Source organism: Campylobacter sp. RM19073 (genome assembly GCF_024723495.1).
Lineage (GTDB): Bacteria > Campylobacterota > Campylobacteria > Campylobacterales > Campylobacteraceae > Campylobacter > Campylobacter porcelli.
The window spans coordinates 1-57,671 of sequence record NZ_JANQCT010000003.1; the positions used below are offsets into that span (position 1 = coordinate 1).

Consider the following 57,671-nt stretch of genomic DNA (forward strand, 5'->3'; position numbering starts at 1 on the left):
CGAACCAATACGCACACGGATTGGCAGCCTGACATCCATAATAAGCCCGATATTTCTAATTTCATCGCTAATATCGTGCTTTTCAGATGATTTGCTCTCTTTATTAGTATTACTCTCTGTGGTTTTATTGAAAAATTTATAAAATGGATAATCAATACAAACGCCAAGCAACTCATTTAAATTCGCAATGCCAATTTGATATAAAAATAACTTCTCAAATGAGGTAAAATCCAAAATTTGATTTTCATCAATATACTTTACTGTATTAATAGCGAAATTCACCTTTGGCATATCTTTAGCCGCACCCAAAGATGTGCTAACCGCACTTAGCAAATTTGAGAATATCTCCTTGCTCGCATCTAGCTCATCATCGCTGATTGTGGTATTGCCAGTTGGCTCTTCTTCTCCTAGCATTAAATCATTAATAGCTGTAATCAAAAGCACAGAAGAGACAATATTCATCTTGCCATTTATATCTCCGCTTAATGTCACACTAGCCATTATAACGGGGGTTTTTATGCCATTTTGAGTTGGAGCATCATATTCAGCCGCATCTGATATTTGCGGTGTAGCACCAGTTAATCCCTCTATAGTCGCACTTAGCTCATTTTTAAAAAGTTCAAAAAATCTAGTCATCGTATTCTTCCTCATCATCACTTTCTTCTTCGTTATCGTCTTTAGGCTCTTCATATGCCATTAGCTTAGCTTTTCTATCCTCTTCATACTGCTCTAAAATCGCTTTTATCTCATCGCGATCAGTTTTAATAAGCTCTTCTAGCTTGATGGATTTACTAAAGCGATGAATGCCAATTTGAGCTAAGAATACCTCTTTTTTATCTATACAAACTATAGCCCTATCATCAGCATTGCGATCAAGTCTTAATATATCGCCAACTTCTAAATTTAAAAACTCATTTACACTAATTATAGTCTTACCTAAAATCGCTTCATAAAGCACCTCAGCACGACCAATTAAGGTTTTGAGCTCCTTATTACGGCTCTTTTTAGCACTGGTTTCACCTAACATAATATCACGATTAGCAAGGCGACTTAAAATCGGCTCAAGATATATAACCGGATAGCATAAATTTATCATACCACTCGAATTTCCAATAATAATCTCCATAACAACCATAATAACAATCTCGTTTTGGCTAACGATTTGGACGACATTTGGGCTAGACTCCTTAGCCTCTACATTTGGATACATATCTGTAATCATAGACCAAGACTCTTTAAGGCGTTGCATAATAATACGCAAAATCGCATCTAAAAGATTAACTTCAATATCAGTTAGCTCTCTATTATTGCTATCAAATCCATCTCCATTACCACCAAGTAGTCTATCTATCATAGGAAATGCGATACTAGGGTTTATCTCTAGGACGCAGTTCCCATCAAGTGGCTTAATAGAAAATACATTAAAGCTAGTTGGGCTTGGCAAACTCATCAAAAACTCACCATAGGTCATCTGATCAACTGAGTGAAGTCTAATCTCAACGATACTACGCATAATACTTGAAATTTGAGAAGCAAGATTTCTGGCTAATTTATCGTGAATTCCCTTAACGGCTCTTAGCTGCTCTTTGCTAACCCTATTTGGACGCTTAAAGTCATATATGACAACTTGCTTTGGCTCTTCTATATGCTCTGGGAGATCAGCGACCTGCCCAGCTCCATCATCATCTACAACTTGTAAAAGTGCATCTATCTCTTCTTGACTTAAAATATCTGCCATTAAAAGCCTAGCCTTTCTCTGATTTTAGTTATAAGTCTTTTGTGAATTTGACTAATTCTAGACTCTGTGATATTTAAAATTTCACTTATCTCTTTTAAATTTAACTCTTCATAATAATAAAGCTGGATTATCAGCTGATCACGCTGATTGAATTGGGATAAAATATGCTTAATATGCTCTATTAATTCATCTTTTTCTATCTGCTCTTCGGTGCTATACCCACTTAATAACTCATATTGATCTTCTAAGCGTAAAACTGATGTTATCTCACTTAAATTCTTCGCCTCTTTAATTCTATTTATATCTTCATTTAGCTCTTTTGCTAAATACTCATCACTTGGCTCACACTGATGTTTATTATAATACTCATCTATCAAACGATCTACATCTTTGACTAATTTGCGACTATTTCTACTTATAGTATCAAGACTACGCAGATAATCAAGCATTGAGCCATATACTCTTTGTTTAACATAACCCCAAAAATTGTCATTTTGGCTCTTATCATAGGTATGGCTAAGTCTTACCATAGCTTCAGTTCCTACGCTGATTAAATCGCCCACTTCTACTGAGCTTGGTAAGCGAGATCTAAGCCTATGAGCCATAGCTTTCAAAGCTGGCATATAAGCGATCACTAAATCATCTTGCTCTTTTTTTATCTGAGATTTATAGCTATCAAGCTGCTTTTGCTTTGCGTAATTCATGCTTTTTACCTGATTTTTTGAGCTTTTGGTCTAAATGCTGGATAATACCATCAAGCTTACGCTCCCTAATAGCAAGCTCGGTAACAAGATAGTCATTTATCTCTTCATAATGCTCTTTGTTAAATATCCTTAGACCAATTTTTTTAGCATCTATATAGTTCATCACAACAATATGAATAACAATATAGAAAAAAAATGTAATAAGCAAAGTATATATAACAATCTCCACAGGCTCTTCAATCTTTATTATAACAAACATAAGACCCACAAAAAACCCACATACTGTAAAAAATGCTATATAATTATCTGCTCTCACAATATTCCTTTAAAACTGCTCTATTAAACGCTTGAAAAAGCCAGCAAAACTTCTATCTTCGCTGGTGTCAAGCACTTTTTGTTCCAATTTCTCAAGAAGGTTGTTCGCAGCCTTTTTAAGCTGTAGCGTAGCAAGAGAGTGTGGTGCATCACTAGTAAATAGCGTTCTTTGCTTAATGCTTCTTGAAACTACCTTATCGCTTGGAAGCCAGCCTAATAGACTTAAATTTAGCTGATGAGTGATATTTTTATCAGCTACGGTTTTGATGGTTTGAAATATCTTTTGTGCTTCATCTTCGCCTTTTGCTTGGTTAATAAGCATAAAAACATCGCTTTTCATCTTTGAAATAACCTTAATCGTAGCATAAGCATCAGTAATAGCAGCAGGATCAGGCACGGTAACAACGATAATCTCATCACACGCTTCTAAAAAAACTTGAGTGCTAGAGCCAATCCCAGCCCCAGTATCAATGATGACAAAATCAACATCTTTTAAAATTGATGCTTGATTTAAAAACTTCTCATATAAAAATTGGTCATTAAATTTAAAAATCTCATCTCCGCTCTCACCTGGAATTAGAGTTAAATTTGGCTTAACTTTAATCAAAATCTCCTCAAGCGGACACTCTCCTTTTAATACATCTAGCATATTTTTATTGATTTTAACATTTAATAAAACATCTAAATTCGCAAGTCCAATATCAGCATCAAATAGCACAATTTTATAGCCATTAGATGATAAAAGATTGGCTAAATTCGCACTAACTGTGGATTTACCCACGCCTCCTTTACCGCTAGTGATGGCTATGAAATGGGTTGATTTTTTGATCTTTTGAGCTATCATTAGCTCTCTTAATTTATCTGCTTGATCCATCATTCATCTCCTTTAAATCCATCTAAAACACAGCTAACTAAAAACTCGCTTTTAGCCTCCATAATATCATCTGGGACATTTTGTCCGGTTGAGAAGAAGCTAACTGGAACGCCAGTTTCATAAATAAGAGAAAAAATATTACCAAATATCTTTGTCTCATCAAATTTGGTAATTATCAAAGTATCAATATCCAAAGCTGAAAAGTTATTATAAATCTCTAGCAAATCTTCAATCTTTGACCCGGCTGATACCACCAAGCTCACATCTACCTTGCTACCACACTCTTTTAAAAATGTATGAAGACGAATGAGCTTCTCCCTATCATACTGACTGCTTCCCATCGTATCAACCAAGATTAAATCGCAATTTGATAAGCTCTTAATAGCAGATCTAAAATCATCAGGCTCAATTGCATCAAGTATCGGTATATTCATAATCTTAGCATATTGAAATAGCTGCTCAACCGCACCAAGCCTATATGTATCAAGGGTTATAATCCCAGTTTTATATCTGATCTGATCGCCATGAGCAAATTTATAAGCTAGTTTTGAAAGGGTCGTAGTCTTGCCCACGCCAGTAGGGCCTACTAACATCATAATTCTTTGCTTTTTACTATCAAAGCTCTCACTTCTACAAGGTAGCATATTACGCAAAAGTGAGTAGAAATATCGCTTAACTGTAGCTGGATTGCTCTTCATAGATGAGGGCATATTTTCGATTGTAGCTTGCATTATTCCTTTTAAATGTTCGCTTTTCATACCGCTTTGCTTGGCTAATTTATATATGGTAGAAAATTCAGGCGGAATGATAATATCATCACGATTTTCAGACCTATCATCCCAAATCATATCAGCTATCATGGATATTTTTTGATTGAGTTTATTTACCTCTTTTGCCACCTCATCTATCTTTTTATCATACTCCACGCTCTTAAATTCGCTTATTTCGCTACTAATGCCAGCTACTTTGCTAATCTCCTTTGCAGCTTGTGAGATATTAAGTAGTATATCATTGCTATCTTTATTATCACTATCTGAGTTAAATGTGCTTGGTTTGGTATTTGGCGTTGAACCTAGTGTATAGGCTGAAATTTGCTTTTGAATTTGATTTATTTGAGTTTGCTTATTTTGCGATGCTGGATTTTGCGGGGCACTATTTTCTTCTACGCTTACTAAAATTTCATATAGCGGTTTTTTATTTAAGGTTTTAGGCTGAATTTGCTTAGTAGTTACTAGCATTGCACTCTCACCGCACTCCTCTTTGGCTTTTTTTAGTGCTTCTATCGCACTCTCTCCTGTAAAAGTCTTTAAAACTGTAGCCATCACACTCCTTTCATAAGACCTAATGGGATAAATACACTTGGTCTGATATTAGCCCCTGGATGAGGCAGGGTTAAAACATTATCATTATAACTTTTAGCACTAAAATATAGTATATCCAAATCCAAAGTTCTAGGCGAATTCCTAAACTCTCTAACTCGCTTAAATCTCTTCTCAAAATGCTGCATAATTTTTAAAATTTCCTTAGCATACAAAGAGGTTTTAAGGATTATCACAGCATTTATATAATCCCTACTAGCATAACCAAACGCCTTATTTACAAGCATTGGCGAACTTTGCATAATAGCAAATCTCCTATCTTTTAAAATTAAATTTAAAAACCTATCAAAGAGCCTTGCAGTATTGCCGATATTTCCCCCAAGACCGATAATAGCGGTATATTTATGCTTAGCTTTTAGTCTAAATTCTTTTGGGAAATACCTACTTCTAAGTAGCATTCTAGCCCCGTTAATATAAATTCTCTCCATCAAAGCACTTCGCACCCGCTATTAGTTACCACCACAACATCTTCTATTCTTATGCCAAATTCATTCTCTAAGTAAATTCCAGGCTCAATGCTAAATACCATTCCAGGCTCTATAATAGTCGTGCTTCTTGGGCTAATTATCGGAAATTCATGTATATCAAGCCCTACTCCATGACCGGTGGAGTGAAAGAATTTATCCCCATATCCATTTTTAGCTATGAAATCCCTAGCTGCTGAGTCTATATCACAAGCCCTAACTCCTGGCTTGACTGCTTTTATGGCTAGATTTTGCGCCTCTTTTACTATTTGATAGATCTCATTTTGCTTTGAATTTGAAAATTTCTGCTCTTTAGTGAATTTAAATCCATCTTGAAATTCCGCCGTTCTAGTGCGATCTGAGCAGTATCTTTGGTATTTTACCCCAGCATCTACTAGTAGCAAATCTGCGCTCTTTATACGCTCATCAAGTGGCAAAGCATGAGCCTTAGCAGCGTTTGCATTTATAGCTGTGATTGGATCAAAACTTAGGGCTAAATTTCCACCATCTCTTAGGATATTTTCAGCCTTGAAATTTATCATTTTCTCGCTCATACCATCGCTTATAACACTTGATAACTCATCAAATTTACTCGCCCCAAGCCTTGCTGCTTCTTTTAAAATTTCGATCTCAAAACTACTTTTTATCTGCCTTTTAAGCTTTGAAAATTCATTTTTTGCTACAAAATTTATATGTAAATCTCGGCTTAAGCTTTTAAAATCAAAATAGCTAAAATCGCTTGGATTAAAGATTATATCACGCACCCCAAGACTTCTTAATAGCAATCTTGCGCTTTTATTTATATCCTTTGACTCAATCACTTGGCTATTTTTGATAACGCTCTTAGCCTCAATAGCATATCTAGCATCAGTAATAAAAAAGCTCTCATCTTTAAACTTGATAAAAATCTCATTATCACAGCTATAACCGCACTCAAAATATACGGCATTTTCATCTTTTAAGATATAATTAAGCATCTTTAGAAGCTGTCTCCATACGCTTTATCTGATCAAAAATTTGAAGCATTCCAATGATTGCTAAATGATAGCCAATGGGTCCAAATCCAGCGATATGGCCAGAACAAACTGGAGCAACTAAGCTCTTATGGCGAAACTCCTCTCTTTGATAAATATTACTAATATGTACCTCAATAGTAGGCAGCCCCACAGACGCAATCGCATCTCTAATCGCAATTGAAGTGTGAGTATAAGCAGCTGGATTGATGATAATGCCATCAAATTCACCCAAGCACTCTTGAATTTTATCAACTATCTCGCCTTCAAAATTGCTTTGAAAAAACTCAATCCCAACCCCAGCTTGATCAGCTACTGCTTTCATCTGCTCATGTATATCGCTCATAGTCATCACGCCATATATTCTGCGTTCTCTCTTGCCAAGCATATTGATATTTGGGCCTTGGATTACCATTATTTTCATATTTTTCTCCGATAAAAAATTATTTAGCAAATATTTTACAAAATATTGGCTAAATTTTGGCTATAATATCTGCTTTTTAAGGAAATTTATGAAAATATTAAAAGCTAAATTTATCATTTTATGTAATGACAATTTTGATATTTTACAAAATCACGCCATCGCTTTTAATCATAAAATTGAAAAAATAGCCAAATTTGATGAGCTTATAACCGAATTTAAAGAGGCTCAAATTTTAGATTTTAGCGATAGTATCGCTATGCCAGCTCTTATAAATTCCCATATTCATCTTGAGTATAGTAGCAATAAAACTACATTTAGTTATGGGGATTTTTTACTATGGCTAAAAAGCGTAATCGCAAATGGTGCTAAATTTAAAAATAGCGATAAAAATAGTGCGATAAATCAAGCCATCTATGAGCAGTTAAGAGCTGGAGTAAGCACTATTGGAGAGATTTCTAGCTTTGGGCTTAGCGCTAATTTGTGCGCTAATTCCCCTATTAGAACGATATATTTTAGCGAAATTTTAGGCTCAAATTCAGCCATTTTAGAAGAGCAATGGAGCGGATTTTTAAAGCGTTTTAATACTGCAAATGAATTAAAAAGCGATCTATTTATCCCAGCTATTAGTGTGCATTCTCCATACTCTACCCATATAGAATTAGCTAAAAGTGCTATAAATCTAGCCAAAAAATCAGATATGATACTCTCTACGCATTTTATGGAGAGCCTAGATGAAAAGCGGTGGCTAGAATATGGTAGCGGCGGATTTGGTGAGTTTTTTAAAGAATTTAATAAAAACTCCAAGCCATTTTACTCCCCAAGCTCATTTATAGAGCTTTTTAGTGGGGTTCGCACTCTATTTATCCACTCTATTTTTGCTAAAAATTATCTAAATTTAATGGATAAATCGCTTCACTCTATCGCTACTTGTCCGGTATCTAATAGATTATTAAGTGCTAGATTTGACCTAGCAAATGCCCTTAAAAACGGCATAAATATATCTATAGCCACAGATGGATTAAGCTCAAATATAAGTCTAAATATTTGGGACGAGCTAAGGGCTGCTATGATGGCTCATAGCTATATGGATTTAAATGAATTTGCTAAATTTGCCATAAAATCCATCACATCTAATCCAGCCAAAGCACTAAACCTAAATTTAGGTGAGTTAAAAGCTGGAAATATCGCTGATATAGCTATCTTTGATGGATTTAATATCAGTGATATTAATCAGCTTTGCACTCAAATGATACTTCATACTAAAAATGCTAAATCACTATATATTAAAGGAGAAAAATGCGAATTTTAAATTTACTTTTGTCGCCTATTAAAGGGCTTTTAAATTTTATCAATACCTACTTTAAGAGTATGATTTTTGTGCTTATTGTAGTTTTGATTATCTTAAGTGGCTCTAGCACAAATAGAGCAAATTTAATGGAAATATCGCTAAATGGGGCTATCACAGATGAAAAAGATCTCTTATCTCAAATAGAATTAGCCAAAGATCCAGCCATAAAAGGGGTGCTAATCAATATCAATAGCCCTGGTGGGGATATGAGCTCAAGCGTGGCAATTAGCGATGCTATAAAATCACTTAATGAATTAAAGCCGGTGCTAGCTTATGCTAGTGGGACAATGACTAGTGGTGGCTACTACGCAGCCATTGGTGCAGATGAAATTTATGCTAATCGTGGAAGTTTCATAGGCTCAATTGGCGTTATTTTACAAGCCCCTAATATAGAGAAGTTAGCGGATAAAATAGGCATTAGCTCTCAAGTGGTTAAGGCTGGAGAGTATAAAGAGTCTGGCACTTATACTAGAAAGTGGAGCCAAAGCGAAAGAGATGAACTACAAAGATTGGTAGATAAGAGCTATGAGCTATTTACCACAGATGTGGCAAATGCTAGAAATTTAGATATAAATCAAGCCAGCATATGGGCAAATGCTAGAATATTTTTAGCCAGTGAAGCTCTAGATTTAGGTCTAATAGATAAGATTTCAACCTACGATGAAGCAAAATCTAGGCTAAAAGAGCTTAGCCAAGTGGAGATAGAGATGTGGTATGAAGCCCCAGTAATAGAGCGTTTTATGAGTGGGATTGCTAAGCAAAGCTCAAATTTAATCATAAACTCACTAAATCAAAAGAATATATTATGGCAGTGGTAAAGTCCCTAAATATAGGCGTTATAAAGGATTATGGCGGATTTTGTAGCGCTATGGATAAGGGGCATATCGATAGCGGATTTTGCGATTTTAATGGGATAAATGGGGATAGTATAAGCGATACAATCCACCATGGCGGCGAATATAAGGCAGTTTTTGCTAATGCTGTTAGCAACTACTTGGCATTTAGCAAATTTGCTAATAAGGATTTAAAGCTAGGTCAAATGGGGGAGAATTTAAGCATTTTAGACCTTGATGAAAAAAGCGTATATATAGGCGATATTCATCATATAGGCTCTGCGATTTTGCAAGTGAGCGAGCCTAGAAAGCCTTGTGTAAAACTAAGCAAAATTATAGCAGCTGGTATGACTAAATTTATCTTTGAAAGTGGGCTTAGCGGGTGGTATTATAAGGTTTTAAAGCCTGGGATAATTAATAGCGGTGATACCATCAAAATTACTAATTGTAATCCTAACAAGCTAAGTATAATGGAGCTAAATATGCTATTTTTGGCTCCAAAAGAAAATTTAAATCTAATCCCCAAACTTCAAAATACACAGATACGAGACGCGTGGAAAGATAGCATAACTGCTCGCTTAAAAGGGGTGTATGATGATGCTTATATGTATCAATTAAACTAATTATAAATAGTGGCTAAAATGTAGCCACTCTCACTCTTTTTTGCCTTATCTCTCGTGCTTTATACTCTCCAAATTTTTACCAAAAAATCATGCGAGTTTGCTGTTGTTTCAAATTTGAAGGCAAAACCTTAGATGAGCTTTTAAGTATTATTAAAAAGTATCAAAAGCCTATTTAAAGGGCTTTTAACTGGTGATTAATTAGCTATTTTGTTCTTTCTCTTACTTCTTTAATAAAATGTTTAGCATCTAAAAAATAGTTTGGATAAGCTCTTTTAAGTTTTTTAACACTATCTACACTTACTAAAACGCTTTGGGTGCTATCATTAGTCTCTAAGCTTTGGTATATGTTTTTAGCCAATTCAAGCTGACCTTTGCCAAAGGCAGATAGTTTCAATATTCCATCTTTTGTATCTAGCACCATAAGATACAAATTATCAGCTTTTTCTTTTTTCTCTATATTGTCGCACACTACATTTAAACCGCTTAGCAAGGCTAGAATTTGATATTTTTCATCAAGTTTTTTAATCTCTTCTTTATAGTTGTTATTACCAGCTAAAAGTTCAGCGCATAGCCAAAAAAAGCGTTTAAAGCATTCATCGCCATAACCTGCTTTAATATTTGTGCTACTTCGTAGTGCTAAAATTTCAACTGCTGTAGCCCAGTAGTGTTGCAATGAGTCTCTAAGTTGCAGCTCAATATGATATCCATTTACTTCATTTATTTTCCCATTATATTTAAAAACAATATGATAGCTTCTATATCCATCATCTTTAGGATTGCTTATGTAGTCGTTTTCCTTAACTATCTTAAAAACACTTCTCTTACCATAATAAACACTTTGAATTCTTTTTACAAATTGCTTTACTTCATTATTGTTTTTAAACACAGCTCTAACTCCGCCGATATCTTGCATCCTATCTAAACACATACCATCAAAGCGTTGCAGTTTTGCTTGTATAGAGCTTAAACGCTTCAACCTTCTGGCTATAAAAAGTGGTTTAGGTAATTTTTTAGATATGGTTTTAACTAGCATTTTCATTAACTGAACATGATTTGATCTAAATGTAGAGATAATATCTAAATCATCTTTTTTAGCTTGATTTAGCTTTAAATTATTCCCAGCTTTTCTTATAATTTTGTTTGATAAATTGCTTTGTATCATTACATCTACTTTTATTAATATGCTACGCATTATACCACAAAGTAGCATAATATAATAATTTTCTAAATAAGAGAGCCCCTAAAATTTAGAGACCCCTTTAATAGCCGTAGCTATTAAGCCCAGTGGCAAAATTTTATCAACAATAAACTTAAAAAATGTTTTATACATAAATAACCTTTTATATTTTAAGCTTTATTCTACCACAATCTATTTAAATTAAGCTTTTTTAAATGGCTTTAAAGACTATTTAAATCGCTTTAAAATTTGCTTTTATATACTCTAGTGCATCTATGAATGAGCCAGTGAATTTATATCCATTTGCTAATACTTCAAAGTCGCAAATTTCATTTAATTTATCGCTCTTTAACTTAAGGAAATTATCGCTCCAAGTCCATTCTCCTAAAAAACCTATTTTGCCATTTATGCCAAATACTTCGGCAAAATTTGTATCTAGCTCATCATCATTTAGCCAACTATTTTTTCATTATCGTCTCTAATATGCCAGCCTTTTTCATCGATGAAAATATATAATTTTCGCTTTTCCATATTTTATTCTCCGTGTTATTTTTAAAGTATTGTTTTGCCGAATTTTGGCTATGCTTTTTAATGACAGTCCAAACCTTATCATCTTGGATAAATGATAATAGTTTTACCGCTTATTGCTACTTGCCTTGCTGAATTATGTATGCTAGTTTTAATATCACTGATGTTATTCATAGCAGATATTAGCTCTGTTTTACTAGGTTTAATATATCCGCTTTATCCGTGCGTGTAAATATCGCTTTTAGCAACTCTTTCATAACCCATACTATCAATATGTCTAAAAAGCTCATCTTTTGCTTTTGGGCTTGTATTTTTAGTGATTTTACCATCTATCACCTCTTCATCAATCCACACAGGCGCAATCTCAGTTTTGCATCTAAAATGATATGGCGGAAGTCCAAAATTCTTAGGCAAAATTTTACCATAAAACGCACCATTTCGCCAAGTAGCAGTTGCTTTTTTCTGGGCGATATTTTTAGCGTTTTGTATAGCTCCACTTTGAGCCTCTATATGCGAAGCTGGTATGATGCGTCCATTCATAGACTAATGACAAAAAAGTTTATAAGAAAATAATTCACAGTATCATTGCAAGAAATTAAAATAGCTTAAACTATTGTAACAATCTTAATATATTTTGTTGGACGGCGTTAGCTTGGCTCATAGCGTAGCTTCCACTTTGGGCTAGGATATTGAATTTAGAGAAATTCGCACTCTCGCTAGCAAAATCAACATCTCTTATTTGGCTTTCGGCGGATTTGACATTGACTTGGGTAACTGTGATATTATTAATAGTAGCTACTAATTGGTTTTGGACTGATCCTAGATCTGCTCTTAATTTATCTAGTTTCTTAAGCGCATTTAAGGATATATCTATCAAAGCTTGAGCGCCTACATAGGTATTAGCCCCAGCTGGTAGCTGCAAAATCGGATTTAATAACTCCACCTTACCCATCACTCTTAGAGTATGCTCATCTAGCTTATTTCTTACTATATCGCTTAAGCTAAGTGCTATTTGATCTCTTAGTTGAGAGCCTACTATATCTTTTGGGTCGGCTACCTTAGGATTTAAACCATCTATTCCAGCACCTTTTATATTGCCTGTAGTCTCTTGTAAATCCAAAGATACCGGTGAGCCGTTGCTTGATTGTAAATATAACTCACCTAGAATTAATACACTTGTGCTATCTGCCCCATTGCCATCTTTCATTGATAAACCCATAGCTTTGGAGTCATCCACGCTTCCTACTTCAATTAGCATTGGCCTACCATTGCTTGAGCTCATTGATAGACGCTCTCCAGTATTAGAGGCCGTAACTCCAGTTATATCGCTTTTAGAATTTATAGCGTCTATTAAGACATTTGCAGGGTCTCCAACCGTAAAACCTATATTTCTCCCTATCTCAACTCCATTTATACTTAACTTGGAGATAGTCCCTGGGAAAAAGGTTGTCCCAAATATTCTAGCACTACTAATAAATTCATTCTTCACACTAGCCTTTACCCCAGTCTCATCACTATAAGAATTTATCTTATCAACGATAACTCCTAGCCCATTATCTAGTATCTCCTGACCAGAGATAGTATCAAATTTAATCCCATTTATATTATTTGGCACGGCGTTTAGTGTCATTTCAAATTTGGCGGTGCCAAAGTTTTTATTATCAAAAACCATTGGAGTAGTAGATAGATAATAGGTGTGGCCTATAGCTTTTGAGTTGGTATTTTCTATACTTACCTTAGCTGTTTGATTACTACTAGCTCCGATTTGAAAATTTTTATTTGAGAAGTTGCCATTTAGTAGATTTTGACCATTGAAGCTTGTGGTATTTGCGATATTATCAAGCTCATCAACGAGCCTAGAAATATCATTTTGGATAGCTCTTCTTGAGTCTGCGTTTTGGCTATCATTGGCTGCTTGAATGGCTTTGGTTTTAATAGTATCAAGGATTTTAATCTGCTCATCCATAGCTTTATCTGCTGTTTGGACTATGCCTATAGCGTCATTGCCATTAGAGATGGCTTGACCTAGAGAGCTTGCTTGGCTCTTTAGATTATCAGCAATAACTAGCCCTGAAGCGTCATCAGCTGCACTTTGTATCCTAAGACCAGAGCTAAGGCGACCTAGTGAGCTAGTAAGCTTCCTATCATTGACAATAGAGTTGGCGTGGGCATTCATAGCCGCTATATTGGTATTAATCCTAAAACTCATCTTTGCTCTTTAAAAGCCAAATACTACTTAAATTTGATCCTTGATTATCTAACATTATTATATCGCATAGAATATTAAATTTGTTTATATTGTGGGGGGGGGTATTTTGATATTTTTTTAGTTAAATTTTGGAATTTTTAGGCTGTTTTATAAAAATAAGATTAAATTTAACTTATTTTAAGGAAATTCGATAGATTTATATTGAGTTGGAATTTAAAAAATTTTAGATGATTTAGCTATGATATTAAAATGTAATATTTATATAATTAAATTTAATTTATCTAATATTTCTAAGCGTGAATTTATATTAATAAGAAAGTCAAGCAATATTTTAAAATGAATTATTTTCCATACCGGTAAAAAGATAAAAATTATTAGGAGATAAACTCCTAATAAAAGTGATCTAGCAAATCTTTGAAATTTAACGCATAAAAGTGGATTAGGCTATAAATCCACTTGCCAATACTCTTTGATTATCATCATAAAAGACTGCCAATTGACCGCTTGCGACGGCTCCAGCATTATCTTTTAGCTCCACAGTTGCAACGCCACTGCTCTCATGGACTACGCATGGTATCGGCTTAGATCTATATCTGATTTTGACTAATGCGTCAAAATCGTTTTGTTGCGTAAAATTATTAAAATTGCGAGTTTTAAAGCTATAGCACTCTAAATCATCTTTTTTACCTACTATAATCTCATTAGCGCTAGCATTGATGGCTGTTACATAGTGTGGATCGTGTGCTCCTGTGATTTTAAAGCCCTTTCGTTTGCCAATCGTATAGTGCATATAGCCCTCATGCGTACCGATGGCTTCGCCATTTGCATTGCGCACTATACCTGGTAAATTGGTATTATAATGCTGTTTTAATACATCTATATAGGTGGTTTCAACAAAGCATATTTCACTACTCTCTTTTTGCGTAGCTAGTGATGATATTTGCGGTATTTGAGCAGCGGCGGCTTTTATATCAACTTTAAATTTATCCCCAAGAGGAAATATTATATAAGGTAGAATTTTTGGATCTAAATTGGCTAAAAAATAGCTTTGATCTTTACTCTCATCGGCTGCTGATTTTATCAAGCCATTATCGATTCTAGCGTAGTGCCCAGTAGCGATCTTATCGCAGCCAAGACTCTTAGCAAACTCCCAAAGGGCTCCAAATTTAATAAGCCTATTACAATGAGCACAAGGATTTGGGGTAATTCCATCTTTATATGAATTTACAAATAGATCATAAACCTCTTTTTTAAATGTATCTTGCAGATCAAGCACATGGGTATCAATACCTAAAAACTCGCCTACCTTTTTTACATTTTCAATATTTTTTTTATGATAATCCTCTCTGCCATGTAACATCATATAGCAACCTACTACACTATAGCCTTGATCTTGTAGAAATTTCGCACTCATTGAACTATCTACTCCACCGCTTAATGCCATTAGAACTTTCACGATTATCCTTTTATCAATATTTTTAGCAAATTATACAAGATAATTATTAACACAATAGAATAAAATGAAAAATTCTTTTATAGTATATTAAAATAGTATACTATAAAATTTAGTGTAAATTTTATAGTATATCTTGCTAAGTATATATAATGATTTTAGCGAATTTTTAAAAGAGTGATTTAGGATCATCTCTTGCGTTAAAAGCAAGAGATCTACTGATTTAAAGCCAGCTTGGTTTTTCTGTATTTAATATGCCATCACCATCGCTAAATTGCTCTAGGCTACTAGCTTTACATTGGATACAGATATATTTTAAATCACTGCTAGAGCTTGCTTTAAAGCATCTTTTGCCATCTGGATCTATACGCAAAATATCACCAGCGCTAACTTCAAACTCCTCGCCATCTATATACAAAACTCCACTCCCTTCAATCACCACATAAACTTCTTCATTTTGCTTATGAGAATGGACAAAAGGCACACTCTCTCCAGCTTTTAAGTGGTTTATGGATACTTCACAGCCTGTTAAGCTTAACTCATCGTGAAACTCGCTTCTAGGAGCGTTTTGCGATGAGATCATCTTATAATTTTTACCTATTTTTGTCATTTTTAATCCTTTTAAATTCAAATATTTCAAGCCAAATTCATGGCACTGCCTTTACTATTAAGTATCTAAAAAGTTTAGAATATCGTCTATACTATCTAATAATTTATAAAAATCACTATTAGCCTCTATCAATCCACCATCTAGCAACTGCTTAAAAAAGTCAAAAAGTGGCGACCAAAATTGACTATCTACAAATATAATTTTATATCTTTTTACCCTAGCTTGTGCTAAGGTCATCACCTCAAAAACCTCATCTAAAGTCCCAAATCCACCAGGTAAAACAATAAAAGCAAAGCTATCTTTGATTAGAGCATTTTTACGCTCACTTAGGCTAGTTAGAGTTAATGATTTGGTGCAATATGGATTTAGCCGTTGTTCGTTTGGCAAGATTACATTTATCCCTATGCTCTCTCCTTTGGCTTCAAATGCTCCTTTATTTGCCGCTTCCATAATACCGCCACCACCGCCAGTGATAATGCCATAACCAGCCTTTGATAGAGTAGTGGCGATCTCATATGATTTTTTATAATAATCACTATCACTGCTAATTCTAGATGAGCCAAAAATTGTTATATATTTCATCAATTATCCTCAATTTACCCTTTTACACCAAAGCAACTCCCCATCATCAAGAGTAGTTCTATGTATAATTTTTAATTTTAAATTTAAACTCAAACTACTACCAATTTTAAACTCATTTGAGCGATATATCAAAATCCAATCTATCCTAAAATCCAAATTTTTTAAGAAATTCTCCCCACCTTCAACCATTACAAATCTTTGCTTAAAAGCAAATTCTAATGAATTTGAGATATAAACCTCCCTGTTTGGCACATTAAAAAGCGGAATTTGACTATCAAATTTATCTTTAGATGAGTATATTAAGATATTTGGAGATTTATCACTAGCTAATCTAGCATCTAAAATCGGTCTGTCTGTGCGAACTGTATTACCACCAACAACCATAAGATCAACTAAAGAGCGAATTTGATGAGTATGAGTGCGGCTGGCTAAATTTGATATTACTCCACCAGTTGCTACCGCGTTTTGCGTTAAGGCGATTTTAAAAAATGTAAAATTCCCACTTTGCCACCTAAGAAATGGCTCAAGTAGCTCATCACACTCCTTAGCACAAACTCCATAAACTACCTCCAAGCCATTATCCGATAAGAGCTTAGCTCCGCCCTTAGCATGCTCACCAAAATCCCTTGAGCCAATCACAACCCGTTTTGCCCCTACAGCAAGGAGTAAATTAGCACAAGCTGGGGTCTTACCTTGATGAGCACAAGGCTCTAGCGTAACATAATATGTGGAGTTTTTAAGTAAATTTTGATGATTTTGAATAATTAGACTATATAGCTCATTTGGATCTTTTGCGTTATCAAAAAGCGATTTTAGCCTATAATCTTTAGCCACTAAGGCCTCTTTAGTCGCATTTAGCTCAGCGTGAGCCTCCCCTGCTTTTTGATGAGCACAAATAGATAAAATCTTGCCATTCTCATCTAAAATCACAGCCCCAACAGCTGGATTAGGATAGGTTAAAAGCTGATAATTCCACGCTTTATCAATAGCTAAGGATAGATAAAACTCATCACTCATGGCTACCACTGGATAAAAGTTTTGGCTTTTTTAATATCATTAAAATTTAAACTCAAGCTCCCTTCATCGCTACTAAGTGCTATATCATCGCCATTTACGCTAGTTATTTTACCAATAATTTGACTTTTATCATTTAAAGTTATCTTTGCCATCTCGCCAATGCTTTTAGCAAAGTGATCTATTTTACTAAGTTTTCTCTCAAGCCCTGGGCTAGAAACTTCTAAAACCCAATCCCCACTAACTGGCGGCATAACATCATAAATAGGCGATAAAAGCTTACTAACTACTTCGCAATCATCTAAGCTTACTCCACCGCTTTTAGTTATATAAACTCTATAAATTTGGCGCCCATTTTCGTTTGCTATCTCTGTATCATATAGGGCTACACCACAACCTTGTAATAACTTTTCTAACTCTTCTAAATTCACTTCTTGCCCTTTTGTAACTCATCTGCAACCTTAGCAAATAAGGCATCTATATGGTTTTGATATTTTAATCTATCATCAAATATAAAATGTAAATTTGGAGCCCTATACCAGCCTTCAACTGCCATGCAGTGATTTTGTATATGGCGACTGACTTTTTTAAGATGAGAGAGGATATAGGCCTGTTCTTTCTCATCAAAACCCATCTTATCTAAATAGACAAAGGCATCATATCTGCCCTTTTTACACTCTACATCAGTTACGCAAAGCCCCTTTAAATACTCATCTTCAAGAGTGCTTAAGGCCTCTGGGATTAACTCTTTTAATATGCTTTGAGTGCGAAGTCTTTTTAGCTCAGCTGGATTCATATCTGAGCCCTATTTTCTACTTCTTTATAGCTTTCGATATAATCTCCCTGGCGCATATCATTATAACCCTCTATTCCTACACCGCACTCATAGCCTTTAGCAACCTCTTTAGCATCATCTTTAAAGCGTTTTAGTGAGCTGATATTGCCTTCAAATACCACTACGCCATCACGAATAACACGAATTTTAGCTCCCCTGCTTATAATGCCTTCAGTTACCATACAGCCAGCGATTTGACCGACTTTTGGAACATTAATAACTTGTCTAATGACTGCTTGACCTAAATCTTCTTCAGTGATAACTGGACTCATAAGGCCACTTAATAGCGCTTTAACATCATCTAAAAGATTGTAGATTACATTATAGGTTTTGATCTCTACGCCTTTTTCTTTAGCTTTTTCTTTGATCTCTCCAGTTGGTCTGATATTAAATCCTAGTATAACGCAATTTTGACTAGCACTAGCTAGTGATATATCACTTTGAGTTATGCCGCCTACGCCTGAGTGTATGATATTAACCTTAATCTCATCATTTCTAAGCTTCTCAAGACTTGCTTTAATGGCCTCAAGTGAGCCTTGGACATCGGCTTTGATTATCACAGGTAGGTTTTTTAACTCCCCTTCTGCGATCTTAGCACTTAATTCATCGATTGTAACCTTTGTAGATTTGCTTAGCTCTTTTTGGCGTAGATACTCATATTTTTTCTGTGCGTATTCTCGTGCTTCTTTATCGCTTTTTACGCTAATTAGCGTCTCTCCAGCCTCAGGCACTTCGCTTAAACCTATAAGCACCCCACACTCTCCAGGCTTAATAGCCTTTAAGCTTCTACCCTTATCATCATTTAAAGCCCTTACCTTGCCATATGCTACGCCAGCTACGATAGTATCGCCTACTTTTAATGTGCCGTTTTCAACGATCACAGTAGCTACTGGGCCTCGACCCTTTTGTAATGAACTCTCGATAATTGTAGCTTTGGCCTCTCTATTTGGGTTTGCTTTTAGCTCTAAAATTTCAGCTTGTAAAAGCACTATCTCAAGCAAATCCTCTATACCCATACCAGTCTTTGCTGAAACTGGCACAAACTCATGACTACCGCCCCACTCTGTAGGCATAATATCAAGTTCTGCCAAACCGGTTTTTACTAAATCAGGATTAGCACTCTCTTTATCCATTTTATTTATAGCTATGATAATTGGCACGCCCGCTGCCTTAGCGTGAGATATCGCCTCTTTGGTTTGAGGTTTGACACCATCATCAGCAGCCACTACGATAATAACAATATCAGTAACACTAGCTCCCCTAGCTCTCATAGCAGTGAAGGCCTCATGCCCTGGCGTATCAATAAATGTGATATTTTTGCCATTTTTTTCTACCATATATGCGCCAACATGTTGAGTGATACCACCGGCTTCACCGCTTGCTACTCTAGAGTTTTGAATATAATCTAATAAGCTTGTCTTACCATGATCGACATGCCCCATTATCGTAACTACAGGCGCTCTAGGCTCGGAGTGTTGGTCATCTTCGCCCTCATAAGCTTTGACATAGTCAAATTCCTCTTGAGTATCTACAATATTAATCTCAATACCAAACTCAGCACCTAAAATTTCAATCTCATCTTCTTCTAAGAAGTCATTTTTGGTAGTCATCTTGCCAAGCATAAAAAGCTTACCAATAATCTCACTTGGGGATTTTTTAATCTTATCGGCAAATTCATATACTCTAATCTCTTTTGGTATATTGACACTAGTTACGCTCTCATTTTGATTATCTTTTGGTAACTTTTTATGTTTTTTACGACTACTTCTTTGGATTCCACCATCAAGATTAAAGCCACTATTTTGTGATTGCTTATATACATTTAATGGTTTTTTAATAGTTTGTTGTCTCTCTACTTCAATTGGTTTTAGAGTCAAATCAGGCAAAATAACTACATTTTCATCATCAATTACAATATCATCGCCAAATTCGCTAAGCTCCATTAAATCAAGCTTTGATGAGCTCTCTTTTTTAGTGGCGTGGAATTGCTTTTTATCTTTTTTCTTCTTTTTTAAGCTCTCATCGCTACTGCCAAACATAGATTCTAAAGTCTTATTAACTACTAAAGAGCTTGGTTTTTCATCTTTTGGTTGTGGTTGTTCATCTTTTTTCTTTTTGACAATCACTAGCCCTCTTCGTTTATTTAGACTTGAATTTGCCAAAGTCTGCTCTTTTGGCTCTTGCTTTGACTCATCTTGCTCTTTTGGCTTAATCTTAGACATTTTATTTGGCTCATCTTGAGCTGTAGATACTGGCTTTATCTCCTTTTTTGCTAGTTGCTTTGGAGAGGATTTTTTAGCTGGTTTTGTCTCTGGGGTTATGCCAGATTGGACATAATCATATAGCTTTGCAGCATCTTCTGGGCTTACAGCACTTGAGACCGTAGTCACTGCAAAGCCTAGCTCTTTTGCCTTCTCTAAAATTTTTTTAGATGATGAGCCTAGCTCTTTTGCTATTTCGTGAATTCTAATCTTTGCCATTGACTATTATCTCCTTTAAATTTATACTATTTTTTCCAAATTTTGCAAGTGGTTTTTTTAGATCTTTTGGATCTTTATTGATGCAATTTATACAAATATAAAATGATCTAGCACTACCTAAATTTCTTACTATTTCGCCATTTAATGATCGGAATTTATAAAGCTCTTTTTGATGAAATCTACCCTTACAAACCACACACATTCTAATAGGTTTATGAAATTTTCTCACTATTATATCTTAGTTTTCTTTATTTTTAGCTTTTTATGCTAAATCCATCATTATCAATATCTAAAATTTTTACCCTAAATTTAGTAAAATTGGCTTGTAAAATTTCAGCTAAATTTTTTGCTCTATCTTGATAAGTTAAATTTAAAAAGCTTGAGCCACTCCCTGAGAGTGTGCTCATCAAGGCACCATTAGCATAGGCAATCTCTCTAACCCTAAAAAGCTCTGGCAAAGCACTCATTCTACGCTCTTCGTGCATCATATCAATACTAGCTACACGCAAATTATCATAATCTTTTTTAATAAAACAACTACTTAGATATGCTGCGTGGCTAAGATTGCTTACGCATTCGCTCATTGTGTAGTTTAAAGGTAATTTGCCACGACTTTGCTTGGTATTCATCGGCTCATCTGGTATCACCACCACAGCTTTTAAATTTGGATCTATATCGCACTTTTGGGTATAGACTGATGAGTTACTTACAATATTAGCAGTAAATCCACCCCAAACAGCTGGTGATATATTATCAGGGTGATTTTCATACTTTAATGCCCTATCTAAGATCACGCTACGATCTACCTTAAATCCAGCCATATGATACGCCGCAGCAATAGCACCTACAATTACCGAGCTAGAGCTACCAAGCCCCCTTGAAAATGGAATATTATTAACAAAATTAAATTTATAATTCAAATTTTTCCCATTTAATAAGGCTATTGTCTCATTAAAAATATTTACAAATGTATTATTTTTCTTTAAGGCAATCTTATCACTTCCTTCGCCTATTATGTTGATAGAGCTGATCTTTTGCTCTGTGATACTAACTTCATTATAAAGCTTTAGTGCCAAACCCAAAGAGTCAAATCCAGGGCCTAAATTCGCACTAGTAGCAGGCGTAAATATCCTCATCATAATCTCCTAAACCGCATCTATAACATAATTTGGCAACGCATCAACAATCAAATCAAATCCATCTAAATTTGATGGTAGCTCAAGCTCACAATGCTCGATTTTCTCTAAATTTATCTTACCATCTTTAAGCACAAAGCTCATATTTTTATTGGCTCTAATTGGCTTAAAGCCATTTAAGCTAAATCCATCAATACCATAAAATTTGATATTACGAACTACGCAAAACACGCAAAGAGTAAGGTAAGCAACCTTTAATCCCATAAAGCTTCCAGGGCCATTAGCATAGATAATCCTATCAATCTCATACCTACTATCTAAATCGCTTATAATCTGCCCTAAAGCCTCACTCGCCTTATCATCGCTGATTATCTTCTCAATCAAATTTCCTTCAAAATATACACCAATAACTAATGGCGAACTAAGGCAAATTACCAATATATCAATCTTTTTTATGCAAATGCCTTTTCATACTCTTTTTGCACCTCTTGGCTTAGAGTTACTATCTCGTAATTTCTCTCATCGCTTAAGAGTGCTAAAGTTAGCTTGTGATTTAGATCATGGCTTCCAGCATACGCCTCATAATCCCCAACCATAGGCGATCCAAGCAGACTAATATCCCCAATCGCATCTAAAATTTTGTGGCGGACAAACTCATCATCAAATCTCAATCCTTCAGGATTTAAAATCTTAGCACCATCGATCACTACTGCATTATCAAGGCTACCACCAAGAGCTAATCCCATTGAATTTAGCTTTTGGACATCTTTTAAAAAGCCAAATGTCCTAGCCCTTGCAATTTGATTTATAAAATTCTCCTTGCTAAACTCAAAAGTATAACTTTGTAAGCCAATTACTGGATTTTCAAATTTAATCGTATAGCGAAATTTAGGATTACTCGATGGGGCAAGCTTGACATATTTATCCCCCTCTCTTACCTCAACTTCACGCTTTATAACTATTACTTTTTTATCAGCTTCAAGCTCGACTACTCCAGCTTCATCAAGCATCATACAAAAGCTAATAGCACTACCATCCATAACTGGCACTTCATTAGCATCAAGGGTGATTCTAATATTATCAATTCCATAGCTATTTATCGCACTCATTAAGTGCTCTATAGTAGATACTGTAGCTTTATCATTGCCAATTACCGTTGCCATCTGCGTATTTAGCACACTACTTGGCTCAGCCTTAAAACTCGTTGCCTTATCACTTCTATAAAAAACAACACCACTATTAGCTTCTAAAGGCTCCAAAATTAGTTTAATTGGCTCACCTTTATGAAGTCCTATACCGACCCCTTCTACTCTTTTTCCTATAGTTCTTTGTTTCACGATATTCCTTAAATTTAATTAACCTTTTATCGCTTTTTTGGCTGAATTTAATACATCATATATATTATCTTTCATCCACTTTTTATCCATCCACTCCTCAGGTCTTACCTCAATACCTTGGACTAAAACCCCAAAATGCAAGTGATCGCCTAAGGCTAGACCGGTTGTTCCGGTTTTGCCTATTATATGCTTTGGACCGATATGCTCTCCAGCTTTTACTGATGTTTCATTACAATGGCCATAAAGCGTATAAAGTCCAAATCCATGATATAAAATTATATTCTCTCCATATATTCCATTTAAATCATTAAAAGCCACAAATGCAGGGTTATTAGTAGTCATCACAGCCATAGCCGTGCTAGCTAGATCAAGCCCCATATGCCAGCTTTGGCTTACTTCTTGATTATCATAAATAAAAAATCTATGATCGCCAAAGCTCGCTACAGCAGCACCATTTCTAAGCGGATAAAATGGCTCTATATAAAAGCTATCTATCATCTCTTCAGGCACAGTAGAAGTAACCTTGCTGATAATATCCTCATTTGAGGCTCTTAGCGTTTCATTGACAAATTTAAATTTTGCTAATCTATCAAGCTGGGAGTAATTTTTTGCATATTGACTAGCTAACTCATCTATCTTGCCATCTAAAAATTTATCACTTAAAGTAATTCTTGACTCTTTATATTTGCGATCTTGTAGGTAAAATCCGATATTTGATACAGCTTTATTTCCAGCTTTATCTATAGCTACAATCCTAGCTTTAAAATTTGGATTTTGTATATCCCACGCTACAAGCGACGCCCAATATCCATCTTTTACAAATTTGGTTGGTTTAAAAATATACCCATCGCTCTCTATATATAAATTTTGTAAATTTTCATCAGTAGCCTTAAAAACTACAACGGCTGAGCCGCCTTTAGTAATCTTATATGATTGATTTATTATTTGAATTTGTGGATTTTTATTATCAATTATTAAATCCGCACTCTTTGAGGCTACATTTGCACCAAATAGATTAAAATCCCTAGCCTCAATGGTGAGCTTATAGCTTTTATCTCTTTGTAAAATCATACCCTTTGGTAGCTCTAAACTCAGCTCCAAGCTACTTTTTGGCTCATCAATTTTTTTATCTAAAATCACAATAGATGTATTAGAATCTGATATTATAGCCTTAATTGATTGTAAAGATGAGTTGTCTGATATGTTTAGATCAATTGGACTTTTTTGATTCCAGTAAATTCTATCACTAATAGATATGGTTGGTGCTTGATTATCCATAGAATCGGAGTTAAACAGACCTATAATGCCAAATATCAATCCGATAAAAATTATAGCAAATATAAAAGTTTTAATCTTTGAGTCTCTCACGCTTTATCCTTAAATTTAAATAAACGCTTGAATTCTACCTAAAAAAATTCAATAAATGGTATTTTATAATATCTCTCTTAAGCCACTTGCGGTTTCCATCCACCCTTTTAGCTCATTCCACTTCTCATTTTTAATCATATTCTCACAAATTTCAAGCTCATTTTTAAAAGAGGTAATTGCACTCAAAAGATTATCTTTATTTTGTTTGAAAATATCGCTCCACATTTGTGGATTGGATTTTGCTATCCTTGCCATACCGCTAAAACTCCCGCCAGCTAAAAGCAAGATATTTCGCTTATCCTCCTCTTTTAAGGTTGAATTTACCAAACTATAGCTAATGACATGGGGAAGATGAGAGATTATGCCTACATGATGATCGTGGCTTTTTGAATCCATAAATACTATTTTCATTCCAGCATGGCTTAAGATCTCCACAGCTCTTTTAACATGAAATTCACTAGCATTTTTATCATCGCAAACCACGACCACAGCACCATTTAATAAGGTTTTAAAAGCTGATTTTGGCCCTGAGTTTTCAGTCCCTGCCATCGGATGAGCCGCTACAAAATTATTACGAATTTCAAGCGGACACGAGCGGAGAATCTCAGCCTTTGTAGATCCTAAATCTACAATTGTAGTGCTTGATGGTATATCTTTTAAATTTTGCATTACCTTGATAATTGCCTCAACTGGAATGGCTAAAAATATCATATCACAGCTCTTTTTCATACTCTCAAAGCTAATTATCTCATCTACTAATCCTAGATCTAAGGCGTCCTTTTCATTATCTTTATTTAGATCATAGCCACTTACTTTGGAGATTAACTTCATATCTTTTAAGGCTAGACCCAAAGAGCCACCAATAAGCCCAAGTCCAATAATACCCACATTCATAATACTTCCTTGATTTTTAGCCCAGAATTATATCAAATTTAGCCAAAAATACTACTTAATAATTCAAATGTTTATCAATTTATGATACTATTTTGGCGATAATTTTATAAATAGGTAAATTTATATGAAAAAAGCAATACTTTCAAGCTTTATTATAGCCACTTCGATAAATGCTATGCCAATCCAAAGTGTTAAATTTAATGGTCTTTTACACCTATCAGATGAGAGTGCCTCTGAGATTAGCGGACTTAAGGTTGGTAGTGAATTCAGCGATGAAATTGCCAATAGAGCTATTATAAATTTATACAAACAAGGTTATTTTCAAAATATATATATAGAAGAAAATGATGGTAATGTCGTAGTAAATTTAACCGAAAAGCCAGTAATTGCAAAAATAGATATAAATGGCGTTGTTACAAATGACCAAAAGGCAATTGAGCAGATCATTGATATTAAAAAAGGTCAAATGTATGATGAGTTTGCCCTAAACAATACTAAGATTAGAATTCGCCAATTCTATGAAGCTCGTGGGTATTTTGATACCGTAGTAACTACAGATATATCTCCAATTAATGAGAATGAAAACTCACTTCACATAACTCTAATAGTCAATCGTGGTGAGAATATTACCATTGAAAATGTCCATTTAATCGGCTCTAATGCTTTAGATTACTCAGATATAGAACCAGTAGTAGCAAATAAAAGCCGTGAATTTATGGGCTGGATGTGGGGATTAAACGATGGTAAAGCAAAAATTTATGAGCTCCCAAGTGATAGCGAAAAAATCCAAGATGAGTATTTAAAGAAGGGCTATTTAGATGCGATCGTATCGGCACCTAGCCTAAATACCCATTTTGATAATTATAAGGCTGATCTCTCATATTATATTAGCGAGGGTGAAATTTATAAAACTGGTAATATCTCAATTAATGCTCCTGAATTTTTAGAGCTTGATACTGAAAATATAATTAGCGATTTTAAGCTGCAAAAAGGGGATATTTTAAATTCATCCAAGATAAAATTAGACGCTCAAAAGCTTGAAGATTTAGTGGCAAATAAAGGTTTTGCCTATGCAAAAGTCTATCCAAGAACAAATAAAAATAGCGACTATACAGCAGATATAATCTATGAGGTGATTCCTGAAGAAAAAGTATATATAAGAGAGGTTGTAATCAGTGGAAATGACCGAACAGCAGATCGCATTATTAGGCGTGAATTATACCTAACTGAAGGAAATTTATATAATAAAACTGACTTAATGGATTCTAAAAATGCACTTAAGCGAACTGGATATTTCGAAGATGTCCAAATAATAGAAAAAAGAGTAAGCAAAGATCAAATAGATTTAGAAGTAGCAGTTAAAGAGACGAATACAGGTAGTATAGTTGGTGGTATAGGATATGGAAGTAGCGATGGGCTTTTATTAAATGCTGGAGTGAGCGACTCAAATATCTTTGGGACTGGATATAAAGGTAGCATTATGGTAGATAAGAGTGATGATACCTTAAGCGGAAATATAAATTTAACCAATCCAAGAGTTAATGACTCTTTATATAGCCTTGGTGGAGGGATATTTGCTAATGATTACAACTGGGATGAGTATGATGAGCGAAATTATGGTGCTAATATCGTAGCTGGTAGGCAAATTGGTAGATACATCAATGCATATATAAGCTATCAAATAGAGCGTAGCCAAATAGATGGACTAGATGAATTTTACAGAGATGCTGGATACAAAAATGGTATAAATATAAAAAGTGCGATAACTCCAAGCATATCATTTAATAACACAGATGATTACTATATCCCAAGAAGTGGTATAATCGCTTCAACTAGCCTAGAGTATGCTGGGCTTGGTGGAGATATGGAATTTTTTAAAAATAGAACTACATTTAACATATATCAAGGCTTGCAAGATTATATAAATATGGATCTTATCTTTAGATATAAATCTGGATTTGGATATATATTTAATGATGATAGCTCCAAGCTTCCAATCAACGAAAAGCTATTTTTAGGTGGAATTAACTCTATTAGAGGCTACGATAGCAGATCTGTTACTCCTAAGAAAAATATTTGTAATCCTAAATCAAATAGTGGCGGGATAATACCTGGTTGTAAAATCATAGAAACTGGCGGTAAAATCAGCTTTAATAACTCATTTGAGCTAAGCTTTCCTATAATCAATCGCCTTAAAATGCGTGGGGTTTTATTTTATGATTATGGTATGATAGGTCACAGCGATATAAATGAGATTAAGCGCTCTAGTGCAGGGGCTGGGATAGAGTGGATGACGCCTATTGGGCCGCTACAACTATTCTACGCTCAAGCTCTTGATGATAAACAAGGAGATGATACTAGTAGCTTTGAATTTACAATCGGTAGGAGATTTTAGTTGAATTTGGCTCTAGCCAAATTCAATCTACTCAAACGAAATAGCAAAAATCGCTGGTTTAATCAACTTTCTTATCTCATCTTTTAACATAAAGAAATTTTTTGCACCTTTTATATATAGCGTGTTAGAAAAGAAATCAAAGCTTATATTTGGACTTAAACTCAAAGCACCAGCAAGACCAAGCAAAAAGCTAAGCCACCTAAGGGTATCAATATCTGGAAGTAAATTTTCTCCCAGAGTGTTTATAGCCTTGCCTTGATACTCTATCATAGCAGCTATCAAGGCCTTTTGCTGGTGAGTGTAGCCGTAATTCAACGCATTTTTAACCAAATACCCACTATGGGCATTTTCTGAATAAAATCCAATACTTCGCCCAATATTATAAAGCTTTGAGGCTACTATAAGCTCATTTAAATAGCTCGGTTTTAGCTTATGGAGTGGGGCTAAAACCTCAAATAGAGCCTTTGCGTGCCTTGTAGTTGTGCTATTATCTCGTTTAGCAAATCTATCTTGAATACTTCTAAGACTTGGATTAAAACCTTTTGGGAAAGCTATTTTATGCTCTTGAGGCATCTTGATTAAATCTTTAGATTTTAAATTTGGACCAAGCAAATTAACTAAAAAGACACCCTCTCTAATCCCTACTCCACTTGTATAAATCGTCTTAGCTTTTAAAATTTTAGCCGCATTAGAAAATATCATCGCACCTTGTCTAATGGTATCAAAGCGATCTTTTTTAATGGCTATGCTCTTTAAATCCAGCTCTTTATCGGTAGCTATTTTACTAATTAAATTTGCGTAATCACTATACTTATAGGTAAAATTATGAACTAATCTGATTTGATGATTTTGTAGCTGCATAATTGAGCTAGATATCGCCCTTAGACTTCCACCTATAGCGATCAAATCCCTACTAGCAAAATGCGGTGGAATTTTATTAATTATATCTTGGGTAAATCTCAAAGCCCCGTCTATATCATCTTTATCAAAAAATAGCTCCTTAAGCCTTACTGTACCCACATCTAAAGATATAAGATCAACAATCCTACCATTACTAATTTTAGCAAGCTCTGTCGAGCCACCGCCAATATCAATAGTAGTAGCCTCATCAAGCGGACTAAGCAAATTCAAAGCAGCTATACCGCCATAAAATGCCTCCATATCGCCACTTATCACGCGTAGATTAAAGCCTAATTCTCTTTTTACTAAATTTATAAATGTATTTGAATTTGGTGCGTCTCTTAGGGCCGATGTGCCAGTGCATAAAATCTTGCTAACCTTATAAATATTTAAAAAATATTTAAATTCTCTAAAAGCATTTAAGACATTACTCATAGCCTCATCTTGTAAGACTCCGCCTTTTTCATATGCACCTTCCCCTAGTCTAACCTTAACCTTATACTCACGAAGTATGAAAAATCCAAGCCTACTTGTCCGCTCAAATATAGCCATTCTAGCTGAATTTGATCCCAAATCGATGACTGCAACTCTTTTTGACATTAAATCTCTTTTATTTTTTATACTTATTATTTCTAATTGGCAAGATAAATGTAGCTATAGTCCCACTTCTATCTGTGCGATTTCGAAGCTCTATATTACCACCAAGAGCCTGAGCAGCACCCTTAGCTAGAAATAGCCCTAATCCAGCACCACTGCTATTGCCATAACGCTTAAATGGCGCAAATAGATCCTTACTCTCATCAATTCCTATGCCCTCATCAATCACTTTAACTATAAATTCCCCATTAATCAGCGTAGAATTTATATCAATAGTAGCTCCTTTTGGAGAGAATTTAATAGCATTTTGGACAAAATTTTGCAATACATGTAAAAATAGAGTAGGCTGAATCATTATCCTTAAACTATGCGGTCTTAAACTCATCTTAATATTTTTATCATCGCCCTTTGCAAGAATCAAGAAGTTATTGCCAATTTCATTAATATAAGCTATCATATCAGTCATCACCGGCTGCTCAAACTGTGCACCCTCTTGCCTACCAATTTCTAAAATAGAGCTAATCATCTTATTCATCTGATTGATGGCTTCATTATTATTTTTTAGCGTTTCAATATATTTTTGAGTGTCTCTTTCTTTAATTAGCGTAACTTCATTTTTAGTTTTCATCACAGAAAGTGGCGTCTTAAGCTCATGCGCAACTCCTATAAAAAGCTCTTTTTGATACTGAACAAATGTCAAAATTCTGCCAATTAGCCTATTTACCCCATCGCCTAAAGGCTTAAATTCAATCGGCAATTCACTAGTCTCCACCTCTTGTAAAAATCTCTCATTTAACTCTCCAAGCTTTAAGCAAAAAGAGCGGAGTGGAGCAAGTAGCATTCTAGATAAAAATAGAGCATAAAATAGTATTAAGAATATCGCCGTTGCATTAATAATCAAAATATCAACCAAAATTTGCTCCACAATCAAACTATACTCGCTAGTATCTTTTGTAAGTATTAAAAGATGACTTTGATATGGATAATACAAAGTAAGATAGGTGGCATTATCATCTTTTGTAGTGATAAATTCAGCTCTAGTTAGATTGCTATCATTAGGCACAATCTCTATAAGATCAAAATTTTTATTTTTATACTCTAGACTAAAGATATCTAATCTTGCTGAAATATTTTTAGCCTCAAGTGTTAGGCTTTGAACTACATTTTCAAAAATTGTAATCTTGATATAGTGATAAAGCATTACCGAAAATATGACAATTAGCATCGTAGAAGCAGATGCTAATTGCAGAGCGAATTTAGCTCTTAAGCTTTTTTGGGAAAACAAAATCTATATCCGCGGCGTCTTACTGTTTCTATTGTCGAAATATTTAGCGGTTTATCCATTTTTTGGCGAATTTGATTTATTGCTACCTCAATTACATTTGGAGTTACAAGCTCTGGCTCCTCCCAAATAGCATCCAAAAGCTGCTCTTTACTCACAATTTGATCGCTATGTCTAGCTAGATGAGTTAATACCTCAAATGGCTTTCCTTTAAGCTCGATCTCTGTTCCTTGATATGTGATCTTTTCCTCATCTGGATCTATGGTAAGGTCGTCTATTTTAATCACATTTGTCCCGCCAAAGCGAAGTCTTGCTTCTAATCTAGCAACTAAAATATCAAAATCAAAAGGCTTTTTGATATAGTCATCAGCGCCAGCTTTAAATGCTTTGATTTCACTCTCTTTATCATCTTTTGCTGAGATGATCACCACAGATGTGCGTGGAGATTTTTGTTTAATAACATTGATTAAATCAATACCATCTCCATCTGGAAGCATAAGATCACTAAGCACAAGATCGTAATTGCGAATACCGATGAAATACTCTGCGTCATTAAAATTTTCTGAATTATCTGTTTGATAACCAAACTCCTGTAAGCCTTCAGCTATAGTTTTACCTAGCGTTGTCTCATCTTCTACTATCAAAATTCTCATTAGCTTTTCCTTAAAAGTAAAAAATTTAATGCGAAATTATAGCAAAATTTAAGCCAAAATTCAAGAAAATTTAAACAATTTTTAATAATTCTTTACTATTTTTGCTCCGACTACAGCATTTGAAATGATATTAATCTTTGAAATTTTCATATAAAATTTTTTTAAAGTAGGATAAAGGTCTTTAAATTTAGTAGAAAAATACTCAAGCGCATCTTCTACCTTATAAAATTTTTGATGGTTAAACTCTTCTTGGGTAATCTTACAAACAACTGCATAATCCACAAATTCACTAGCTTGAAATTCCATACTAACGCAGATCTTTTGTAAACTTACTCTTTCAAAATCCAAAAGACCAATTATAGTATCAAATTCAAGCTCATCAACAAAAACGCTAATCAAATAACCTTACTTTCAGCACCGCTAAGAAGACGCTTAATATTTGGCAAATGCTTATAAACCACTACAAACGCAATTATCAAAACTGGAGCATGAGTATTGATATGTGGCATATCATAATGCAATATAAATGATGAAACCACCATAGCTAGTAGGGCAAAAAGCGAGGCTAAGCTAGATATTTTAAGCACTTTACCAGTTATAAACCATACAGTAACTGCGATTATAAGCTCAACTGGTAAAAAATATGCCAAAACTCCAGCCCCAGTAGCAATCCCCTTGCCACCTTCAAACATCAAATAAGGCGAAAAGCAGTGACCCACAACAGCCAAAACCCCCATCGCCCAAAGAGTAGAAATATCAAGATTAAATACAAATTGCCCTATTAAAATCGGCAATATCCCCTTTAGAGCATCACAAATAATAGTCAAAATAGCAAGCTTTTTAGCTAAAGTTGGGTTATCTTGCTTTATCACTCTTAAAACATTTGTCGCGCCTATGCTCTTACTACCGCTTTTTTTGATATTTACACCACCAAAAAGCAGTCCAAAAAGCAGTCCAAAAGGCACAGCTCCAATCAAATAAGCTAATAAATAGGCTATTAAATTCTCATTCATATTACTCTCCACCAAAATGAAGTAACGCTGAACCCCAAGTAAATCCGCCACCAAAAGCATCAAGAAGCATTAGTGAGCCATTTTTTAATCTACCGCTCTCATAGGCCTCATTCATCGCCATAGGTATAGAAGCCGAGCTTGTATTGCCATATTTTTGCACAGTTACAACGCACTTAGAGTCGCTAAAATTTAACCTTTGCTTCACAGCTTCTATTATCCTTAAATTTGCTTGATGAGGAATAAAAAGATCAACTCTATCAGGGGAAATTTGATTTTTTTCTAAAATATCAACTACATCTTTTGTTAGGGTATTTACGGCAATTTTAAAGACATCATTGCCAGACATTTTCATAAAATTTAATTTATTATCAATAGTATGGCTATTTGCTGGATTTACTATAGCACACCCAGGAGTTATAAGCAGATCTCCCTTACTCCCATCGCTAGAGGTATGAACATCAATAATTGGATTAATGTTAGAAGCACTTATCACAGCAGCCCCCGCACCATCGCCAAACAATATACAAATACTCCTATCGCTCCAATCCATAATAGTGCTAGTCTTTTCAGCACCTACTATTAAAATATTTTTCTTTGCGCCACTTTCTATCATGGATTTAGCAAGGTCTAAAAGATAGATAAAGCCCGTACAAGCCGCACTTATATCAAATGCGGTTATATCTTTTAATCCAAGCTTATTAGCAATCACACACGCAGTAGATGGCATACAAAAATAATCTGGAGTAATAGTAGCACAAACAATAGCATCAATATCGCTTTTATCCAAATTTGAACGCTCCAAAGCTTGTAAAGCTGCCTTATAGCCAAGATCGCTTGTAAATTCATCCTTAGCAATTCGTCGCTCTTGGATACCGGTGCGTTTTCTAATCCACTCATCGCTAGTATCTACCATCTTTTCTAGATCGAAATTTGTAAGAATATTCTCAGGAGCATAAGCTCCAATAGATATTAATGAAGCTTTAATCATTTTTCAAACTTTGTAAGCTCATCTAAAATTACCTTATTTATATTTGATTCTGAGAATTTTAGGGCTTGAAAAATTGCATTTTTTATGGCTTTTGGGTTAGATTTGCCATGACTTATAATCACACACTCCTTAACCCCCAAAAGTGGTGCACCACCATATTCATCATAATCAATCTGATTTTTAAGCCTTTTAAAAACGCCCTTCATAAGCGTCGCACCAAAAATAGCAAGTAGCGACTTTTTGATATTCTGCTTAATAATTTTAGTAATCGCACTAGCTACGCCTTCGCTAGTTTTTAATAGTATATTACCGACAAAACCATCACATATAATAACATCAACACTCCCATCAAAAATTTGATTACCCTCTACATTTCCGATGAAACTATCGAGTTTTTTGAGCATATCAAATGCCTCTTTTGTGATCTCATTTCCTTTACAATCCTCTTCGCCATTACTAAGTAGGCCTATTTTGGGATTATTGATTTTCATAATCTCCTTAGCATAAGCATAACCCATAATAGCAAATTCAAATAAATTTTCCGCCTTGCAATCTACATTTGCGCCCACATCTAAAACAAGAGTTTTTTTATTAGTTTGTGTTGTAGGCATTAAAGTAGCAATAGCAGGCCTGCTAATACCTTTAAGCCTTCCTATACGCAAAGTAGCTAAGCTCATACTAGCACCACTATGACCAGCAGATACAACGGCTTTACACTCACCATTTCGCACTAACTCAACGGCCTTATATATGCTACTATCTTTGCGTTTTAGCACATCAGTTGCATTCTCATCCATAGCAAAGATTTCACTAGATTGAATAAAGGTTATAAATTTCAAATACTTCTGTGGTATAAGGGATCTTAGCTTAGCTTCATCTCCAACTAAATAAGCTTGAAATTCTCTTAGCTTTAAAGCCTCAATCACTCCAGCTATAATCGGCTCAGCACCAAAATCCCCGCCCATAGCGTCAATTGCTATTTTTGTCATTATCTATATTAATACTCGCCAGTTGTTCTATTTACACGATGAGGCATTTTCCAGCTGCCATCTTTGTCTTTTACAGGCATAGGTAATGTAACTTTATAGTGAGTTCTGCGTTTTGCTGCTCTAGTATGACTCACTCTACGCTTAGGTACTGCCATTTTACTCTCCTTCTAAAATTTTACAATTATCACAATAAAAATAGTCGCTTTTAAAGGCTTCTAACTCACTAATTAAAATTTCATCAGTATCAATCTGTCCGTCGTAAAATTCAATAGTATTGCTTAGTTCATTATCAATATCTTTATATATGCCATCGCTTAAATTTAGGTTTAACTCTTCATCTAAATTTAAAACTATATCAGCTCCACAACGATCGCAAATATGCTCTAATTTACCACTGAGTTTTCCGCTACATTTAGCCAAATTTAGGGAAGATTTTTTGATACTTCCACTAAATTCAACCATATCAATACTGCTTTGAAAATTAACAGGTGTATTGCTTAGCCTATCAAAGCGAATTTTCAATATTAAACCTTAAAGGATCTCTGTATTAGCAAAGAAAAACGCAATTTCGATTTTAGCATTTTCTAAGCTATCGCTACCATGAACTGCATTTGCATCAATGCTATCTGCAAAATCAGCTCTAATAGTCCCAGGTGCAGCCTCTTTAGGGTTTGTAGCACCCATTAATTCCCTATTTTTAAGCACTGCATTTTCGCCCTCAAGCACCATTACAATTACTGGACCACTAGTCATAAACTCAACTAAGTCATTATAAAATGGTCTGCTAGCATGCACTTCATAAAATTTTTTAGCGTTTTCTACGCTTAATTGCAGTTTTTTAACTGCTGCGATTCTAAGCCCATTGCTTTCGAATCTATCTATAATTTTACCTATTACACCCTTTTTGGTTGCGTCAGGCTTGATTATCGATAGAGTTTTTTCCATATAGATCTCCTACAATAAGGTTTTTTAAAAGCGTGATTATATCAAAACTAAACTTAAAAAAATAGTAATCTTTATAATTTAAATTAAATTAAGCTACTACCGCGTTTGTGCCATCTCTTAACTCTTCGCCGATATCACTTCTGCTTGGCTGTCCTGAAACCACCCCGCTCCACACGATACAGCCATCAGTTGGACAGGCGTTTGCACAGGCTGGCTCATCATTATGACCTACACACTCAACGCATTTATCAGCATATACATAATACGCATCTTCGCCAGTTGGGTTATCTGCATCATCTACAATTGCACCTACTGGGCACTCATCAATACAAGAACCACAACTAATACAAATATCAGTAATTTTTACCGCCATCTTACTCTCCTTAAATTTAAATAGATTTGGGCGGTAGGTTATCAAATTTAAACTTATATATAACTTAATATGAAATGATAATGATTATTACTTAAGCTCACTAAGTATATCTAAAACTGATTTTTGCAAAGCCTTATCTTTAACATCTATTTTAAAATATATTTTAGCAATTTTTAAATCACTATTTATTATATTTACACTATCTCCAAATGATGTAATTCTCATTCTCTTGCTCTCCACACCACCATTTGCAAGCATTGTAAATACGCTATAAGCACGCTCGATTCCTAGCCTATAATCAGTCTCATAATCGCCAAAATCATCAGCATATCCTCTAATATCTACCACTACCGATTCTGGAATTTTATTAATAATCATAGCTACAATATTGATAAAGTTTATCATATCTGGATTATAAATTTTGGAGCTTTGGTAATCAAATTTAATACTCGCTGGCAAATCAATTGCCACTTGATTTTCAGCTTGATCTAGCGTAACTTTATATCTTTCATTATTTAAATTTACATTTACAGATGTTTGATTTTGCGCCTGCACCGCTATACTAGGGCTATCAAACTCCTTGCTGCTATTTGATGTTTTGCTGCTTTCTTTAAGAGATTTGGTATCTGGAAATTCAAATATCTTTATAAACTCTGTTTTAAGTGCTTCAACCTTAGCCTTATTCACCGCTGAAATCGCATAAAGTGCGATGAAAAGAGCCAAAAGCAAAGAGAGAAAATCTGCATAAGGCACAGCCCACTTCTCACCTGCTGGACACTCTGGACATTTTTTCTTCTTCGCCATATTTTACCTTAATTAAATTGTGAATTTCTTGGTTCGTTTTTGTCTAAAAAGTTAAATAATTTTGCCTCTAAGCTCCTTGGATTTGCCCCTTCAGCAATGCCTACTAACGCTTCTAAAATCATAATTTTTTCTTTTACTATATCCTTTGCATTTCCCATTATCTTCATTCCCCAAGGCCCAAAAAATGCGTATGCCCCCATAATTCCCGTAACGGTCGCTGTAAATGCCCCAGCGATACCAGCTGCCATAGCTGCAGGATTATCTAATAATTGAAGTGCAAGCATAAGCCCCATAACCGCACCAACTAGCCCAAATGTCGGACAACTCTCACCTGTGCGTATCCAAAAGTGCCCACACTCATGATAATACTCCTCAGTTGTCTCAATAGATAGCTCCAAATGCTCCTTAACCTCATCAATAGGCTGACCATCTACTAGCATGCTAAGACCGGTTTTTAAAAATTCATCATCTATTGTAGCAGCTTTTTGCTCTAGTGAGAGAATTCCATTTTTCCTAGCTAAAGTGCTATACTCCACAAGCTCAGTAATCCTAGCACCCATATCCACTCCAGAGCCTTTAAAAGCAACTTTAAGCTCCTTAAAAGCTGCTTTGATATATTTCTTATTTGTTGCAGTCATAGCTGAGAATAGAGCCGTAGGAATAACGATAAGAACAGAACTAATATGTAAAACATGTAAAGGATTGCCACCTTCTAAAATATCGCCCACAGATATACTCGTAATAGCAAGCACCATTCCTAAAATAGTAGAAAGATCCATAAAAACCCCATTTAAAAAAATATTAAATTATTACATAAAGTAACCAAAATTTAACTGAATTTGGCAAATTATTTGAGTTCGCCCCAGTTTTTAGCCGCATTATAATTTACCACCAAAGGCACATTTAAGCTAACTACACTACTCATAATATTTGCCACTTTAGCGCTAAATTCATCTACATTTTCATCTTTAACCTCAAAGATTAACTCATCATGAATTTGTAAAAGCAACTTCTCTTCATTTAAAACTTCCATAATTTTTAGCATTGCAAGCTTGATAATATCAGCTGCACTGCCTTGAAATTTAGTATTTACAGCCTCCCTTTCATACATTGCAAGCTGCATAGCCGAAGCACTAGAGAAGTCAAAATACCTTCTTCTGCCAATCAATGTTTGGACAAATCCATCGCTTTTGGCCTGGTCTTTAATGCTTTGTAAATAATCCTTAACACTACTAAAAGCTTCAAAATATCTAGCGATATACTCCTTAGCAGCCTTTTTATCTATACCTAAATCACCGCTTAATTTATTAACCCCCATTCCATAAATCAAGCCAAAATTTATGGATTTTGCGATACTTCGGTTTGTATCATTTAACTCGCCAAATATATTGATTGCTGATTGGGCGTGTATATCCTTGCCACTTTTAAAAGCCGATATTAAGGCACTATCACCACTAAAATGAGCTAAAAGTCTAAGCTCGATTTGAGAGTAATCCAAGCTTAAAAGAGTATATCCATCTGCTGCTTCAAAAACAGATCTAAATAGCTTAGCGTAATTTCCACGAGCGGGGATATTTTGTAAATTTGGATTTTTACTAGCTAGGCGTCCAGTGGCTGTGCCAGTGTGGATAAAACTAGTATAAACCCTGCTATTTTCATCATTTAAGGCTAAATTTAAAATAGGCTCACAATATGTGCTTTGGAGCTTATAAAGCTCTCTGTATTCTAAAATTTTAGCTATAGATGGATGAGCGTCAATAAGCTCTTTAAGCACGCTTTCATCGGTACTATATCCGGTTTTAGTGCTTTTTTTACTTGGGAGTTTTAGCTCATTAAATAGCACTTCGCCAAGTTGCTTTGTGGAGTTGATATTAAATTTCATATCACAAAGCTTATAAATTTCGCTTTTTATCATATCAAGCGTGATCTCATTTTGGTTTATTAAATCCCTTAATTTTGCCCTATTTATGGCTATGCCGTTATCTTCCATATCAAGCAAGGTTAGGATAAATTTAAACTCCACATCATAAGCGATTTTTAGCATATCGCTGCTTAGCTTTTTGCTAAGCGTTTTGTAAAATTTCAAAGTTATCCAAGCATCTTCAGCTGCATATTTTGCCGCACTCTCTAGCTCCACACTAGCAAAATTATCTCCCCTTTTTACCACATTTTCAAATTTAATCGTATCATAATCATAAAGCGTTTTAGCTAAAGTATCCATACCCACACTAGCACTAGGATTATCTAACCACGCCATTATCATCGTATCAGCATAATTTTTTGGCGGATTTAAGTTAAAATTATTTAATATAATTTTAAAATCATATTTTAGATTATGGCCTATCACAAAGGCTGAATAAATCCGCTTTATAGCCCACAAAGCCGCCTTGTGGCTTACCATATTTAGGACGCCTAAATAGCTATGGTTTATAGGGACATAATAGCTCTTTTGCTCATTAAAGCAAAAGCTAAATCCAACTATCTTAGCCTCCCTTGCATTTACGCTAGTTGTCTCAGTGTCAAATGCGATAATGGTATCACCATCAATATTTTGTAAAATTTCCTCAAGCTTACTCTCATCAGTTATCAAAATAGGCTCAAAGCTTAAATTTTTTTGCGTATTATCAATATCAAGAGTGGCTAAAAGCCTATTTAGCGAATACTCTTTTAATATATCTTGGATTTTAATTAGCGGATTATCTGTTGGGAATTTGGCATTTTGTAAATTTGGAGTCTCAAGCCCATCGTATAAGGTGGCTAATTTTTTAGATATAATGGCATTTTCCTTGCCCTCAAATAGCAAATTTTTAGTTCTTTCATTGCGGACTTGGTTTAAATTTTCATATAAATTCTCAATATTACCAAACTCATCTAAGAGCTTTTTAGCCCCCTTATCGCCAATGCCCTTAACCCCTGGGATATTATCAGCACTATCTCCTGTAAGAGCTAAGAAATCACGAATTTGCTCTGGATACACGCCATATTTCTCATAGCAACCATCTCTATCATATAGCTCCTTTTTAGCTGGGCTATATATGCTTACTCTATTATTAATTAGCTGATATAGATCCTTATCATGAGTTACAACTTTGATAAATAGATCTTCTTGTGGGTTATTTTTGATAAAGCTTGCTATTATATCATCAGCCTCATATCCTTCAACCCTTAAGCTACACAATCCCATCTTTTCGATCATATCAATACAGATTGGTAGCTGCTCTTTAAGCTCTTTTGGTGCTTCTGTGCGGTTGGCTTTGTAGTTTGGATCTATATCATTTCTAAAGGTCTTACCACCGCTATCAAGAGCAAAAACTATATAATCACTATGAAATTCCTGCTTTAAATTTGCTATGAAATTAGCAAATCCATGCACCATTCCACTTGGTTTGCCATCTGCGTTTTTTAGCCCACTCATCGCATAATAAAGACGGAAAAAAAATCCAAAAGTATCAATTATTGTCAGAGTCTTCACGCTTTCTCCTAAATTTATCACAAATTTTACAAATTCCAAATCTTTGAGCCATATTTCTAAATCCAATTAGAATAAAAATGCCAATATAAATTCCGCCAAAATCCTCTAAAAATCCAACCACAAGCCCCCAAAATCCAATATCATTAGGTCTTGTAGATAGTAGATAGATACTAAAAATAGTCGCACAAACTAAAAATATCCACTTTTTCCACCTTTGTATATCATAAAAAAACCCGATGATAAAGCCTGGCAAAGCACAGATAATGGCGCGCACTAAACTAATTATTAAGACTATTATAATTTCCATTTATATTAAAAACCTACTTGCAACGCTAATAATAGCGGTATTTGAGCGAAGAATATATGGGGAATTTAATGCGAATTTCATAGTTATTTTCTCCCTTTCACTCTGGCTAAATCCACCCTCAGGCCCTACAAAAAGCATATAATCCATCTTATAATTATCTAAATTTTTCCCACCAAAATCAATCAACGCAATATCTTTTTTATAACCCAAAAGCTCATCAACGCTATGAAAAATTGAAATTTCCATCAAAGAGTTTCTACCGCACTGCTGTGAGCTACTGATTAAAATCCGCTCAAATCGCTCCAAATTTAACTTAATATTTCTTTGAGAAAACTCACAATATACTAAATTCAATCGCCCCACACCCAGCTCATTTAAGCTTGGCAAACTCTTTTCTATCACGCTACTATCGACAACAGCCCAGGCTAGTTCAAATTTATGCTCCATAGGCAAAATAAGAGATTTAAAAATCAGCAAGAGAGTAGCCACATGCCTATCTATAGTAGAAATTTCATAGATATAGCTATAGCCATCTTTTAAATTTCTAATATCAACTCTCTTGCCCTCGCTCAATCTAAGAGCCTTTAAATGGCTAAATCCATCGCCATCAATCTTAAGATTTTCGCTCCCAGCACCCTTGTGATAGATAAATTTCATAGCACAATCCCAATATAAGTTCCAAAGCTGACAATTACTATCTCGCAAACTATTTTAATAGCCATAAATCTCTTAAATTTACCAAATTCCTTGCTTATCCTAACTGCTTTTAATCTCCTAAATCCAATCGCCCCAAGTGGAATGAGCGCTATCCAGCAGATAATCATTATCCAAATTGATAAGCTCATAGAAAAGTGTAAAAATGCCAAATTAAGCATACCTGTAAAAAATATAGACGCCATAAATAGATAGTATGTGGGTAAAAAATACATAAGCCGCTTAATATAGCTAAATTTAGTCGTATCGCCAATAAATACAAGCCCAAAATGAAGCACCAACAGCCCCAAAAGTATCTTGATAAATCCAAGATGCAAGCTAATGCTCATATCATATGTCTCTATCATTCTACCACCGGCATAGGGGGGAAATCACTATCTATACTTGCGTTGCCATCGCTTTTGGCTATTGGGACATCTGGTGGCGGGATCTCTATTGCGTTATTTGAATTCTCTTTTACCTCTTTCTTATCGCAACCATAAAAACTAAAAATTATCAAAGATATTAAAGCCAATCTTCTCACTAGCACTCCTTTGGATTTATAAATTTACTACCATTTTTAAGCTTTTCATAAAAGTCAAAATCACTCCATTCAGCCTTAATCCTATCACTAAAGATTATATCATCTAAATTTATTATCCCCATTTTATGGCTATAAGCATCCTCTTTAAAGCATTGTGCGTAGCCTGTAGCGGTCTCATGAACGATAATGCTATATAGCTCCACGCCTTTTTCGCCATTTTGCATTACGCACTGATTAAGTAATCTATCAATAAGCACAAAAAACACACGGCTAAAATGTTCAGCACTTGGATTATAAGGTAGCTCTATCCAACGCTTAGAGTGCCTTTTCATATCATTTTTATACTGAGTATCATCATTAGCATAAAGCGTGGTAGTATGATCAAAACTATCAATAATCATTCTAATATGCTGCTTCATCAGACCAAAATCATACACCATTCCAGCAGCGTCTAAATAGTCAGATTTAAGCAGTACCTCGCACCTGTAGCTATGGCCGTGGATACTCTCTTTGCACCGCTTGGAGCTGCAAAATCTAACTATATGAGCATTTTCAAAATCATAAATTTTTCTAATTATCATACCCTAAACTCCATCTAAATCATTCCAAATTCTAATATGCAACCTATCGCTATAGTTAAATCCATTTTCTATGGCAAAACTCGCCACACTTTTGGCATTTTGGTTTAATTCATCTTGGTTTTTAGCCAGTGGCATACACCAAACTTCGCCATTTTGAATAGATAAAATATCTTTAATCTCAGCTAAATCCCTAGATGTGCTTACAAATTTATAAAAGCAATCAGCATTATTAAATAGCGATTTTAATGCCTTTTTATTAACCCTTTTGTGTAGTGGCTCACCGCTTATAGATAGCTTTACGCTCACTGCGAAGGTGCATTTTTTATAAATTGGAAATTTAGTAAAATCAATCTCAATCGTGCCATTTGTCTCAAACTGAATGCTAAATCCAACGCTAAAAGCATATTCAAGAAATTTTAGCAGATCTCTATCACTATGGTATAAAAGCGGCTCTCCGCCAGTTATAACGATCAAAGGCTTATGCTTTAGGCTAAAAAGCAGACTACTTAAACGCTCAAAATCAAATTTTTCATAATTAAAATGCGATGATTGCGCTGCTCTAATGGTATCACAACCTAGCAAAATCTCTCCACTCTTAGGCGATATAAGCTTAGAGCCAAAGCCTTGACATTTTAGATTGCAACCACCAAGACGGATAAAAAAGGCGTTTTTACCTTGGAATTTACCCTCTCCTTGAATAGAGTTAAAATACTCGACAACCTCAACCATCTCTAACCACCAGTTTGATAAAATGCCCTACTTGAGATCTCACCTTTGCCATCATTTTCCCATTTATTCTTCTCTGGCTTTGCCTCTAAGACATCTTTTAAAATTTGCTTAGCCTTATCATAATCTCCACTTCTCATAGCCTCTTTTATACTCTTTCCATCTTCATAGTATAAACATGGTATCAAAAGCCCATCAGCACTTAATCTAAGCCTATTACAACTAGCACAAAAATCATGCTTATGCGGATCGATAATGCCAAATTTATACCCATCGCTAGTCTCAAATAGGCTTGATGGGCTATTTGGGCTTTTGGTGATCTCTTTTATGCTATATTTTTTAGATAAAATATCTAAAATATCATCCTTTCTAAGCCCTTTTAAATCACTACTTGCGTGAGTATTTTCCATAAATTCAATATATCTAATTTGTGCGTTTTTACTCTTAGCAAACTCCAAAAGATCTATAATCTCATTATCATTTATCCCTTTAAGCACAACGCTATTTAGCTTTATCCCAAACCCCTCTTTTACAGCCTCATTAATTCCATCTAAAACTTGATTTAAAACATCTTTTCTAGCTATGAAATTTGCCTTTTTCTCATCTAAAGTATCAAGAGAGATATTTAATCTTTTTAATCCAGATTCTCTTAGCACCTTAGCTTTTTGTTTTAGATAGTATCCATTTGTCGTCATTGCTAGATCAAGATCTGGCTTATAATCATTTATCATTTTTACAAATTTCTCTATATCTCTTCTTACTAAAGGCTCTCCGCCAGTTAATCTAATCTTTTTAACTCCATTATCAAGGCAAATTTTAACAAAATCAAACATCTCTTCATAGCTTAAAATATTGCTTCTTCCAATATTATTAAACTCACCATCTTCAGGCATACAATATCTACACTTAAAATTACAAAGCTGGGTTACTGAAATTCGCAAATAATCAATCACTCTGCCAAATTTATCTACTAACATCATATCTCTTTTTTAAATTTCAAAATCATAGTCACCTGCCCCACCCCAAGCTGTAAATCCCTAGCTATGGCCTCTGGAGTCTTACCAGCTCTAAACATCTCAACAACCCTATTTTCATTATTTGCCTCAAAGCTTGGCGGAGTGATCTTGCCTATGCTTTTAGTGCGTTCTTCTAGACTATAAAGTCTCTCTTGTTGCTCATCTTTTATCTCATTTACGGCTTGTTCTATGATATGGACATTTTGTAAGATTGGGGAGATTTTCTGCGTTAATCCTTCGCTGATTTTTAGCTCAATTTGGCTATTTATCTCATTCATATCTATCTCATTTTGTATAATTGGCCCAGCGGTTGGGATCTCTTTTATCTGCCTTTTTAGCTGATAATTCTCCTTAATAAGCCCCTCTATAGCCAACTCAAATTTAGAAAATTTCGCATTTATCTGCTTATCCCTTAGCCAAAAAATTGCCCCAAAAACGCCTAAAAGCAGTATAAAAGCGATGTAAAGTAATATCTCATTGCTCACTATTTTTTGCCTTTCTTATCTCTAATCTATCACTCTCAGCCACAAAGGCATTCCACTCTTTTTCATTCCCTCTTGATACTTTTAAAATTTTTGCACATTTTGGCGTAACGGCTTTAAAATATATCAAAACTTCACGCTTTATAAATAGTGGTAAATTCACTCTAGCGAAGTAAATCACCCCAACTTCTAAACACTCATCATCAAACTCAAATCCCTCATACCCAATCTTGCTTGTTTGGTGGTGAAATTTAAGTGGCTTTGGTGGATTATGCTGATTTTTAATAATATTTGACAATTCATCTACTTTTTTATAAAGCTCCACAAGCAATTTTATTGTAAGCGGATCGCTATTCTCACCTTCTCCACGCACCTTTTCATGGCTAAGCCACTCATCTATACTACTTCTACTTTGGTTAAATTCAGCCTCGTATCCATACTCTTCATCAGGCTCAAAGCTAATCTCAACTCTCCCATTAATTAATCTAAAATCTACCATAAACTCACCAATACAAAAATAAAAAATATTATCCCCAAATAGCCATTAAGAGTAAAAAATGCCCTATCTATCTTACTAAAATCACGCCTAACAATCCTATGCTCAAAGTATAAAATCACCCCACTTACAACCACGCCTAAAAATGCTATAAATCCAAGATTAACACTAATTGCAAATAGCAACCAAAAAAGTATAGTTAAAAAATGAAAAATCCCACAAATAAACATAGAGGCCTTTGCTCCATAAATGCTAGGAATACTAAATAATTCCATCTTTTTATCATACTCCATATCTTGAAGTGAGTATAAAATATCAAATCCAGCCACCCAAAATACAACCCCAAATGAGAGCAAAAGCACCCACAAAGGCACTTCAGCCAACACAGCAATCGCCCCAGCAATCGGCGAAAGTCCAAGGCAAACTCCAAGCATAATATGCGCTAAAGCTGAAAATCTCTTAAAATATGAATAAGCACCAAGAAGTGCTAAAATCACAAAGCTAAGCCAAAAAGCAAGAGAATTGATAAAATACGCCACAATCACAAAAATAAGAGCATTAATCCAGATAAAAATCAATAAATTCCCACTACCAATTCTACCATCTACGCTTGGGCGAGAGGCGCATCTGGGATTATCTTTATCAATATCTCTATCTAGATATCGGTTTGCTGCCATAGCAAAATTCCTAGCACTCACAGCACACAAAAGACCTAAAATCAATAGCTCCCAGCCAAACCATATTGAGTCATTCGCACTTTTAGATGCCACAATCATCGCTACAAATATAAACGGCAAGGCAAAAATAGAGTGCTTAAACACGATTAATTCATTAATATCTTTTAAAATTTGTATAAATTTTGCCATATTTTTCCTTTTAAGGTTTGTATTTTAGCGAAATTTATCTAAATTTTGATTGATAAAATAGTGATTTTAAGCATATTAGGGCATTGGTTTGGATAAAATATCAAAAATTAAAGAGTGTGAAATGTTTTATCAATTTGCCATCATAGGCACCACTGCAAGTGGTAAAAGCGACCTAGCTATCAATGTAGCACAGAGATTAAATGCGGTGATTTTAAGCCTTGATTCTTTATGTTTATACAAAGAGATAGATATAGCAAGTGCTAAGCCTAAAAAAGATGAATTAGAGCTTATAAGGCACTTTGGGATTGATCTTATTAGCCCTGATATGGAGTTTTGCGTGGGGGATTTTATCAATGAGTATAATCACGCTTTAGCCTATGCAAAAAGCCAAAATATCCCACTTATCATAACCGGCGGAAGTGGATTTTATCTCAAATCTATGTTAAGTGGCTTAGCACCAAAAATTGAGCCAATAAAGATTGAGATAAGTGATGATGAAATTTGGGATTTGGCAATGAAAATTGATAGGGAATTTTGTGCTAAATTTAGCAAAAATGATAAATTTAGACTACGCAAATGGTATCAAATTTACGCTCAAACTAGTAATATTCCATCTCAATGGCTACGCCTTAATACTGGTGAGCCAGTTATTAAAAATTTAACTATTTTTGAGCTTGTATGGGATAAATTTGAGTTAATAGAACGCATAAAAATTCGCACCAAAAATATGCTTAAAAATGGCTTAATAGATGAGGCAAAGGATCTATTTAAACGCTATAATAGTGCGTTAAAACCGCTAAATTCCATAGGTCTTAAAGAGACTAAAGAGTATCTTGATGGAAAAATAGATATAGATGAGCTTAGCAATTTAATCACAATCCACACAACGCAATTAGCCAAACGACAAAGAACTTTTAATAAAAGCTTTAACTCTATAAAAATTGATGGTAAAAATTTAAATTTAGATAATTTTTTAGCTCAAATATCAAATTCCATCAACTAATCTTTTTTGCTCATTACATAGGGCTTTCCACTGACTATCTTGAGCGATATTTAAACACTCATTTATATAGGGGGTAGCGGCTTTTGGGTTGTTTTGCGAGATCTCTATTTGCGCAATTGTATGCAAGGCTCTAGCTCTATTTTGTGGTTTTAAATTTCTATTTAAGAGATCTAAAACCATATTTTTAGCCTCTAATAGCTCCGAGTCCGCCACTAAATTATCAATATATATAAAATTTGCCTCTGGGCTAAATGTATCGATATTTAACTTAGTTTGTAGATCCAAAACTTTTTTTGAGTAGTTTTTAGCTAGTTTATTACCCTTATCATTAGCATAAATCATAGCAGCGTCATAAGCTTCAATCAGCATAATATCAATACCCTTATTATCCTCCACAGCCCTTAATGCCAAGGTGGCTTCATCAAATCTATCTAATTTTAAAAGTGAGTAAAATCTATATATTATAGCCTCGCTTGGATCGCTATATGGCACCTTACTAGCAAGCTCTACAGCCTTAAAACTACTATCTATAGCAGCAATAAATTGAGATAGTTTATAATTAATCTTAGTTAAATTATTTAGCCAAACAACTCTATTATTTAAATTTGGATCATTTATATTTTCATTAGCTAAGTTATAGGCTTGCGTGTATCGTTTTGTTCTATAATAGCAGTTAAATAATTTGAATTTATCTACTATTTGATTCTCTATTTCATACTTATCTACTAAACCAACCACATCTAAACAATCCAAATTTTGGTTATATCTATTTGCTAGATTTAAAGCAGAAGTATTCATCATATCAGTAATATCACTTTGATTTAAATCAACTATTAGGCTATTTAAATTTAAAATATCATTATATCTTTTCTCATCAAAGCTAAGCTTTACTTCTGCGATGAGAGCTATTTTGGCTAGTTCTTGTCCTTGGTATTTATCTAATAATTTATTATAATGCGCATGCTTCTCATCGCTACTCATATCTGGCATATCAAAAAATAGACGATCAAGTGCATACTCTATCTCGCTACTAAATTCATTATCTGGGAATTCTTGCTTATACTTTTGTAAATACTCATATGAGCTTACTGGTTCTACTCCACGCACTAGCGTAGTCCCAAGGCGTCTAAGACTAATCTCATAATATCCATCATGAAGATGAGAATCATCAAAAACTACTTTATAAATCTTAGCCGCTGTATCAAATAGATTATTCACCCTTAGCTCATCAGCAACCTCCATACTATAGCCCTTATCGTTTATAATATATTTGGGATTTGCCACTACGACCTTGTCTATATACTGGGCTGCTTCAGAAAATCTTTGTTGCGATAGGTAAATTTTAACTAATTTAAATGATGCCTCACTAGCCACATCAACATCATTTGAGCTATATAAAACATCTTCGTAAAATCTCATTGCGTCATTTAATTTGCCACGAGATACTAGATGATCAGCATAGCCTATTATAGCACGATTTGTCCATGTATCATTGCTGTGTTCGGTCATTAAAATATCTAATATATACTCCGCATCATCAAATAGATCGCTACTAAGATTTGCCATCATATTAATATATAAAATTTCTGGATAATTCCTATCTGAGCCATTAAATCTCATCCAAACCTTAGCTAACTCAATTATATTTGAGTTCATCTTTTGTATAGCTTGATACTGGGTTTCTTCTTTGATTAGCTTATCCATAGAGCGAATTTGGTATAATAAAAACTCCCCTAAAAATATACTATCAGGGTGGGATTTCATAGCTTTTTGACTCTCAAATATCACCTCTTTATAATTTTGCCGTTCATAATTTCTTTTGACTAGGAGATAGATCCCCATATCGCCATTTTCATTATAGGTGATTGGCTCTTTATTTAGATCCAAGGCACCGACGCTTGGGCGAAGTAAATTTGGATATTTGATAGGAAACTCAATCCCATTAATATAACTTGTATCTAGCTCATTTAACTGCTTATTTATATTGATTGTAAAGTGCTTAGAGCGATTAGATTTATTGGCTTTAGAGTTTTGTGAGTCAAAAAGTCTATTATTAGCATTAAATATTCTAGAAGTGATTTTAGGCTCAATTATTACCACAAATCCATCATCTAAAGGATGAAAGCTAATCTTAGCAAATGGCAAATCTTGGTTTTTTAAATTCTGATTTAATTTAGTAAATACCTTACAACTATATATCTTATTCTCTTCGCTATTACGCTCATCACATATCATCTCCTTATCATCTTGAAGATGTATTATATAGTAGGGATTGCCACTATGCTTTCCACTATTAATGCTAAATGTAAAGGCATTTAAACAAGAGCAAAAAAATATGAAAAAAACTAAATATCTCATAACTTTAATTATATCATAAATAAATTGAGCTTAGACTCGAGCGTGGGCTGATTTTTAAATCATTTAAATTTATAAAATTTCCCTTTTGGTATTTTTCTACACCAGCCCTTGCTATCATAACTGCGTTATCGCTACAAAACTCCATAGGAGCAAGGAGCAAACTCATATCAAATTTATCACAAATCTCAAGCAATCTACCTCTTAAATATTTATTTGCACTCGCTCCACCTACAACGCCTAAGCTACTAAATTTTCTTTGATTACAAATCTTACTAAGCTTATCTATTATATGCTCACAAGCAGCCCTTTGAAACCCAAATGCTATATCAGCAAAATCCTTATTGCCATTTATTAAGCTTTTTTCTATCTCTATTCTAACTTGATTTTTCAACCCAGAAAAGCTATATTCCAAACGGCTATCCCCCTTTAATGGAATAGTAAATTTATATCTATCTTTAGTGGATTTTGTAGCTAAATTCTCTATAGCCACCCCACCAGGATAGCCAAGCCCCATCATCTTAGCCACCTTATCAAAGCTCTCGCCAAAACTATCATCGCTAGTTTCTACAAGCACAGCGATATCGCCATTTTCATTGATATCTAAAACCATAGTATGACCACCACTTACTAAAAGCACTCCAAGAGGCAGCCTTACAGGAGAGTTTAAAAATAGCGAGTATATATGACCAACTAGGTGATTTATCTCAATAAGCGGTAGCTTCAAAGCGATGCTTAAAGCCTTCGCCACGCTAACACCGCTAACAAGGCTAACGCTAAGCCCTGGGCTATTTGTTACAGCAATGGCTTTAACATCCTTAAAATATGGCTTAATCTCTTTAATTAAATTTGGTAAAGCAGCAGTATGAAGTCTTGCAGCTAATTCAGGAACCACACCGCCATATTTGCTATGTTCTAACTCTTGGGTTATCTTTTTATGATAAATAAGATCTAAATTCAACCCCATAAGCGCTATAGAGCTATCATCACAGCTACTTTCAATCCCTAATATCACTTAGCAAACTCCACTAAAATCATACCAATAAATTTATCTTTACCATCGCACATTTCATAGAATTCAACCCTATAAATTTGCTCCTTTTTATCCATTGAAAAGCGTGATTTTATCATATCTTTGGTTATTTTAATACCGCTTTCATCTGATATAGTGGTGCCATATCCGATTATATTTGCCCTTACTCCATCTTTTGGCATAATCATAAAACTACTATCGACTACAATTTTTTGACCAAGTTTAACAAATTTAGGCTCATCATCATCAATTCTAATGCCAATCTCATCAATCAAATTTGAGTATTCAAAAAACTCAGGAGTAAATCTAGTGATAATATTATTGCCATAGTGGATATTATAAATACCTTGAGTTTTTGTAAGTGCTACAAGAGCATTATCACAATCAAAATCAAGCTTACCATCGCTAGAAAGCGGGATATATCCTAGCCTAGATTTTGGCAAATAAAATAGAAATTTACCGCACACAAGCACGGATAAATCCTCATCTAAGGCCTTTTTAACTCCTTGTGGGGTTAGCTCAAAATCGCGTTTAAACTCTATCCCAGCTAACTTTAAATACTCCTCAACTGCGATTAAATGATAATATACCCTCTCATTAATTGGCAAGCTCTTACTAGCCTCATTTGCATATGCGGATTTGCCATTTTTTATCGCAAAATATGATAAGCTCTTTAACATCTCTTTATCCCCATCAGAGGTGCGGGTGTTGCGAAGATGATACTTATGCTTAGGGTCTAAAATCTTGCTATTTAATCTATCTACTACTTTATTGGCATTTTGTTCTAAATCGCCATATAACGCACCATCAAGGGTAGATTGATCGATAATAACTATATTTCCCCAGCGATTTGGATTCATCATTTGGTTTATATATTTTGGGCGATAAAATCCACTTCCATCATGTAAATTCACAAGCATACTAATATTTGGTTGTAAGACTAAGGATTTAATCTGCTCTACAACATCTTTTTCTGGATCTTTATCTGAAATTTTATCAAATTTTCTATTCATATCCCCATTTACACCGCGAGATTTTTTCAAAATACTTGGCATATTTAAATTTGGGACTACATATAAAGAGCCAGATATAATCTCATATTTTCTAGCAAGTAAATTCGCTGACATAAAACCACCTGGCTCATCGCCTTGAATTCCGCCAGTTACAAGCACGGTATTATTATCATCAACCCCAAGTTTTATCAAAGAAAACTCGCCATAAGCATAACTAGAAAAGATAAAAATGGTCAAAAATATAGTAAGATTACGCAATACAATTTCCTTATAATTTTCTCATAATTTTAATAATTTTTTGTTAAGAATTGGTAAAATCTAGGTATTATATCTAATTTTGATATAATCTTTTACCTTTTTATTTATCTCAACTACGCTCTCTAAGCTATCTAATCTAAAGCTACTAAATTTATCCAAAGCATCAAAAATCGCATCGCTAATGGAGTTAAATTTAACCTTCTTACTCAAAAATCCAGCCACAATCTCATCATTAGCCGCATTTATAATAGCACCAATTTTAGGATTTTTTAATAACTCATCTTTTAGGCTAAATGCCCTATATCTATCTAAATCAACCAGTTCAAAAGTTATATTTTGTAAGGCTTGAATATCTAAATTCTCAATTATCCTTTGATTGCCAAGACCAATGGCATGAGCTATGGCTAATCTCATATCTGGCTTTGAGATATGAGCTGTCGTGGAGCCATCTTTGAACTCGATTAATGCGTGGATTAGAGATTTTGTCTCTATATAGGCGTCTATATTTTTACATCCATAAAGCCAAAATGCCTCAATAACCTCAAATAGCTTATTTACCATCGTGGCACTATCGATGGTAATCTTTGCCCCCATATTCCAATTTGGGTGCTTTAGGGCATCTTCTACACTTACATCTTTTAAGGTAGTAATATCGCGATTATAAAACGCCCCACCACTTGCTGTGATAATCAATCTATGGATTTTAGGGCGATCTTTTAATAGAAATTTAAGCCCAAAATGCTCACTATCAATTGGAGTGATTTTTGCACAATCTAAAAATTGCCCACCTACTACAAGGCTCTCTTTATTTGCTAAGGCTAAATCAAATCCAAGCTTTAAAGCTAGCACACTAGGAGTTAATCCATCAAATCCTACAAAAGCATTTATAAGCTTTGTGCTTCCAATTTCATCACTACACGCTTTTAAAAAGCTCTCTATTCCATCATTTTTGCTAAAGACAAATTTATGATTAACCAAAGGTTTTAAGCTATCATCATCTATATATACTAATTTTGGAGCAAACTCTTTAATTTGCGAATTTAAAACCTTTAAATTACTTTTACAAGCTAAGGCTTCTACTTTTAAATTATGCTCTCTAGCTAATCTCAAAGCATTTAAACCAATACTCCCGCTACTACCAAGAACTATCATATAAGCACCATATACATCGCTAAAACGCCAAATAAATATCCATCAATTCTATCTAAAATTCCACCTTGCTCTCCAAGTAGCACTCCGCTATCTTTAACGCCAGCTAAACGCTTTAAATAGCTCTCAAACAGATCGCCAAATATACCAAAAATCACAACCCCAACACTACATAAAACAACGATAATAAAAGCAATATCCATTAAAAATAGCCCAGATATTATCCCAAAAATCACCCCTATAATCAATCCGCCACATACCCCTTCAAGCGTCTTATTTGGGCTTGATGGGCTAAAGCTTCTCTTACCAAAAAATTTTCCCACAAAATACGCCCCACTATCACTAGCAATAATAGTAAAAATCAGCCAAAATAACGCCGAAACACCATAACTTTGATATATTGCAAATAGTATAAAAATAGGCGCAACTGGATAGATAAAAGGCAAAATAAGCTTTAAATTCTCATTTTTAGAATATGCTAAAACACTAGCTACCACAACTAAATTTAAGATAATAATCTTAAAAACATCTTGTATCCCACCAACAAATGGAAGCAAGGTAAAAAACACCACCGCAATCACAACTATAGACTTTTGTTTAAGATTATAAAGATTTAAGCTCTCTAGCACCGCTAAAGCTAAAATAGCACCAAAAATTATGAAATTGAGCCAAAAAATATCTAGCACCGCTATAACCAAAAACGCCACAAATAAGGCTATGCCAACCATAATTCTATTTCTCATAAAACCTTCCTTAAAAGCTGTGATTTTATCTAATTTTAGCTAAAATTAAACCAAATTTATTCTATAAATTTAAAAACACTTTGACGCTTATTATGTAGATCAAAATATTTTATCTCCACCTTTCCAGCCATATTTGGCAACCTACACTGCAACGCCCATTGACGCACCACTCTATCTAAAGGGTTTTTTATCCCATCTATACGGCAACTATCTATAATCTGCCCTTCAAAGCTTACTTGAACGCTATTTGTATCACTTCCATATATATAAGCCCCCATTGCTCCACGCTTTGCGACCACTATATCAATCTTAGAGATACTCCCTGCGTTTAAAACCACACAAAAAATCGCTAAAATAAAAATTCTCATCTCACACCACTATATCAAGCTTTTGAAATTTAACATCTTCGCTATCATCATCTACCTCATCATCGCTGCGTTTACGCTTATGATTTTGCTCGTTTAAATCCTCTTTTTGCGTCTGCTTTTCATGCTCATTTTCTGGATCAATTTTATAGGTCTCTTCAGTGGGGCGAACCTCTTCTACCTCTTTTTTCTTTTCAGCCGAAGCTGCGGCATTCATCGCCATTTGCATATCTAATTTTGATTGGAAATCACTTTGAACTGAAGCTGCTGCGGGAGTATTTTGATTGACATAAATCGCATTTGAGATGGGGCTGATTGCCATAATTTTCCTTTTTATTTTGCATATTTTACCAAGTAAATCGGCAAATTTAATAATATTTGCAAATTTAAACAATAAATATAGCTATTAATTAATAAAAAAATGTTAATATTTATGCCAACTCATTAAAAGGAAAAATATGAAAATAGTATGTTTAGATGCTAATACCTTGGGTAATGATGTGGATTTAAAGAGCATATTTGGCAAATTTGGGGAGTTTATCAGCTATGATATGACTGATGAAAATCAGACTATAGATAGACTTCAAGGTGCTGATATTGTGCTGACAAATAAGGTTTTAATCACAAAAGATGTAATTGCAAAAACAAATTTAAAATTAATTTGCGTTACGGCAACTGGTGTAAATAATATAGATTTAGAAGCGGCTAAAAATGCAAATATAGTAGTAAAAAATGTCGCTGGCTACTCCACTAATAGCGTAGTCCAACAAACTTTTGCTAATATTTTAGCCATTAGAAATAGCACAAGCTACTATGAAAATTATGGTAAAAGTAGCGATGGCTGGGCTAAAAGTCCGATATTTGTAAATTTAGATAGACCAATATTTGAGCTTAGTAATAAGAAATTTTGCGTTGTTGGTCTTGGAACGATTGGTCTTGAAGTGGCTAAGGTAGCACAAGCCTTTGGTTGTGAAGTCTGCTACTACTCAACAAGCAATAATAACTCAAATCCAAATTTCAAAAGAGTTAGCTTTGAAGAGGTTTTAAAATGCGATATAATCAGCATTCACGCACCACTTAATGAGAATACAAAAAATCTTTTTAATGCTAAGGCTTTAGATGAGTTAAAAGATGGAGCAATGCTCGTAAATAGCGGTCGTGGCGGGATCGTTGATGAGGAAAAAATCGCAAATTTAATCGATGAGCGTAAGATTTATTTTATCACTGATGTGCTTGAAAAAGAGCCAATTAGAGCTAATCACCCTTTATTAAAAGTCAAAAATAAAGATAGATTGATGATTACTCCGCATATTGCTTGGGCTAGTGTGGAGGCTAGAAAAAAACTAATTGAGCTAAGTGCTAAAAATATAGAAGATTTCTTAAAGGGGTGAAAATGGCTGATGAGCATAGCTTTGATATAAGTGCAAGTGTCAATATGATGGAGGTCAAAAATGCCCTCGAAACGGCTAAAAAAGAGGTGGCTAATAGATTTGACTTTAAGGGTTTAAAGGCTGAAATTGAGCTAAATGAAAAGGATAAAACCATAACTCTCATTAGCTCAAGCGATTCTAAAATTGAAGCGTTAAAAGATATTGTAATAAGCAAACTTATAAAGCGAGAAATTCCGCCAGTTGCACTAAGCCAAAAGAGCGTAGAAAACGCAAGTGGTGGTAATATTAAATCTATTTTAAAGCTAAATGATACCCTTGATAGCGATAACGCTAAAAAGATCACAAAAGCCATAAAAGATTCTAAAATCAAAGTAAATGCGTCTATTAGAGGTGATGAGATTAGGGTTGTTAGCAAATCAATTGATGAGTTACAAAATACAATTAAGCTTGTAAAAGAGCTAAATTTAGAGCTTCCACTAAGCTTTAAAAATCTAAAATAAAGGAGTAAATAATGAAATTTAAAAAACTTTTCTTAGCATTTTCTTTGCTACTTGCTGTTGGTGCAAACGCAATTACTGAAGGCAAAGAGTATATAAAACTACCAAAACAGGCTGAATTTAATAATGCACAAAATAGCGTTATTGAGATCTTTAGCTATGGGTGCATTCACTGCTATAATCACTTCAAAAATGGCACGCTTAAATTTGTATCTGAAATGTTACCAGATCTTAAATATGATGAGTGGCAAGTGCATCAAATGGGTGTATTTGGCTTTGAGATGAGCGATGTTTTAGGCTATGCTAAAAGCCTAGATGAGAAAAATGGTGTAAGCACTCTAAGTGCAAAATCAAATTTTCACCAAGTTTTAAAAGGCTTTTTTGAAGATGCTTTTGTAAATAAAAAATCATATAAAAATGGCGAAGAATTCTATCAAAGAGCCGCAAGTATCCTAAAAGCAAATGGCGTCCAAAATACTAGTGTAAAAGCCATAATAGACTACGCTAACTCAAAAGATGGCAAAGCCTATGCCAAGCTAACCTCTCAAGCTCTAGAAGTGGCTAAAATCAGTGGAACTCCAGGCTTTGTAGTAAATGGCAAATACTTAATCAATATCGAATATGTAAATAGCCAAGAGGAGCTAGTAGAGATAATCTCTGAAATAATCAAGCTAAAATAGTATTAAATTTTTAAATCTCTGCTATAATTTGCAGTTTAAATAAATTTAAAGAGTTATAGCAGATGAAATCTCTATTTTTAATCCAAAATTTAGCTATCAAATATGCTAAATTTTCTCTAAATAAATCCTTAAAATCTCAACTAAATTTAGATCTTTTACCAAATTACCAGACCAAAACCCCAGACCCAAATATAAACTATATGCTATATGCTCATGTGCCATTTTGCCATACTTTTTGTCCATATTGCTCATTTCACAAATACGCTTATGATGAGAGCTTGGCTAAGGAGTATTTTAAAAATTTGCGTTTAGAGATGGAGCAAATTTATAAATTAGGATACAAATTCAACTCTATGTATGTAGGTGGCGGGACAACTTTAATAAACGAAAGTGAGCTTATAAAAACACTTGAGCTAGCCAAAAAGCTATTTAATATAGATGAAATTTCATGCGAAAGCGACCCAAATCACATTGAAATTCAAAATCTCAATCGTTTTAAAGGGTTAATTAAGCGTCTAAGTATTGGGGTGCAAAGCTTTAATGATGAGATTTTAAAAAAAGTTGGAAGGTATGATAAATTTGGCTCAAGCCAAACTCTAATCACAAAGCTAAAAAACGCTATTAATGTATTGCCAATTACTAGCATTGATCTGATATTTAACTTCCCAAATCAAACAAAAGATATGTTAATTAATGATATAAATTTAGCCAAAAGCATTGACGCAGACCAAATCACATTCTACCCACTGATGAAATCTAGTCTTACAAAAGACAAAATCGCCTCTGCTCTTGGCGTAAGCAAAAATGACAATGAGTATGAGTTTTACACCATTATAGAAGAGAGTTTTAAAGATTATTATAAGAGTAATGCGTGGTCATATGCTAAAAAGAAATTAGCCTTAAATGATGAGTATGTCAGCTCAAAGCACGAGTATCTAGGGATAGGAAGTGGTGGATTTAGCTTTCTTAATGGGGAGCTTTTTATAAATGCTTTTAACCTAAATGAGTATAATAGCAAAATTCAAAACCACCAAAGCTCCATAATCGCAAATTGTAAATTTAATAAAAAAGAGCGGATAAAATACCTATTTTTAACTGAAATTTTTAGCGGTTTTATCGATATTTCAAAATTTAATCAAACAAACAATACAGATCTTTTAAAAATGCTAAATATAGAATTAAAATTATTAAAACTAATTAAAGCTATTAAAATTCAAAATAATATAATCCAATCAACCCAATTTGGCAGATATTTGTGGCTTAGCTTGATGAAGGAGTTTTACACTGGAATGGATAGAGTAAGAGCTATTTTCAAAGATGATAGCAAGATCAAAAATAGCTCTAAAATAAATATAATGAAAACACAAATTTAAGACTATTTTTGGATATATTTTATATTTGCTTTTGCCTTTAACTTGTTAAAATAATCCATCATAGCAGCCTCTCTTTCTTGCTCTATCATCGCATTTACCACGGATTGTTCCACAGCTTCAAATGGCGGTAAAACTGATCCGTTTTTAGATATGATATAAAATCTCTCTAACCCAACAGGGCTTTCTAAAATAGGAGTAAATTCGCCATTTTGAGTGTTATTAAAGATATATATAAGATTTGGAGCGATCTTAGATGAGCTTAAATTTAAATGCTCCTTTTTCACCCCTTTAATATCTGCTTTATAATCCTTAGCTTGTAAATTTAACGCTTCATTATCATTAGAGATATAG

The 57,671-nt window shown here is 34.3% G+C and carries 66 protein-coding genes (1 of these 66 running past the window's edge); 9 read left to right on the plus strand and 57 right to left on the minus strand.

Annotation, left to right across the window (positions count from 1 at the left end; genetic code table 11):
- From fliY to aroQ, 9 genes are all read right to left on the minus strand, one after another.
- The coding region (gene fliY / locus CSUIS19073_RS01910) for a flagellar motor switch protein FliY (protein ID WP_337214375.1) at nt 1-636 on the minus strand (636 nt) is incomplete at its 3' end.
- The gene (gene fliM, locus CSUIS19073_RS01915) at nt 629-1,738 is read right to left on the minus strand and encodes a flagellar motor switch protein FliM (protein ID WP_086237424.1); all 1,110 of its coding nucleotides are present in this window, start codon (nt 1,736-1,738) and stop codon (nt 629-631) included. The genes fliY and fliM, both read right to left, overlap by 8 nt.
- Nucleotides 1,738-2,442, minus strand: coding sequence for an RNA polymerase sigma factor FliA (locus CSUIS19073_RS01920; protein ID WP_086237423.1), 705 nt, complete (start codon nt 2,440-2,442; stop codon nt 1,738-1,740). Before CSUIS19073_RS01920 ends, fliM begins: the two co-directional genes overlap by 1 nt.
- The gene (locus CSUIS19073_RS01925) at nt 2,414-2,758 is read right to left on the minus strand and encodes a hypothetical protein (protein ID WP_086237422.1); all 345 of its coding nucleotides are present in this window, start codon (nt 2,756-2,758) and stop codon (nt 2,414-2,416) included. The genes CSUIS19073_RS01920 and CSUIS19073_RS01925 overlap by 29 nt, the downstream gene beginning before the upstream one ends.
- A gap of 9 nt (nt 2,759-2,767) precedes the next feature.
- The gene (locus CSUIS19073_RS01930; protein WP_086237421.1) at nt 2,768-3,634 is read right to left on the minus strand and encodes a P-loop NTPase; all 867 of its coding nucleotides are present in this window, start codon (nt 3,632-3,634) and stop codon (nt 2,768-2,770) included.
- Nucleotides 3,631-4,953, minus strand: a complete 1,323-nt coding sequence (gene flhF / locus CSUIS19073_RS01935; protein WP_086237420.1) for a flagellar biosynthesis protein FlhF — start codon at nt 4,951-4,953, stop codon at nt 3,631-3,633. The genes CSUIS19073_RS01930 and flhF overlap by 4 nt, the downstream gene beginning before the upstream one ends.
- Nucleotides 4,953-5,438 (minus strand): 2-amino-4-hydroxy-6-hydroxymethyldihydropteridine diphosphokinase, encoded by a 486-nt coding sequence (folK, locus tag CSUIS19073_RS01940; protein WP_086237419.1) that lies wholly within the window; start codon nt 5,436-5,438, stop codon nt 4,953-4,955. Before folK ends, flhF begins: the two co-directional genes overlap by 1 nt.
- Nucleotides 5,438-6,451, minus strand: coding sequence for a M24 family metallopeptidase (locus CSUIS19073_RS01945; protein WP_086242488.1), 1,014 nt, complete (start codon nt 6,449-6,451; stop codon nt 5,438-5,440). The genes folK and CSUIS19073_RS01945 overlap by 1 nt, the downstream gene beginning before the upstream one ends.
- Nucleotides 6,444-6,911, minus strand: coding sequence for a type II 3-dehydroquinate dehydratase (aroQ, locus tag CSUIS19073_RS01950; RefSeq protein WP_086237417.1), 468 nt, complete (start codon nt 6,909-6,911; stop codon nt 6,444-6,446). The genes CSUIS19073_RS01945 and aroQ overlap by 8 nt, the downstream gene beginning before the upstream one ends.
- Nucleotides 6,912-6,999: 88 nt before the next feature.
- Here aroQ and mqnF point away from each other — a divergent pair, with 88 nt between their 5' ends.
- Genes mqnF through CSUIS19073_RS01965 form a run of 3 tightly spaced genes read left to right on the plus strand, consistent with a single transcriptional unit; the run spans nt 7,000 to nt 9,715 of the window.
- Nucleotides 7,000-8,220 (plus strand): aminofutalosine deaminase family hydrolase, encoded by a 1,221-nt coding sequence (gene mqnF / locus CSUIS19073_RS01955; protein ID WP_086242487.1) that lies wholly within the window; start codon nt 7,000-7,002, stop codon nt 8,218-8,220.
- Nucleotides 8,208-9,077: a signal peptide peptidase SppA gene (gene sppA / locus CSUIS19073_RS01960; RefSeq protein WP_086242486.1), complete on the plus strand. Its 870-nt coding sequence runs from the start codon at nt 8,208-8,210 to the stop codon at nt 9,075-9,077. The genes mqnF and sppA overlap by 13 nt, the downstream gene beginning before the upstream one ends.
- A complete protein-coding gene (locus CSUIS19073_RS01965; RefSeq protein WP_086242485.1) occupies nt 9,065-9,715 on the plus strand; it encodes an MOSC domain-containing protein in 651 nt (216 codons plus the stop codon). The genes sppA and CSUIS19073_RS01965 overlap by 13 nt, the downstream gene beginning before the upstream one ends.
- Before the next feature lie 202 nt (nt 9,716-9,917).
- Here CSUIS19073_RS01965 and CSUIS19073_RS01970 read toward each other — a convergent pair whose 3' ends face one another.
- The 16 genes from CSUIS19073_RS01970 to CSUIS19073_RS02045 form a co-directional block, all read right to left on the minus strand.
- A complete protein-coding gene (locus tag CSUIS19073_RS01970) occupies nt 9,918-10,877 on the minus strand; it encodes a RelA/SpoT domain-containing protein (RefSeq protein ID WP_330517823.1) in 960 nt (319 codons plus the stop codon).
- A 759-nt stretch (nt 10,878-11,636) separates the two neighbouring features.
- Nucleotides 11,637-11,960 (minus strand): hypothetical protein, encoded by a 324-nt coding sequence (locus tag CSUIS19073_RS01975; protein WP_086242483.1) that lies wholly within the window; start codon nt 11,958-11,960, stop codon nt 11,637-11,639.
- A gap of 70 nt (nt 11,961-12,030) precedes the next feature.
- Nucleotides 12,031-13,629: a flagellin B gene (locus tag CSUIS19073_RS01980; RefSeq protein ID WP_086237413.1), complete on the minus strand. Its 1,599-nt coding sequence runs from the start codon at nt 13,627-13,629 to the stop codon at nt 12,031-12,033.
- Nucleotides 13,630-14,068: 439 nt separating this feature from the next.
- Nucleotides 14,069-15,085, minus strand: coding sequence for a tRNA 2-thiouridine(34) synthase MnmA (mnmA, locus tag CSUIS19073_RS01985; protein ID WP_086237412.1), 1,017 nt, complete (start codon nt 15,083-15,085; stop codon nt 14,069-14,071).
- A gap of 220 nt (nt 15,086-15,305) precedes the next feature.
- Complete coding sequence (locus tag CSUIS19073_RS01990; protein ID WP_086242482.1) at nt 15,306-15,692, minus strand: cupin domain-containing protein; 387 nt, start codon at nt 15,690-15,692, stop codon at nt 15,306-15,308.
- A 57-nt stretch (nt 15,693-15,749) separates the two neighbouring features.
- Nucleotides 15,750-16,274, minus strand: a complete 525-nt coding sequence (locus tag CSUIS19073_RS01995) for a TIGR00730 family Rossman fold protein (protein WP_086237410.1) — start codon at nt 16,272-16,274, stop codon at nt 15,750-15,752.
- Between the two features lie 9 nt (nt 16,275-16,283).
- Nucleotides 16,284-17,291: a bifunctional diaminohydroxyphosphoribosylaminopyrimidine deaminase/5-amino-6-(5-phosphoribosylamino)uracil reductase RibD gene (gene ribD, locus CSUIS19073_RS02000; protein ID WP_086242481.1), complete on the minus strand. Its 1,008-nt coding sequence runs from the start codon at nt 17,289-17,291 to the stop codon at nt 16,284-16,286.
- Between the two features lie 2 nt (nt 17,292-17,293).
- Nucleotides 17,294-17,719 (minus strand): ribosome maturation factor RimP, encoded by a 426-nt coding sequence (gene rimP / locus CSUIS19073_RS02005; protein WP_086242480.1) that lies wholly within the window; start codon nt 17,717-17,719, stop codon nt 17,294-17,296.
- Nucleotides 17,716-18,084, minus strand: a complete 369-nt coding sequence (gene rbfA / locus CSUIS19073_RS02010; protein ID WP_086237407.1) for a 30S ribosome-binding factor RbfA — start codon at nt 18,082-18,084, stop codon at nt 17,716-17,718. The genes rimP and rbfA overlap by 4 nt, the downstream gene beginning before the upstream one ends.
- The gene (gene infB, locus CSUIS19073_RS02015) at nt 18,081-20,603 is read right to left on the minus strand and encodes a translation initiation factor IF-2 (RefSeq protein WP_086242479.1); all 2,523 of its coding nucleotides are present in this window, start codon (nt 20,601-20,603) and stop codon (nt 18,081-18,083) included. The genes rbfA and infB overlap by 4 nt, the downstream gene beginning before the upstream one ends.
- Nucleotides 20,590-20,832, minus strand: coding sequence for a hypothetical protein (locus tag CSUIS19073_RS02020; RefSeq protein WP_201789982.1), 243 nt, complete (start codon nt 20,830-20,832; stop codon nt 20,590-20,592). Before CSUIS19073_RS02020 ends, infB begins: the two co-directional genes overlap by 14 nt.
- Nucleotides 20,833-20,857: 25 nt before the next feature.
- Nucleotides 20,858-21,739 (minus strand): homoserine kinase, encoded by an 882-nt coding sequence (thrB, locus tag CSUIS19073_RS02025; RefSeq protein WP_086242478.1) that lies wholly within the window; start codon nt 21,737-21,739, stop codon nt 20,858-20,860.
- Nucleotides 21,740-21,748: 9 nt separating this feature from the next.
- Nucleotides 21,749-22,177, minus strand: a complete 429-nt coding sequence (locus tag CSUIS19073_RS02030) for a glycoprotease (protein ID WP_236845298.1) — start codon at nt 22,175-22,177, stop codon at nt 21,749-21,751.
- A 14-nt stretch (nt 22,178-22,191) separates the two neighbouring features.
- On the minus strand, nt 22,192-23,076 hold the full coding sequence (gene lpxC / locus CSUIS19073_RS02035) for a UDP-3-O-acyl-N-acetylglucosamine deacetylase (protein ID WP_086242477.1): 885 nt from the start codon (nt 23,074-23,076) through the stop codon (nt 22,192-22,194).
- Between the two features lie 18 nt (nt 23,077-23,094).
- The gene (locus CSUIS19073_RS02040) at nt 23,095-24,444 is read right to left on the minus strand and encodes a M23 family metallopeptidase (RefSeq protein WP_236845297.1); all 1,350 of its coding nucleotides are present in this window, start codon (nt 24,442-24,444) and stop codon (nt 23,095-23,097) included.
- 63 nt (nt 24,445-24,507) lie between these two features.
- Nucleotides 24,508-25,338, minus strand: coding sequence for a prephenate dehydrogenase (locus tag CSUIS19073_RS02045; protein WP_086237403.1), 831 nt, complete (start codon nt 25,336-25,338; stop codon nt 24,508-24,510).
- Nucleotides 25,339-25,462: 124 nt separating this feature from the next.
- On the opposite strand from CSUIS19073_RS02045, the gene bamA reads away from it, so the two are divergent.
- Nucleotides 25,463-27,733, plus strand: coding sequence for an outer membrane protein assembly factor BamA (gene bamA / locus CSUIS19073_RS02050; RefSeq protein WP_086242476.1), 2,271 nt, complete (start codon nt 25,463-25,465; stop codon nt 27,731-27,733).
- 27 nt (nt 27,734-27,760) lie between these two features.
- Here the strand turns inward: bamA and CSUIS19073_RS02055 are convergent, their stop codons facing one another.
- The 24 genes from CSUIS19073_RS02055 to mqnP form a co-directional block, all read right to left on the minus strand.
- Complete coding sequence (locus CSUIS19073_RS02055) at nt 27,761-29,233, minus strand: Ppx/GppA phosphatase family protein (RefSeq protein WP_086242475.1); 1,473 nt, start codon at nt 29,231-29,233, stop codon at nt 27,761-27,763.
- A gap of 10 nt (nt 29,234-29,243) precedes the next feature.
- A complete protein-coding gene (locus CSUIS19073_RS02060) occupies nt 29,244-30,455 on the minus strand; it encodes a sensor histidine kinase (RefSeq protein WP_180379390.1) in 1,212 nt (403 codons plus the stop codon).
- A gap of 38 nt (nt 30,456-30,493) precedes the next feature.
- Entirely contained in the window at nt 30,494-31,165 is a 672-nt protein-coding gene (gene hsrA / locus CSUIS19073_RS02065; RefSeq protein WP_086237400.1) for a homeostatic response regulator transcription factor HsrA, read from the minus strand.
- Between the two features lie 81 nt (nt 31,166-31,246).
- Entirely contained in the window at nt 31,247-31,564 is a 318-nt protein-coding gene (locus CSUIS19073_RS02070) for a dihydroneopterin aldolase (protein WP_086242474.1), read from the minus strand.
- Nucleotides 31,561-32,178, minus strand: coding sequence for a glycerol-3-phosphate 1-O-acyltransferase PlsY (gene plsY / locus CSUIS19073_RS02075; protein ID WP_086242473.1), 618 nt, complete (start codon nt 32,176-32,178; stop codon nt 31,561-31,563). Before plsY ends, CSUIS19073_RS02070 begins: the two co-directional genes overlap by 4 nt.
- A 1-nt stretch (nt 32,179) precedes the next feature.
- Nucleotides 32,180-33,166, minus strand: a complete 987-nt coding sequence (locus CSUIS19073_RS02080; protein ID WP_086242472.1) for a beta-ketoacyl-ACP synthase III — start codon at nt 33,164-33,166, stop codon at nt 32,180-32,182.
- Complete coding sequence (gene plsX, locus CSUIS19073_RS02085; RefSeq protein WP_086242471.1) at nt 33,163-34,155, minus strand: phosphate acyltransferase PlsX; 993 nt, start codon at nt 34,153-34,155, stop codon at nt 33,163-33,165. Before plsX ends, CSUIS19073_RS02080 begins: the two co-directional genes overlap by 4 nt.
- Nucleotides 34,156-34,163: 8 nt before the next feature.
- Entirely contained in the window at nt 34,164-34,310 is a 147-nt protein-coding gene (gene rpmF, locus CSUIS19073_RS02090) for a 50S ribosomal protein L32 (RefSeq protein WP_086225358.1), read from the minus strand.
- A 1-nt stretch (nt 34,311) separates the two neighbouring features.
- Complete coding sequence (locus CSUIS19073_RS02095; RefSeq protein WP_086237395.1) at nt 34,312-34,677, minus strand: hypothetical protein; 366 nt, start codon at nt 34,675-34,677, stop codon at nt 34,312-34,314.
- A 9-nt stretch (nt 34,678-34,686) separates the two neighbouring features.
- Nucleotides 34,687-35,100, minus strand: a complete 414-nt coding sequence (ndk, locus tag CSUIS19073_RS02100; protein WP_086242470.1) for a nucleoside-diphosphate kinase — start codon at nt 35,098-35,100, stop codon at nt 34,687-34,689.
- An 88-nt stretch (nt 35,101-35,188) separates the two neighbouring features.
- Nucleotides 35,189-35,473: a DUF362 domain-containing protein gene (locus CSUIS19073_RS02105; RefSeq protein ID WP_086237393.1), complete on the minus strand. Its 285-nt coding sequence runs from the start codon at nt 35,471-35,473 to the stop codon at nt 35,189-35,191.
- 87 nt (nt 35,474-35,560) lie between these two features.
- The gene (gene motB / locus CSUIS19073_RS02110) at nt 35,561-36,277 is read right to left on the minus strand and encodes a flagellar motor protein MotB (RefSeq protein WP_086237392.1); all 717 of its coding nucleotides are present in this window, start codon (nt 36,275-36,277) and stop codon (nt 35,561-35,563) included.
- Between the two features lie 8 nt (nt 36,278-36,285).
- Nucleotides 36,286-37,056, minus strand: coding sequence for a flagellar motor stator protein MotA (gene motA / locus CSUIS19073_RS02115; RefSeq protein WP_086237391.1), 771 nt, complete (start codon nt 37,054-37,056; stop codon nt 36,286-36,288).
- 68 nt (nt 37,057-37,124) lie between these two features.
- Complete coding sequence (gene polA / locus CSUIS19073_RS02120) at nt 37,125-39,749, minus strand: DNA polymerase I (RefSeq protein WP_086242469.1); 2,625 nt, start codon at nt 39,747-39,749, stop codon at nt 37,125-37,127.
- A complete protein-coding gene (locus CSUIS19073_RS02125) occupies nt 39,727-40,056 on the minus strand; it encodes a hypothetical protein (RefSeq protein WP_086237389.1) in 330 nt (109 codons plus the stop codon). The genes polA and CSUIS19073_RS02125 overlap by 23 nt, the downstream gene beginning before the upstream one ends.
- A complete protein-coding gene (locus tag CSUIS19073_RS02130; RefSeq protein WP_086237388.1) occupies nt 40,057-40,713 on the minus strand; it encodes a 16S rRNA (uracil(1498)-N(3))-methyltransferase in 657 nt (218 codons plus the stop codon). It abuts the gene before it with no gap.
- On the minus strand, nt 40,710-41,117 hold the full coding sequence (locus CSUIS19073_RS02135; protein ID WP_086242468.1) for a hypothetical protein: 408 nt from the start codon (nt 41,115-41,117) through the stop codon (nt 40,710-40,712). Before CSUIS19073_RS02135 ends, CSUIS19073_RS02130 begins: the two co-directional genes overlap by 4 nt.
- A complete protein-coding gene (locus CSUIS19073_RS02140; protein ID WP_086237386.1) occupies nt 41,114-41,293 on the minus strand; it encodes a hypothetical protein in 180 nt (59 codons plus the stop codon). Before CSUIS19073_RS02140 ends, CSUIS19073_RS02135 begins: the two co-directional genes overlap by 4 nt.
- Complete coding sequence (locus CSUIS19073_RS02145; protein WP_086242467.1) at nt 41,293-41,874, minus strand: 6-pyruvoyl trahydropterin synthase family protein; 582 nt, start codon at nt 41,872-41,874, stop codon at nt 41,293-41,295. The genes CSUIS19073_RS02140 and CSUIS19073_RS02145 overlap by 1 nt, the downstream gene beginning before the upstream one ends.
- 3 nt (nt 41,875-41,877) lie before the next feature.
- Nucleotides 41,878-42,603, minus strand: a complete 726-nt coding sequence (locus CSUIS19073_RS02150; RefSeq protein WP_086242466.1) for a 7-carboxy-7-deazaguanine synthase QueE — start codon at nt 42,601-42,603, stop codon at nt 41,878-41,880.
- A 2-nt stretch (nt 42,604-42,605) separates the two neighbouring features.
- The gene (gene moaA / locus CSUIS19073_RS02155) at nt 42,606-43,577 is read right to left on the minus strand and encodes a GTP 3',8-cyclase MoaA (RefSeq protein WP_086242465.1); all 972 of its coding nucleotides are present in this window, start codon (nt 43,575-43,577) and stop codon (nt 42,606-42,608) included.
- Nucleotides 43,577-44,101: a DUF6115 domain-containing protein gene (locus tag CSUIS19073_RS02160; protein WP_086237382.1), complete on the minus strand. Its 525-nt coding sequence runs from the start codon at nt 44,099-44,101 to the stop codon at nt 43,577-43,579. Before CSUIS19073_RS02160 ends, moaA begins: the two co-directional genes overlap by 1 nt.
- On the minus strand, nt 44,091-44,597 hold the full coding sequence (locus CSUIS19073_RS02165; RefSeq protein ID WP_086237381.1) for a hypothetical protein: 507 nt from the start codon (nt 44,595-44,597) through the stop codon (nt 44,091-44,093). The genes CSUIS19073_RS02160 and CSUIS19073_RS02165 overlap by 11 nt, the downstream gene beginning before the upstream one ends.
- The gene (gene mqnP / locus CSUIS19073_RS02170) at nt 44,591-45,460 is read right to left on the minus strand and encodes a menaquinone biosynthesis prenyltransferase MqnP (RefSeq protein ID WP_086237380.1); all 870 of its coding nucleotides are present in this window, start codon (nt 45,458-45,460) and stop codon (nt 44,591-44,593) included. Before mqnP ends, CSUIS19073_RS02165 begins: the two co-directional genes overlap by 7 nt.
- Nucleotides 45,461-45,581: 121 nt before the next feature.
- Between mqnP and miaA the strand changes: the two genes are divergently transcribed.
- On the plus strand, nt 45,582-46,463 hold the full coding sequence (miaA, locus tag CSUIS19073_RS02175; RefSeq protein ID WP_086242464.1) for a tRNA (adenosine(37)-N6)-dimethylallyltransferase MiaA: 882 nt from the start codon (nt 45,582-45,584) through the stop codon (nt 46,461-46,463).
- Here the strand turns inward: miaA and CSUIS19073_RS02180 are convergent.
- From CSUIS19073_RS02180 to CSUIS19073_RS02210, 7 genes are read right to left on the minus strand one after another with little or no spacing between them, the layout of a single operon-like run.
- Nucleotides 46,446-48,821, minus strand: a complete 2,376-nt coding sequence (locus tag CSUIS19073_RS02180) for a tetratricopeptide repeat protein (protein WP_086242463.1) — start codon at nt 48,819-48,821, stop codon at nt 46,446-46,448. The genes miaA and CSUIS19073_RS02180 overlap by 18 nt on opposite strands.
- Nucleotides 48,822-48,834: 13 nt before the next feature.
- Nucleotides 48,835-49,833 (minus strand): tRNA (adenosine(37)-N6)-threonylcarbamoyltransferase complex transferase subunit TsaD, encoded by a 999-nt coding sequence (gene tsaD / locus CSUIS19073_RS02185; protein WP_086242462.1) that lies wholly within the window; start codon nt 49,831-49,833, stop codon nt 48,835-48,837.
- Nucleotides 49,830-51,122 (minus strand): M99 family carboxypeptidase catalytic domain-containing protein, encoded by a 1,293-nt coding sequence (locus tag CSUIS19073_RS02190; protein ID WP_236845296.1) that lies wholly within the window; start codon nt 51,120-51,122, stop codon nt 49,830-49,832. Before CSUIS19073_RS02190 ends, tsaD begins: the two co-directional genes overlap by 4 nt.
- Nucleotides 51,123-51,182: 60 nt before the next feature.
- Nucleotides 51,183-52,274, minus strand: coding sequence for a 1-deoxy-D-xylulose-5-phosphate reductoisomerase (gene dxr, locus CSUIS19073_RS02195; RefSeq protein ID WP_086242461.1), 1,092 nt, complete (start codon nt 52,272-52,274; stop codon nt 51,183-51,185).
- A complete protein-coding gene (locus CSUIS19073_RS02200) occupies nt 52,271-53,014 on the minus strand; it encodes a phosphatidate cytidylyltransferase (RefSeq protein ID WP_086242460.1) in 744 nt (247 codons plus the stop codon). Before CSUIS19073_RS02200 ends, dxr begins: the two co-directional genes overlap by 4 nt.
- 56 nt (nt 53,015-53,070) lie before the next feature.
- Nucleotides 53,071-53,382: a hypothetical protein gene (locus CSUIS19073_RS02205; protein ID WP_086237374.1), complete on the minus strand. Its 312-nt coding sequence runs from the start codon at nt 53,380-53,382 to the stop codon at nt 53,071-53,073.
- A 1-nt stretch (nt 53,383) separates the two neighbouring features.
- A complete protein-coding gene (locus CSUIS19073_RS02210) occupies nt 53,384-53,701 on the minus strand; it encodes a hypothetical protein (RefSeq protein ID WP_086237373.1) in 318 nt (105 codons plus the stop codon).
- 136 nt (nt 53,702-53,837) lie between these two features.
- Between CSUIS19073_RS02210 and CSUIS19073_RS02215 the strand changes: the two genes are divergently transcribed.
- From CSUIS19073_RS02215 to CSUIS19073_RS02230, 4 genes are all read left to right on the plus strand, one after another.
- Nucleotides 53,838-54,770: a D-2-hydroxyacid dehydrogenase gene (locus CSUIS19073_RS02215; protein ID WP_086242459.1), complete on the plus strand. Its 933-nt coding sequence runs from the start codon at nt 53,838-53,840 to the stop codon at nt 54,768-54,770.
- Nucleotides 54,771-54,772: 2 nt separating this feature from the next.
- Nucleotides 54,773-55,270, plus strand: coding sequence for a YajQ family cyclic di-GMP-binding protein (locus CSUIS19073_RS02220; RefSeq protein ID WP_086237371.1), 498 nt, complete (start codon nt 54,773-54,775; stop codon nt 55,268-55,270).
- 11 nt (nt 55,271-55,281) lie between these two features.
- Nucleotides 55,282-55,947 (plus strand): disulfide isomerase, encoded by a 666-nt coding sequence (locus tag CSUIS19073_RS02225; RefSeq protein WP_086242458.1) that lies wholly within the window; start codon nt 55,282-55,284, stop codon nt 55,945-55,947.
- A gap of 62 nt (nt 55,948-56,009) precedes the next feature.
- The gene (locus CSUIS19073_RS02230; RefSeq protein ID WP_086237369.1) at nt 56,010-57,320 is read left to right on the plus strand and encodes a coproporphyrinogen III oxidase family protein; all 1,311 of its coding nucleotides are present in this window, start codon (nt 56,010-56,012) and stop codon (nt 57,318-57,320) included.
- Nucleotides 57,321-57,322: 2 nt separating this feature from the next.
- On the opposite strand, the gene CSUIS19073_RS02235 is transcribed toward CSUIS19073_RS02230, so the two are convergent.
- On the minus strand, nt 57,323-57,671 hold the 3' portion of the coding sequence (locus CSUIS19073_RS02235) for a SurA N-terminal domain-containing protein (protein WP_086237368.1). It continues 482 nt past the right edge of the window; only the last 349 of its 831 coding nucleotides appear in the window; its start codon lies off the right edge, out of view — the gene reads right to left on this strand; the stop codon is at nt 57,323-57,325.

Bases quoted from the DNA above. Each gene is read 5' to 3' on its own strand.
- fliM (WP_086237424.1), bottom strand. From the start codon at position 1,738: ATGGCAGATATTTTAAGTCAAGAAGAGATAGATGCACTTTTACAAGTT.
- CSUIS19073_RS01920 (WP_086237423.1), bottom strand. From the start codon at position 2,442: ATGAATTACGCAAAGCAAAAGCAGCTTGATAGCTATAAATCTCAGATA.
- CSUIS19073_RS01930 (WP_086237421.1), bottom strand. From the start codon at position 3,634: ATGATGGATCAAGCAGATAAATTAAGAGAGCTAATGATAGCTCAAAAG.
- flhF (WP_086237420.1), bottom strand. From the start codon at position 4,953: ATGGCTACAGTTTTAAAGACTTTTACAGGAGAGAGTGCGATAGAAGCA.
- folK (WP_086237419.1), bottom strand. From the start codon at position 5,438: ATGGAGAGAATTTATATTAACGGGGCTAGAATGCTACTTAGAAGTAGG.
- CSUIS19073_RS01945 (WP_086242488.1), bottom strand. From the start codon at position 6,451: ATGCTTAATTATATCTTAAAAGATGAAAATGCCGTATATTTTGAGTGC.
- aroQ (WP_086237417.1), bottom strand. From the start codon at position 6,911: ATGAAAATAATGGTAATCCAAGGCCCAAATATCAATATGCTTGGCAAG.
- mqnF (WP_086242487.1), top strand. From the start codon at position 7,000: ATGAAAATATTAAAAGCTAAATTTATCATTTTATGTAATGACAATTTT.
- sppA (WP_086242486.1), top strand. From the start codon at position 8,208: ATGCGAATTTTAAATTTACTTTTGTCGCCTATTAAAGGGCTTTTAAAT.
- CSUIS19073_RS01965 (WP_086242485.1), top strand. From the start codon at position 9,065: ATGGCAGTGGTAAAGTCCCTAAATATAGGCGTTATAAAGGATTATGGC.
- CSUIS19073_RS01970 (WP_330517823.1), bottom strand. From the start codon at position 10,877: ATGATACAAAGCAATTTATCAAACAAAATTATAAGAAAAGCTGGGAAT.
- CSUIS19073_RS01975 (WP_086242483.1), bottom strand. From the start codon at position 11,960: ATGAATGGACGCATCATACCAGCTTCGCATATAGAGGCTCAAAGTGGA.
- CSUIS19073_RS01980 (WP_086237413.1), bottom strand. From the start codon at position 13,629: ATGAGTTTTAGGATTAATACCAATATAGCGGCTATGAATGCCCACGCC.
- CSUIS19073_RS01990 (WP_086242482.1), bottom strand. From the start codon at position 15,692: ATGACAAAAATAGGTAAAAATTATAAGATGATCTCATCGCAAAACGCT.
- CSUIS19073_RS01995 (WP_086237410.1), bottom strand. From the start codon at position 16,274: ATGAAATATATAACAATTTTTGGCTCATCTAGAATTAGCAGTGATAGT.
- ribD (WP_086242481.1), bottom strand. From the start codon at position 17,291: ATGAGTGATGAGTTTTATCTATCCTTAGCTATTGATAAAGCGTGGAAT.
- rbfA (WP_086237407.1), bottom strand. From the start codon at position 18,084: ATGAATCCAGCTGAGCTAAAAAGACTTCGCACTCAAAGCATATTAAAA.
- infB (WP_086242479.1), bottom strand. From the start codon at position 20,603: ATGGCAAAGATTAGAATTCACGAAATAGCAAAAGAGCTAGGCTCATCA.
- thrB (WP_086242478.1), bottom strand. From the start codon at position 21,739: ATGAGGATATTTACGCCTGCTACTAGTGCGAATTTAGGCCCTGGATTT.
- CSUIS19073_RS02045 (WP_086237403.1), bottom strand. From the start codon at position 25,338: ATGAATGTGGGTATTATTGGACTTGGGCTTATTGGTGGCTCTTTGGGT.
- bamA (WP_086242476.1), top strand. From the start codon at position 25,463: ATGAAAAAAGCAATACTTTCAAGCTTTATTATAGCCACTTCGATAAAT.
- CSUIS19073_RS02055 (WP_086242475.1), bottom strand. From the start codon at position 29,233: ATGTCAAAAAGAGTTGCAGTCATCGATTTGGGATCAAATTCAGCTAGA.
- CSUIS19073_RS02060 (WP_180379390.1), bottom strand. From the start codon at position 30,455: ATGCTAATTGTCATATTTTCGGTAATGCTTTATCACTATATCAAGATT.
- hsrA (WP_086237400.1), bottom strand. From the start codon at position 31,165: ATGAGAATTTTGATAGTAGAAGATGAGACAACGCTAGGTAAAACTATA.
- plsY (WP_086242473.1), bottom strand. From the start codon at position 32,178: ATGAATGAGAATTTAATAGCCTATTTATTAGCTTATTTGATTGGAGCT.
- CSUIS19073_RS02080 (WP_086242472.1), bottom strand. From the start codon at position 33,166: ATGATTAAAGCTTCATTAATATCTATTGGAGCTTATGCTCCTGAGAAT.
- plsX (WP_086242471.1), bottom strand. From the start codon at position 34,155: ATGACAAAAATAGCAATTGACGCTATGGGCGGGGATTTTGGTGCTGAG.
- rpmF (WP_086225358.1), bottom strand. From the start codon at position 34,310: ATGGCAGTACCTAAGCGTAGAGTGAGTCATACTAGAGCAGCAAAACGC.
- ndk (WP_086242470.1), bottom strand. From the start codon at position 35,100: ATGGAAAAAACTCTATCGATAATCAAGCCTGACGCAACCAAAAAGGGT.
- CSUIS19073_RS02105 (WP_086237393.1), bottom strand. From the start codon at position 35,473: ATGGCGGTAAAAATTACTGATATTTGTATTAGTTGTGGTTCTTGTATT.
- motB (WP_086237392.1), bottom strand. From the start codon at position 36,277: ATGGCGAAGAAGAAAAAATGTCCAGAGTGTCCAGCAGGTGAGAAGTGG.
- motA (WP_086237391.1), bottom strand. From the start codon at position 37,056: ATGGATCTTTCTACTATTTTAGGAATGGTGCTTGCTATTACGAGTATA.
- CSUIS19073_RS02125 (WP_086237389.1), bottom strand. From the start codon at position 40,056: ATGGAAATTATAATAGTCTTAATAATTAGTTTAGTGCGCGCCATTATC.
- CSUIS19073_RS02130 (WP_086237388.1), bottom strand. From the start codon at position 40,713: ATGAAATTTATCTATCACAAGGGTGCTGGGAGCGAAAATCTTAAGATT.
- CSUIS19073_RS02135 (WP_086242468.1), bottom strand. From the start codon at position 41,117: ATGATAGAGACATATGATATGAGCATTAGCTTGCATCTTGGATTTATC.
- CSUIS19073_RS02145 (WP_086242467.1), bottom strand. From the start codon at position 41,874: ATGATAATTAGAAAAATTTATGATTTTGAAAATGCTCATATAGTTAGA.
- CSUIS19073_RS02150 (WP_086242466.1), bottom strand. From the start codon at position 42,603: ATGGTTGAGGTTGTCGAGTATTTTAACTCTATTCAAGGAGAGGGTAAA.
- moaA (WP_086242465.1), bottom strand. From the start codon at position 43,577: ATGTTAGTAGATAAATTTGGCAGAGTGATTGATTATTTGCGAATTTCA.
- CSUIS19073_RS02165 (WP_086237381.1), bottom strand. From the start codon at position 44,597: ATGGTAGATTTTAGATTAATTAATGGGAGAGTTGAGATTAGCTTTGAG.
- mqnP (WP_086237380.1), bottom strand. From the start codon at position 45,460: ATGGCAAAATTTATACAAATTTTAAAAGATATTAATGAATTAATCGTG.
- miaA (WP_086242464.1), top strand. From the start codon at position 45,582: ATGTTTTATCAATTTGCCATCATAGGCACCACTGCAAGTGGTAAAAGC.
- CSUIS19073_RS02180 (WP_086242463.1), bottom strand. From the start codon at position 48,821: ATGAGATATTTAGTTTTTTTCATATTTTTTTGCTCTTGTTTAAATGCC.
- dxr (WP_086242461.1), bottom strand. From the start codon at position 52,274: ATGATAGTTCTTGGTAGTAGCGGGAGTATTGGTTTAAATGCTTTGAGA.
- CSUIS19073_RS02200 (WP_086242460.1), bottom strand. From the start codon at position 53,014: ATGAGAAATAGAATTATGGTTGGCATAGCCTTATTTGTGGCGTTTTTG.
- CSUIS19073_RS02205 (WP_086237374.1), bottom strand. From the start codon at position 53,382: ATGAGAATTTTTATTTTAGCGATTTTTTGTGTGGTTTTAAACGCAGGG.
- CSUIS19073_RS02210 (WP_086237373.1), bottom strand. From the start codon at position 53,701: ATGGCAATCAGCCCCATCTCAAATGCGATTTATGTCAATCAAAATACT.
- CSUIS19073_RS02215 (WP_086242459.1), top strand. From the start codon at position 53,838: ATGAAAATAGTATGTTTAGATGCTAATACCTTGGGTAATGATGTGGAT.
- CSUIS19073_RS02220 (WP_086237371.1), top strand. From the start codon at position 54,773: ATGGCTGATGAGCATAGCTTTGATATAAGTGCAAGTGTCAATATGATG.
- CSUIS19073_RS02225 (WP_086242458.1), top strand. From the start codon at position 55,282: ATGAAATTTAAAAAACTTTTCTTAGCATTTTCTTTGCTACTTGCTGTT.
- CSUIS19073_RS02230 (WP_086237369.1), top strand. From the start codon at position 56,010: ATGAAATCTCTATTTTTAATCCAAAATTTAGCTATCAAATATGCTAAA.